General features: G+C 35.1%; 46 protein-coding genes, 7 tRNA genes and 2 rRNA genes (2 of these 55 running past the window's edge). 20 read left to right on the top strand and 35 right to left on the bottom strand.

What is annotated here, in order from left to right; translation table 11 throughout:
* The 7 genes from MYRA21_RS01680 to MYRA21_RS01710 form a co-directional block, all read right to left on the bottom strand.
* Positions 1–609: ribosomal RNA gene (locus tag MYRA21_RS01680) — 23S ribosomal RNA — on the bottom strand (it extends 2,285 nt beyond the left edge of the window).
* 151 nt (positions 610–760) lie between these two features.
* A tRNA-Ala gene (locus MYRA21_RS01685) sits at positions 761–834 on the bottom strand.
* A gap of 91 nt (positions 835–925) precedes the next feature.
* A tRNA-Ile gene (locus tag MYRA21_RS01690) sits at positions 926–999 on the bottom strand.
* A gap of 80 nt (positions 1,000–1,079) precedes the next feature.
* Positions 1,080–2,597 (bottom strand): 16S ribosomal RNA (locus MYRA21_RS01695).
* The 16S and 23S rRNA genes sit together here with 2 tRNA genes alongside, the layout of an rRNA operon.
* 688 nt (positions 2,598–3,285) lie before the next feature.
* Entirely contained in the window at positions 3,286–4,473 is a 1,188-nt protein-coding gene (locus MYRA21_RS01700) for a porin (protein WP_006260171.1), read from the bottom strand.
* A 30-nt stretch (positions 4,474–4,503) separates the two neighbouring features.
* Positions 4,504–5,850: an anaerobic C4-dicarboxylate transporter family protein gene (locus MYRA21_RS01705; protein WP_006264384.1), complete on the bottom strand. Its 1,347-nt coding sequence runs from the start codon at positions 5,848–5,850 to the stop codon at positions 4,504–4,506.
* 113 nt (positions 5,851–5,963) lie between these two features.
* Positions 5,964–7,034, bottom strand: a complete 1,071-nt coding sequence (locus MYRA21_RS01710; RefSeq protein WP_006260173.1) for a type II asparaginase — start codon at positions 7,032–7,034, stop codon at positions 5,964–5,966.
* 809 nt (positions 7,035–7,843) lie between these two features.
* Between MYRA21_RS01710 and MYRA21_RS01715 the strand changes: the two genes are divergently transcribed.
* Complete coding sequence (locus MYRA21_RS01715) at positions 7,844–8,254, top strand: hypothetical protein (protein WP_235280025.1); 411 nt, start codon at positions 7,844–7,846, stop codon at positions 8,252–8,254.
* A gap of 58 nt (positions 8,255–8,312) precedes the next feature.
* Here the strand turns inward: MYRA21_RS01715 and MYRA21_RS01720 are convergent, their stop codons facing one another.
* The 3 genes from MYRA21_RS01720 to MYRA21_RS01730 all read right to left on the bottom strand — a co-directional run bounded on the left by MYRA21_RS01720 (position 8,313) and on the right by MYRA21_RS01730 (position 9,742).
* Complete coding sequence (locus tag MYRA21_RS01720) at positions 8,313–8,690, bottom strand: DUF2752 domain-containing protein (RefSeq protein ID WP_006260175.1); 378 nt, start codon at positions 8,688–8,690, stop codon at positions 8,313–8,315.
* Between the two features lie 9 nt (positions 8,691–8,699).
* Complete coding sequence (locus MYRA21_RS01725) at positions 8,700–9,053, bottom strand: CD225/dispanin family protein (protein ID WP_006261922.1); 354 nt, start codon at positions 9,051–9,053, stop codon at positions 8,700–8,702.
* A gap of 107 nt (positions 9,054–9,160) precedes the next feature.
* Positions 9,161–9,742, bottom strand: coding sequence for a hypothetical protein (locus MYRA21_RS01730; RefSeq protein WP_006260177.1), 582 nt, complete (start codon positions 9,740–9,742; stop codon positions 9,161–9,163).
* A gap of 389 nt (positions 9,743–10,131) precedes the next feature.
* On the opposite strand from MYRA21_RS01730, the gene MYRA21_RS01735 reads away from it, so the two are divergent.
* A complete protein-coding gene (locus MYRA21_RS01735; protein WP_006260178.1) occupies positions 10,132–10,542 on the top strand; it encodes an NUDIX domain-containing protein in 411 nt (136 codons plus the stop codon).
* Between the two features lie 264 nt (positions 10,543–10,806).
* On the opposite strand, the gene MYRA21_RS01740 is transcribed toward MYRA21_RS01735, so the two are convergent.
* Positions 10,807–11,388, bottom strand: a complete 582-nt coding sequence (locus MYRA21_RS01740; protein WP_006260179.1) for an alkylphosphonate utilization protein — start codon at positions 11,386–11,388, stop codon at positions 10,807–10,809.
* A 303-nt stretch (positions 11,389–11,691) separates the two neighbouring features.
* Between MYRA21_RS01740 and MYRA21_RS01745 the strand changes: the two genes are divergently transcribed.
* The 6 genes from MYRA21_RS01745 (at position 11,692) to MYRA21_RS01770 (ending at position 25,138) form a co-directional block, all read left to right on the top strand.
* Positions 11,692–13,359: a formate--tetrahydrofolate ligase gene (locus MYRA21_RS01745; RefSeq protein WP_006261923.1), complete on the top strand. Its 1,668-nt coding sequence runs from the start codon at positions 11,692–11,694 to the stop codon at positions 13,357–13,359.
* 202 nt (positions 13,360–13,561) lie between these two features.
* Positions 13,562–15,895 (top strand): TonB-dependent receptor, encoded by a 2,334-nt coding sequence (locus MYRA21_RS01750; RefSeq protein WP_016650495.1) that lies wholly within the window; start codon positions 13,562–13,564, stop codon positions 15,893–15,895.
* Between the two features lie 216 nt (positions 15,896–16,111).
* Positions 16,112–16,837, top strand: a complete 726-nt coding sequence (locus MYRA21_RS01755; RefSeq protein WP_006261925.1) for an OB-fold-containig protein — start codon at positions 16,112–16,114, stop codon at positions 16,835–16,837.
* 25 nt (positions 16,838–16,862) lie between these two features.
* Complete coding sequence (locus tag MYRA21_RS01760) at positions 16,863–18,938, top strand: hypothetical protein (protein WP_039328409.1); 2,076 nt, start codon at positions 16,863–16,865, stop codon at positions 18,936–18,938.
* A 118-nt stretch (positions 18,939–19,056) separates the two neighbouring features.
* Positions 19,057–23,898, top strand: a complete 4,842-nt coding sequence (locus MYRA21_RS01765; RefSeq protein ID WP_039328411.1) for a DNA repair ATPase — start codon at positions 19,057–19,059, stop codon at positions 23,896–23,898.
* A 76-nt stretch (positions 23,899–23,974) separates the two neighbouring features.
* Positions 23,975–25,138 carry an MFS transporter gene (locus MYRA21_RS01770; protein WP_006261931.1) on the top strand — a complete coding sequence of 388 codons (1,164 nt, stop codon included), beginning with the start codon at positions 23,975–23,977 and terminating at the stop codon, positions 25,136–25,138.
* Between the two features lie 36 nt (positions 25,139–25,174).
* Here MYRA21_RS01770 and MYRA21_RS01775 read toward each other — a convergent pair whose 3' ends face one another.
* The 4 genes from MYRA21_RS01775 to MYRA21_RS01790 form a co-directional block, all read right to left on the bottom strand.
* A complete protein-coding gene (locus tag MYRA21_RS01775; RefSeq protein WP_006260186.1) occupies positions 25,175–25,477 on the bottom strand; it encodes a helix-turn-helix transcriptional regulator in 303 nt (100 codons plus the stop codon).
* A 150-nt stretch (positions 25,478–25,627) separates the two neighbouring features.
* Positions 25,628–28,672, bottom strand: coding sequence for an AAA family ATPase (locus MYRA21_RS01780; protein WP_039328413.1), 3,045 nt, complete (start codon positions 28,670–28,672; stop codon positions 25,628–25,630).
* Between the two features lie 6 nt (positions 28,673–28,678).
* Positions 28,679–29,896 (bottom strand): exonuclease SbcCD subunit D, encoded by a 1,218-nt coding sequence (locus MYRA21_RS01785; protein ID WP_039328416.1) that lies wholly within the window; start codon positions 29,894–29,896, stop codon positions 28,679–28,681.
* Between the two features lie 384 nt (positions 29,897–30,280).
* Positions 30,281–30,985, bottom strand: coding sequence for a DsbA family oxidoreductase (locus tag MYRA21_RS01790; RefSeq protein WP_039328418.1), 705 nt, complete (start codon positions 30,983–30,985; stop codon positions 30,281–30,283).
* 140 nt (positions 30,986–31,125) lie between these two features.
* On the opposite strand from MYRA21_RS01790, the gene MYRA21_RS01795 reads away from it, so the two are divergent.
* The 3 genes from MYRA21_RS01795 (at position 31,126) to MYRA21_RS01805 (ending at position 33,348) form a co-directional block, all read left to right on the top strand.
* Entirely contained in the window at positions 31,126–31,341 is a 216-nt protein-coding gene (locus tag MYRA21_RS01795; protein WP_230493145.1) for a DUF2905 domain-containing protein, read from the top strand.
* Between the two features lie 107 nt (positions 31,342–31,448).
* Positions 31,449–32,897 carry a hypothetical protein gene (locus tag MYRA21_RS01800; protein WP_039328420.1) on the top strand — a complete coding sequence of 483 codons (1,449 nt, stop codon included), beginning with the start codon at positions 31,449–31,451 and terminating at the stop codon, positions 32,895–32,897.
* Entirely contained in the window at positions 32,887–33,348 is a 462-nt protein-coding gene (locus tag MYRA21_RS01805) for a hypothetical protein (RefSeq protein ID WP_039328421.1), read from the top strand. The genes MYRA21_RS01800 and MYRA21_RS01805 overlap by 11 nt, the downstream gene beginning before the upstream one ends.
* Positions 33,349–33,394: 46 nt before the next feature.
* On the opposite strand, the gene MYRA21_RS01810 is transcribed toward MYRA21_RS01805, so the two are convergent.
* Positions 33,395–34,591 carry an MFS transporter gene (locus MYRA21_RS01810; RefSeq protein WP_006264399.1) on the bottom strand — a complete coding sequence of 399 codons (1,197 nt, stop codon included), beginning with the start codon at positions 34,589–34,591 and terminating at the stop codon, positions 33,395–33,397.
* 100 nt (positions 34,592–34,691) lie between these two features.
* Here MYRA21_RS01810 and MYRA21_RS01815 point away from each other — a divergent pair, with 100 nt between their 5' ends.
* Together MYRA21_RS01815 and MYRA21_RS01820 are read left to right on the top strand one after the other, a co-directional pair.
* Entirely contained in the window at positions 34,692–35,474 is a 783-nt protein-coding gene (locus MYRA21_RS01815) for an AraC family transcriptional regulator (protein WP_006260192.1), read from the top strand.
* 17 nt (positions 35,475–35,491) lie between these two features.
* A complete protein-coding gene (locus MYRA21_RS01820) occupies positions 35,492–35,809 on the top strand; it encodes a hypothetical protein (protein ID WP_039328424.1) in 318 nt (105 codons plus the stop codon).
* A 49-nt stretch (positions 35,810–35,858) separates the two neighbouring features.
* Here MYRA21_RS01820 and MYRA21_RS01825 read toward each other — a convergent pair whose 3' ends face one another.
* The 6 genes from MYRA21_RS01825 to MYRA21_RS01850 form a co-directional block, all read right to left on the bottom strand.
* Positions 35,859–37,895 carry a dihydrofolate reductase gene (locus MYRA21_RS01825; RefSeq protein ID WP_039328426.1) on the bottom strand — a complete coding sequence of 679 codons (2,037 nt, stop codon included), beginning with the start codon at positions 37,893–37,895 and terminating at the stop codon, positions 35,859–35,861.
* A 98-nt stretch (positions 37,896–37,993) separates the two neighbouring features.
* Positions 37,994–38,557 (bottom strand): DUF1572 family protein, encoded by a 564-nt coding sequence (locus MYRA21_RS01830; protein ID WP_039328428.1) that lies wholly within the window; start codon positions 38,555–38,557, stop codon positions 37,994–37,996.
* Between the two features lie 114 nt (positions 38,558–38,671).
* A complete protein-coding gene (locus tag MYRA21_RS01835; protein ID WP_006260196.1) occupies positions 38,672–39,424 on the bottom strand; it encodes an NYN domain-containing protein in 753 nt (250 codons plus the stop codon).
* Between the two features lie 88 nt (positions 39,425–39,512).
* Positions 39,513–39,950: a hypothetical protein gene (locus MYRA21_RS01840; protein ID WP_039328430.1), complete on the bottom strand. Its 438-nt coding sequence runs from the start codon at positions 39,948–39,950 to the stop codon at positions 39,513–39,515.
* A gap of 68 nt (positions 39,951–40,018) precedes the next feature.
* Entirely contained in the window at positions 40,019–40,597 is a 579-nt protein-coding gene (locus MYRA21_RS01845; RefSeq protein ID WP_039330379.1) for a Crp/Fnr family transcriptional regulator, read from the bottom strand.
* 5 nt (positions 40,598–40,602) lie between these two features.
* Entirely contained in the window at positions 40,603–41,172 is a 570-nt protein-coding gene (locus MYRA21_RS01850) for a TIGR00730 family Rossman fold protein (protein WP_039328432.1), read from the bottom strand.
* 171 nt (positions 41,173–41,343) lie between these two features.
* On the opposite strand from MYRA21_RS01850, the gene MYRA21_RS01855 reads away from it, so the two are divergent.
* Positions 41,344–43,743: an outer membrane beta-barrel family protein gene (locus MYRA21_RS01855; protein WP_039328434.1), complete on the top strand. Its 2,400-nt coding sequence runs from the start codon at positions 41,344–41,346 to the stop codon at positions 43,741–43,743.
* 94 nt (positions 43,744–43,837) lie between these two features.
* Here MYRA21_RS01855 and MYRA21_RS01860 read toward each other — a convergent pair whose 3' ends face one another.
* The 11 genes from MYRA21_RS01860 to idi all read right to left on the bottom strand — a co-directional run bounded on the left by MYRA21_RS01860 (position 43,838) and on the right by idi (position 49,425).
* Positions 43,838–44,782 carry an alpha/beta hydrolase gene (locus MYRA21_RS01860; RefSeq protein ID WP_039328436.1) on the bottom strand — a complete coding sequence of 315 codons (945 nt, stop codon included), beginning with the start codon at positions 44,780–44,782 and terminating at the stop codon, positions 43,838–43,840.
* Between the two features lie 61 nt (positions 44,783–44,843).
* Complete coding sequence (gene cls, locus MYRA21_RS01865; RefSeq protein ID WP_006260202.1) at positions 44,844–46,319, bottom strand: cardiolipin synthase; 1,476 nt, start codon at positions 46,317–46,319, stop codon at positions 44,844–44,846.
* A 144-nt stretch (positions 46,320–46,463) separates the two neighbouring features.
* A tRNA-Thr gene (locus MYRA21_RS01870) sits at positions 46,464–46,537 on the bottom strand.
* Between the two features lie 36 nt (positions 46,538–46,573).
* Positions 46,574–46,647: transfer RNA gene (locus MYRA21_RS01875), tRNA-Thr, on the bottom strand.
* Between the two features lie 41 nt (positions 46,648–46,688).
* Positions 46,689–46,762 (bottom strand) — tRNA-Thr (locus MYRA21_RS01880).
* A gap of 42 nt (positions 46,763–46,804) precedes the next feature.
* Positions 46,805–46,878, bottom strand: a tRNA-Thr gene (locus MYRA21_RS01885).
* 41 nt (positions 46,879–46,919) lie between these two features.
* A tRNA-Thr gene (locus tag MYRA21_RS01890) sits at positions 46,920–46,993 on the bottom strand.
* 81 nt (positions 46,994–47,074) lie between these two features.
* Positions 47,075–47,338 (bottom strand): hypothetical protein, encoded by a 264-nt coding sequence (locus MYRA21_RS01895; protein WP_006260203.1) that lies wholly within the window; start codon positions 47,336–47,338, stop codon positions 47,075–47,077.
* 65 nt (positions 47,339–47,403) lie between these two features.
* Positions 47,404–48,372: a type I phosphomannose isomerase catalytic subunit gene (locus MYRA21_RS01900; RefSeq protein WP_006260204.1), complete on the bottom strand. Its 969-nt coding sequence runs from the start codon at positions 48,370–48,372 to the stop codon at positions 47,404–47,406.
* Positions 48,373–48,479: 107 nt separating this feature from the next.
* Complete coding sequence (locus MYRA21_RS01905; RefSeq protein ID WP_006260205.1) at positions 48,480–48,893, bottom strand: 6-carboxytetrahydropterin synthase; 414 nt, start codon at positions 48,891–48,893, stop codon at positions 48,480–48,482.
* A gap of 4 nt (positions 48,894–48,897) precedes the next feature.
* Positions 48,898–49,425, bottom strand: coding sequence for an isopentenyl-diphosphate Delta-isomerase (idi, locus tag MYRA21_RS01910; RefSeq protein WP_006260206.1), 528 nt, complete (start codon positions 49,423–49,425; stop codon positions 48,898–48,900).
* 262 nt (positions 49,426–49,687) lie between these two features.
* On the opposite strand from idi, the gene MYRA21_RS01915 reads away from it, so the two are divergent.
* Positions 49,688–49,924 (top strand): hypothetical protein, encoded by a 237-nt coding sequence (locus MYRA21_RS01915; protein WP_006260207.1) that lies wholly within the window; start codon positions 49,688–49,690, stop codon positions 49,922–49,924.
* Positions 49,925–50,473: 549 nt separating this feature from the next.
* Here MYRA21_RS01915 and MYRA21_RS01920 read toward each other — a convergent pair.
* Together MYRA21_RS01920 and MYRA21_RS01925 are read right to left on the bottom strand one after the other, a co-directional pair.
* Positions 50,474–50,926: a hypothetical protein gene (locus MYRA21_RS01920; protein ID WP_006260208.1), complete on the bottom strand. Its 453-nt coding sequence runs from the start codon at positions 50,924–50,926 to the stop codon at positions 50,474–50,476.
* A 77-nt stretch (positions 50,927–51,003) separates the two neighbouring features.
* Entirely contained in the window at positions 51,004–53,199 is a 2,196-nt protein-coding gene (locus MYRA21_RS01925; protein WP_006260209.1) for an ATP-dependent DNA helicase RecQ, read from the bottom strand.
* A gap of 89 nt (positions 53,200–53,288) precedes the next feature.
* Here MYRA21_RS01925 and MYRA21_RS01930 point away from each other — a divergent pair, with 89 nt between their 5' ends.
* The 5 genes from MYRA21_RS01930 to MYRA21_RS01950 all read left to right on the top strand — a co-directional run.
* The gene (locus tag MYRA21_RS01930) at positions 53,289–54,254 is read left to right on the top strand and encodes an SIS domain-containing protein (RefSeq protein WP_006260210.1); all 966 of its coding nucleotides are present in this window, start codon (positions 53,289–53,291) and stop codon (positions 54,252–54,254) included.
* Positions 54,255–54,286: 32 nt separating this feature from the next.
* Positions 54,287–55,099, top strand: coding sequence for a twin-arginine translocase subunit TatC (tatC, locus tag MYRA21_RS01935; RefSeq protein WP_006260211.1), 813 nt, complete (start codon positions 54,287–54,289; stop codon positions 55,097–55,099).
* Between the two features lie 17 nt (positions 55,100–55,116).
* The gene (gene lptB, locus MYRA21_RS01940) at positions 55,117–55,857 is read left to right on the top strand and encodes an LPS export ABC transporter ATP-binding protein (protein WP_006260212.1); all 741 of its coding nucleotides are present in this window, start codon (positions 55,117–55,119) and stop codon (positions 55,855–55,857) included.
* Positions 55,858–56,091: 234 nt separating this feature from the next.
* Complete coding sequence (locus tag MYRA21_RS01945; RefSeq protein ID WP_006260213.1) at positions 56,092–56,877, top strand: polysaccharide biosynthesis/export family protein; 786 nt, start codon at positions 56,092–56,094, stop codon at positions 56,875–56,877.
* Positions 56,878–56,881: 4 nt separating this feature from the next.
* Positions 56,882–57,671 carry the beginning of a tyrosine-protein kinase gene (locus tag MYRA21_RS01950; protein WP_006260214.1) on the top strand. 1,610 nt of this gene lie beyond the right edge of the window, so the window shows 790 of its 2,400 coding nt (coding positions 1–790); the start codon lies at positions 56,882–56,884; its stop codon lies beyond the right edge, outside the window.

Genomic DNA, 57,671 nt, shown 5'->3' on the forward strand with positions numbered 1-57,671 from the left:
TCGTAGGCTCATTATGCAAAAGGCACGCCGTCACCCCACTAAGGGGCTCCGACCGCTTGTAGGCGTATGGTTTCAGGATCTGTTTCACTCCGTTATTCACGGTTCTTTTCACCTTTCCCTCACGGTACTGGTTCACTATCGGTCTCTCAGGAGTATTTAGCCTTAGCGGATGGTCCCGCCAGTTTCAATCAAGGTTTCACGTGCCCCGACCTACTCAGGATACCACTATTCTTATCTTCTCTTACCAATACGGGACTATCACCCTCTTCGGTTTACCTTTCCAGGTAATTCTTATTAAATCCGCAAGAAATGTCGTGGTCCTACAACCCCAAAATTGCCGTAACAACTTTGGTTTGGGCTATTCCGCGTTCGCTCGCCACTACTTACGGAATCACTTTTGTTTTCTTCTCCTCCGCCTACTTAGATGTTTCAGTTCAGCGGGTTCGCCTCCATATTGGATAGTATGTCTTCAACATACTGGGTTGCCCCATTCGGATATCTACGGATCAATTCGTGTGTGCCAATCCCCGTAGCTTTTCGCAGCTTATCACGTCCTTCTTCGCCTCTGAGAGCCTAGGCATTCCCCATACGCCCTTATTTTGCTTATGTGCTTACAATTCTTTCGAATCGTACTTTCTATATATTTCTATATCTTTTTTATTCTTTCTAACTGTTTTGTTAGTTAAGTTTTATCAATATGTCAATGAACTTGTGGCGAATCGCCACTGATAATTAAACCAGCTTTGATATTATGCCGTAGTGGAGAATATCGGAGTCGAACCGATGACCTCCTGCGTGCAAGGCAGGCGCTCTAGCCAGCTGAGCTAATCCCCCGTATCTAGTGTTTGGTTAACAGCTTACAGTTAACAGTAACTTTTGGGCGGTTAGTTTAACCTCTAGTATTTCCTTCAAATTAGTAAATTAGTAGTCCCGGGCAGACTCGAACTGCCGACCCCTACATTATCAGTGTAGTACTCTAACCAGCTGAGCTACGAGACTCTGTATTACTTAATTCTTTTATTCTTTTTTTGGTATTAACAGCGAGAGTAAAGTATCATACTTCTATAATTATTCTCTAGAAAGGAGGTGTTCCAGCCGCACCTTCCGGTACGGCTACCTTGTTACGACTTAGCCCTAGTTACTAGTTTTACCCTAGGCAGCTCCTTGCGGTCACCGACTTCAGGTACCCCCAGCTTCCATGGCTTGACGGGCGGTGTGTACAAGGCCCGGGAACGTATTCACCGGATCATGGCTGATATCCGATTACTAGCGATTCCAGCTTCATAGAGTCGAGTTGCAGACTCCAATCCGAACTGAGACAAGCTTTGGAGATTCGCATCCTGTTGCCAGGTAGCTGCTTTCTGTACTTGCCATTGTAGCACGTGTGTAGCCCAGGACGTAAGGGCCGTGATGATTTGACGTCATCCCCACCTTCCTCACGGTTTGCACCGGCAGTCTTGCTAGAGTCCCCGCCACTACGCGCTGGTAACTAACAATAGGGGTTGCGCTCGTTATAGGACTTAACCTGACACCTCACGGCACGAGCTGACGACAACCATGCAGCACCTTGTAAATTGTCCGAAGAAAAATCTGTTTCCAAATCTGTCAATCTACATTTAAGCCCTGGTAAGGTTCCTCGCGTATCATCGAATTAAACCACATGCTCCACCGCTTGTGCGGGCCCCCGTCAATTCCTTTGAGTTTCATTCTTGCGAACGTACTCCCCAGGTGGGATACTTATCACTTTCGCTTAGCCACTCAGTCCGAAAACCGAACAGCTAGTATCCATCGTTTACGGCGTGGACTACCAGGGTATCTAATCCTGTTCGCTCCCCACGCTTTCGTTCATCAGCGTCAATAAATACGTAGTAACCTGCCTTCGCAATTGGTATTCCATGTAATATCTAAGCATTTCACCGCTACACTACATATTCTAGTTACTTCCATACTATTCAAGTCAAACAGTATCAATGGCCGTGTCTTAGTTAAGCTAAGAAATTTCACCACTGACTTATCTGACCGCCTACGAACCCTTTAAACCCAATAATTCCGGATAACGCTCGGATCCTCCGTATTACCGCGGCTGCTGGCACGGAGTTAGCCGATCCTTATTCTTACAGTACCGTCAAGTCCCTACTCGTAGGGAGGTTTCTTCCTGTACAAAAGCAGTTTACAATCCATAGGACCGTCATCCTGCACGCGGCATGGCTGGTTCAGAGTTGCCTCCATTGACCAATATTCCTCACTGCTGCCTCCCGTAGGAGTCTGGTCCGTGTCTCAGTACCAGTGTGGGGGATCTCCCTCTCAGGACCCCTAATCATCGTTGCCTTGGTATGCCGTTACCACACCAACTAGCTAATGATACGCATGCCCATCTTATACCGATAAATCTTTATTATCAATACGATGCCATATCGATAAACCATGGAGCATTAATCCGAATTTCTTCGGGCTATTCCCCTGTATAAGGTAGGTTGCATACGCGTTACTCACCCGTGCGCCGGTCTCAAAAAAGCAAGCTCTTTCTACCCCTCGACTTGCATGTGTTAGGCCTGCCGCTAGCGTTCATCCTGAGCCAGGATCAAACTCTTCATCGTATATTTTTAATTTCGTAAATTAAAAAAGTATAATTCCAAATCTTGCGATTTGCCTTACTCTCTTATTTGTATGCTGTCAATCCAATATGTTTATGAACGTGTCTTCTTATTTCTAAGCCTCACTTGTTTTTCAAAGCGAGTGCAAAAGTAAAAACTTATTTTGAATTAGCAAAACTTTTCTAGAAAATATTTTTCTTTATTTTTTCACTCAACTCCCGTTTTTACTGAAGCGGACTGCAAAGATACTACCTTATTTTTTACTTATCCAAATTTATTTTTATAAATTTTTCAAAGCTTATTTTTAGTCGTTCTTGCTTCACTTTTTGTTTATGATCGTCTGCTCTTCGAGACATTGTTACCGTAGCAACTACTTCTCTAATGCGGATGCAAAAGTAGTATCTTTTCCCTTACTTCCAAACTTATCTTTGTCTTTTTTTAAAGGTTTTTGAAAAGTATTTCATAACTCTCTATTATATTACCTTTTACGAGCAAAAGTTTTTTTTATCTTTTTTTAAAGGTTATAGCCTTTAGGCATATCTATACTATATATACGTAACGCTAGAGGGCGAAATATATTTAATATTGTACTATAGTATATATAGTAAGGCACTATTGACCTACTCCTATAAAAAAGATAAGCTCTAAGTCAGTAGACTTAGAGCTTATACTTATTATTATGACATATTTATTATAGTATCAATAAAGGAGCAACAAATCCTATTGTCAATCTTCCTGTATTATAATTTTCTAATCCTAAATTATTCTTAGCATAAGATGAGTAATTGTAATATCTTCCTACATAAGACACAAAGAACCTCACATTAATATCCTTAAATGGTATATACTGTACTGTTGGTATAAAACCATAACTTGTTCTCAAGCGATCTGTACCACTTGTAGTACTCTCTATATTCTTACCATAAGCGTTACTAGTCATCAATGTTAATGATAAATTTAACTTAGGAGTAACTAAGTAATCTGCCTTAATCCAGTTATCCATATAAGCTACATTTTCACTCACATGTCCTTTAACACCATCTGCTAAGGTATTATTCACCATATAACTAACCATCCCTTTACGATCTAGATCTTCCTTGCTATACTGGAAGTCATACATAATGGTTAATTTATCATCTTGATACTTATGACCAAGGGACACATAGTTCATCACTTTACTTTTGGCTTCTTGAAAGTAACTATAACTATAATTTGTTTGGAACTTACCACCAAAGAAATTACCTCTCCAATTCGTAACAAAAGCCAAAGGCATTTTTGCTTTTTCTATATTAGTAATATCAAAATCCTGATACTGGTCTTCAAAATGCTGTGTTCTAGAATTTAGCACTTGCAATCCAAAAGAATGCCCATTATCCAGAGTATGTGTAACCCCAACTCCTGTCAAGAAATTATCAGCATGTTGCAATATATCATTATACTGTAAAATCTCGATTGGATTTAAATCAAACTCAAATCCTCCCCAGTCAGTACTCATCTTACCAATGTCTAATCTAGTCTTAGGATCAAGGTAAATTCCAACAAATGCCATATCAACCCCTCTTTCGATATGATCTTTAGTTCCTATTTCAGATTTCTGAGTATATCTATTCCTAAATCTAAAATACACTCGATCATGTATTTTCCCCTTTATCTCAATACGTGCTTGATTATTATCAAACTCAGAGTTTGTAAAAGTTCCGTTATCAAAATAACTCTCAAACCCTACTCTAGTATGAAATAGAACGTCTATATTTTTTAACAATCCTACTTTCTCGACGGGGATAATAGGTTTTACAATTGTGTCTGTAGAAGATTGCGGTTCCTGAGCCATTGCTCCCGCACTTACAAACATCGTCATTAATAATAATGCCTTTTTCATTTTCATTTTTTTTATTTAATTCTTCATTTTTTATAATAATATAGCTCCTAATAAGAAACCGGCTGTTACTGCAACACCTATAGCAACTAACCCTGGAATCATAAAACTGTGATTCACTACAAACTTCCCGATTTTAGTACTTCCTGTTCTATCAAAATTAATTGCTGCTAGCAATGTTGGATAACCTGGTAATACGAAATCCGCATTTACTGCTGGGAAAATTGCAATCAACGCTGGATTAGACAATCCTAAAGACACCCCTAGAGGCATCATCGTTTTAGTTGTAGCTGCTTGACTAAACATCAAGGCACCTAAAATAAATACAGCAATAGCAAAAGTCCACGGATATGCAGAAACCACATCGGTCATAAATGCTTTTATCACCACCTCATTATGCGCCATAAAAGTAGAGCTCATCCATACTACCCCAAACACAGAGACTACCGCAGTAGCCATAGAACTAAAGAGACTAACCTTTGTCACTGCTATAGCACTTGTCTTGGTCGTAATCATCATTAGAGCAGACGCAGTCAATGTAATCATACTTATCACTGCTACCATCTGTAGTTCTCCATTAGCCTTAAGCACTAAGCTTGCAGCCCCAGGTTCAAACACAGGAAGTAATTGAGGAAAAGCACCCGCTAGAACAATTAATAACACTGCTATAGAAAATATAACAACAGAACTCTTCGCTCCTTTTTTTAACTCTTTTTTCTCTCCTACCTCGTCTGCATCAAGACTTTTAGCAAACTCAGGGTCTCTCATCTTCTCAATAAATATAGGATCATCTTCTAACTCTTTCCCTTTCTTAAGAACAGATAAACAACCTATTAAAATACCAATAAGACAAGCTGGTATACACACCTTCATAATATCTATCAAAGCTCCTTGATAAGCTAAAATACTAGCTCCTGCAAAAGCAGCTGTCGCGGCACTCATCGGACTTCCTGTTATAGCTAAGTGAGAAGCGATAACTGATATACTTAAAGGGCGCTCAGGTCTAATTCTCTTTTTAGCTGCTACCTCAGAAATAATAGGTAATAAAGAATATAGTAAGTGCGCTGTACCAGCAAAAAGGCAAAAGAAATAAACCGTAAATGGTGCGATAAACACAATATTAGAAGGGTTACTTCGAATCACTTTTTCCGCTAATTGTACTAAGTAATCAAGTCCACCACAGGCTTGAAGTGTAGCAGCTGTAGACACAATTGCCATAATCACAAGCATTACATCTATAGGAGGGTCACCAGGACGCATACCGAATACAAATACGAATATACTTAAGCCAACCATTCCCATAACACCAAGACCAATTCCTTTCATTTGCGATCCGATAAGAATCATTCCTATCAAGATGCAGAACTGTAATAGTAACATAGCCACAAAATTTTAATTATACCTTTAGTATAGATTCTATATAAAAGGAGCGCTACACTGTATATACATTCAGTAGGCGCTCCTCTTATATTAATGGTTATAACTTATCTCTTTTAATATTTGAAGAACATATCTTGAATCACAGCTCTATCTTTGGTCTCAGTAAGTGCTAACATTAATAAGATTCTAGCTTTCTGAGGACTTAAATCATCTGCTACCACAAAACCAAGCGCATTATCATCCACCTCATTAAATAAAGTCACTCTACCTGCTCCAGCTCTTGCTGAACGACAAACTATAATACCTGATTTTGCAGCTGCTATTAAAGCATCTCCTACAGGAGCATTAAAGTTACCATTCCCCATACCAGCGTATACTATACCAGCTACACCTTCTTCTTTGGCAGCAGTCACTGCTCTAGGACTAGCATCAGCATAACCGTAAACGATTTCTACCTGAGGAAGTTTAGTTAATCCCTTTACATTAAACTTCTTCTCTGGAGATCTCAATGTTTTATAGTAGTAACTCACTTTCCCATCAAAGATCAATCCTATTGGTCCAAAATTTCTAGATTGAAATGTAGCCATATTAGTTGTCACTGTTTTTGTGACATCTCTAGCTGCAAATACTGCTTCATTCATTGCAATCACCACCCCTGCTTCTTTACTTTCAGGAGATGCAGCCACCATCACAGCATCTAATAAGTTTCTATTCCCATCTTGACTCATCGCTGTCGCAGGTCTCATCGCTCCCACTAATACCACAGGCTTATTAGAATTAATAGTCAATTCTAAAAAATAAGCAGTCTCCTCTTGGGTATCCGTTCCATGAGTGATCACTACTCCATCAGCCTCGTCTTTCTCGAATATCTCATTAATACGATTACTTAATTTCAACCAAGTTTCAATATTCATATCTTGACTACCAATCTGAGCAATCTGTTCCCCTTTAACTTTGCCAAACTTATGCATCTCAGGTACAGCATTTAGAAGATTCTCAATCGGAATTTTACCTGCAGTATAAGCTGCCTTCGTTGCCGACTCTCCTGACCCTGCTATTGTTCCTCCTGTTGCAAGGATAATCACACGAGGTTCATCCTTTGATGTATTTGAAGCTCCTTTAGTCTGAGCTTGCATTTGAAATGCTAACAATACACCGAACATTAAACTAAATACCTTTTTCATGGTTACTATAATTATAATTAATCAACTTCTACTTTTTTAAACCAATCTTCTATTCTATATCAGAGATAGATAACTCATATCGTTCTAAACTACACACCACAACTTTCATTCCCTTTTCTTATTTTTTAAAAAAAACGAATAATAAAATCTCCTATTTCCTAAAAATAATTTCTCTTAAAAATATATCAATACCCTACATCACTTTATTTTTTCACACTTTTACCTCAGAACACTAAACTTCTATATTTTTTATTTTGCCATTGTTTTAAAACAGAAAAATATAATCAAAAAAATGTCAAATAAAGTCACTTTAACACAACACTGATCTAAATAATATATAAAACTACGACAATAATTAACAATATCAAATAAGTAAAAGTAAAAAAGAATAAATAAATATTCGGCAATAATATTCCAAACTACAGCTTTTTTTTAAACATATTTCAATATAATAAAAAAAACTGCAGCTATAAGAGCTTATTATTTCGTCTCTTTTATTCGATAAATAGTGAAATTTTAGATAAAAAATAATACAATCATTTTTCTGAATCAATTCTGTTAAAAAAAACACAATAAAACTTTACTCCATACACTTTTAATGACAACGTCTATTAACTATATATAACGACAATTTAACTACTAGTCTAGAAGTCATCGATGGTGTAATCTGTATCATTGGACAAAACGATGTTATCGGAGTTGGTCAAGATGGAAATATTATATACCACAACACGTATAAAGAACCAGGAGAAGCAGGAAGACGTTTACTAAAATCAGCGTCTATAGCTGGTAATGCTTATATGGGGGCTATGAATACTAAAAACCAAGCCATAACAAGTGCGACCTATTCTGTATCTTATCGCAATGCTAATGGTCAAGTAGTAGAAAGCAAAGACTATGTATTCAGTGAGAAAGATCGTGCTAAAGCACAAAAAACACTAAATACTCAACAGTCCCTTATGAATGACCTGAATAGTACTATCACTCCATTGGTACAAAGTAGATTTAATGCTCTTAAACAAACTGCTGAATACGCTTATGTATTCGCTAGAGGTACTGAAGGAGAAACTACACAACTAGTCAAAGTGAGAAAGAAAGACGGTAAAGAAGTAGATAAAATAGCTATTGATAACAATAGACCTCTATACGAAATAGCCCCTATCACAAGTAGTATATACTATGTATATAAAAATGAACTACGCACTTTTAAAGATAAATAAGAACCTAATCTTCTTATAAATACAAAAGCCCCTTAGATTAACTAAGGGGCTTTTTACTTTACCATATATTTCTGACTATAAAGAATACAATAATAAGTGCTAGAAAAGAATAGGCAAACCAATTCGGAATAGCATATTTCTGCAAAAACTTATCATTCTTTACAATATACACTTCCACTAATGCTATATATAAAAAAGCAAGTAGAGGAAAGTATACTAATATCATTACATTATATTCTATAGCCTCTCTAAAATGTCCATGTAGTAATGCATGCAAGGCACGCTGTCCTCCACACCCAGGGCATAACCACCCTGTCTCACGATAGAACATACACGATAGACCACCATTATCACCACTCCCAAAAAACTGATAGTAATAATATAATCCAAAAAGAGGAATTATTAGAAATATGATTCTAAGTATCCAATTCTTCATTATAGTCTATTACATATTTTGAGCTGCTCTCACTTGCTCCATAATTGTTTCGAAGTATGCATTAATACCACCTGCACTCACAATATCAAAAACAGCTTTACCAATAGCGATTACAAATAATAAAATAGCTACTAAAGCTAATTTCTTCGCTGTACTAGCTGCTTTAACAGAAGCCTCATACTCACCATTATTATATTTACTAGTAGACTGACTAGACATTACGATAGCGATAATACCTAATATTAACCCAATACACCAGAAAGAACACATACCTAATACTGTAGAAGTAATAGACAGCCCCATATAGTTATTAGGCTTCTCACGTTGTTCTGTAACTTGATTTTCAAATTGATTAAATTCCATATTTTTTTATTTTGTTGAGCAAGATAGTTATTTTTATTAACATATCTATAACAAAAAAGAGAGGAAATTCCTCTCTTTTCATTATACTTATCTTATTTCTTTTATACTTATGCAAACTTTGCTATAAATTGCTCTAACTCATCAGCAAATTGATCTTGTGCATTTGCAATCACTTCATCTATAGCTTCTATTGTAAGAATTGGTTTTAATTTCGCATCAGTACGAAGCCAATCTAAGAATTCTTTATTGAACTCTGCAGCATCGAATTCTCCTTCTTCTATCAGTTCCTCTTTATCAGGGAAATAGAATTCTTCCATAAACACAACTGCTTCCACATCATAAGCTGATATCTGTAATAGCTCTTTGATATTCTTAGCAACGATAAAAACTCCTCCTTCATCACCAAAAACAACGATAGGACAGTTATCCAAACTTTTTACCGCTTTATCCTGTACCCAAAAAGCAAAAATACTACCAGTACTATTAGCCTCTGCAAAAGGAACAAACGAATTTACAAATTCTTCTTCTTCTGAAATAGATTCGATGATTCCTGGATCCTCGTCTATTAAATAGATAGCGTTAGAATAATAAGATGGAATATTCTCAGATGTCTGAAATTCCAATAAACTTTTAATTTCATTAGGTACTTTATACCCTTTAAATAATGCAGTAAATTCTTCTTTTACCATTGTGATGTTCATTTTCGCCTCTTATCAGGCTTACGGATTTTAAAAATTAAAACTAATGTAATACACTAAATCTTATTCTATACTAAGTATTACTTTGATAGAATAAAGATAAAATATTTTTTTATTGAAAAACATATTTTCACAACAAACTTATATTTTTTTTATCATTTAAGTCGATTGATATATGTAATTCATTTATTTCGTTGGTAAAAGTAATAAACTTTACTAAATGGACGACTAATTATTTAAATATTAACCATTTAATTTTAGTACTTATTCTTCTTTAATTAACCTTTTTGTACTGTTTTACTCAAGATAAAGTTTCGCAAAACATGATTGAACAGTTATTTTTAATAATACTATCTTTACATTTTAAAAAACTGTCTAATATGACAACTCCTACTATTCTATATTTAGCATCAGCATTAATAACAGATCAAGATAACCGATTACTGACTGTACGCAAAAAAACGTCTACCTATTATATGATGGCAGGTGGTAAAATCGAAAAAGGAGAAACTCCTGAACAAGCCTTAGTAAGAGAGTTAAAAGAAGAGCTAAACTTAACAGTAAACACAAATGAACTAACCCTACTGGGTACACATAGTACAGAAGCTGTGAATGAAAAGAATACTATAGTGAAAGCTCATATCTATCATATTATAATCAATCATCAAACGCTAGAAGTAGCTTCAGAAATAGCAGAAGCAAAGTGGCTCACAAGAGAAACTTATAAAGAGACTAAACTTGCACATCTCTTAGAAGAATTTAGTGTTCCTATTTGGTTAAGTTTATTCTAATCCTCTCATGCTACTAAAATATACTCTCAACATAATCACCAAGACTCTCTCAGGCTTCTAGTTTCATCTAGTACCGTACCTATTTACTTTGTAATATCAGCATTACCTTACTATAACACCTAAGTAATGACTGCGTTATTTATCGAGAATTAACGGAGTCACTACGGACTCATAACGGACTCACTACGGACTCACCGCTACCAAAAGCCAATAAAAAAGCCTCTAAGTCTAAAACAAAGAGGCTGTTATATCAGTATATGCTTATTATGCTTGTTTCTTTACGAACTTGGTTAAGATAACGATTTGTTGACCATCTATCTTTCCTTCGATTTGTTCTGTATTATCGTGTACTAAACGGATATTTCTAACAGCAGTACCGATCTTAGCATTAATAGTAGATCCTTTTACATCAAGATCTTTAATTAATGTCACAGTATCTCCTCCTACTAATACATTACCATTACAGTCCTTGTGAAGGTCTACACTTCCATCCCCTGTATGATCTCCTGTAAGTTTAGCAAACTCTAAAAGTTCATCGTCTAAATACATCATCTCTAAACTATCTGCTGCCCAACTTTCGTTACGGAAACGGTTCAGCATACGCCAAGCTACTACTTGTACAGCTGGAAATTCACTCCACATTGATGTAGTCAGACATTGCCAGTGATTAGCATCTAATTCAGCTTTCTTCTCTACTTGCTCTAAACAAGTATCACAAATATAGATTTCTCTATCTGCTTCATTAGCTGCTGCAGGTGGTACTTCATATACATTTAAATGTCCAGTTGCCTCACATAGTTCGCATTTATTACCACTTCTTTCTATTAATTGTGCTTCAGTCTTCATTTATAAAACAATATATTATTAAAGTTGTAAAGATATATGTTATTATTTAGATATAAAAAATAATAAAACACTTCAGTAATTAAACCATTTACACTACACAGATATGAATTTAACAAAACACTTAATTTTTTAGAAGCAATCTAAAAATTGAATCCTAGAATTATGGTTTCGACTTATATGTCCTGGTTTTCATTACACAATTCGCCATAATACTTATACCTTCTTTAATTAAGTACAATAGCGATAATTGCCCTTACAAAAAACCTTATCTTTACTCTTCAATAACACAAACTATCATTATAAATGAAAACAGATATCGAAATTGCTCGTGAATGTGAGTTAAAGAGAATACAAGATGTAGCACACTCTATCGGTGTAAATGAAGAAGAGCTTATCCCTTACGGAAAGTATATGGCTAAGGTTCCTCTAGATGCTATGAATACAGAGAACATCAATAAGTCAAATTTAATATTAGTTACTTCAATCACTCCTACTAAAGCAGGTATCGGTAAGACTACTGTATCTATAGGTCTAGCGTTGGGGTTAAATAAAATAGGTAAGAAAGCTGTAGTAGCTCTACGCGAGCCTTCCTTAGGTCCATGCTTTGGGATGAAAGGTGGAGCTGCAGGAGGTGGATATGCTCAGGTATTGCCTATGGAGAATATCAACCTACACTTCACAGGAGATTTTCACGCTATCACATCAGCTCATAATACGATAAGTGCTTTATTTGATAACTATATCTATCAGAATAGAGCTAATGAAAACGGAATTAAAGAAATATTGTGGAAAAGAGTATTAGATGTGAATGACCGTAGCTTGCGTTATATCAACACTGGGCTAAGAGGTAGTGCTAATGGAGTACCACAAGAATCAGGATTTGACATTACTCCAGCCTCTGAGATTATGGCTATTATGTGTCTGGCGACAGATATAGAAGACCTTAGACGCAGAATCGAAAATATCTTATTAGGGTATCGATATGACGGAAGTATGTTTACAGTAAAAGATCTAGGTGTAGCTGGAGCTATTACGGTACTATTAAAAGATGCACTTAATCCTAACTTAGTACAAACTACGGAAAACACTGCCGCCTTTATTCACGGTGGACCATTCGCTAATATTGCACATGGTTGTAACTCTGTTATCGCTACTAAAATGGCTATGAGCTATGGAGACTATGTTATCACTGAAGCAGGCTTTGGTGCAGACTTAGGTGCCGAAAAATTCTTTGATATCAAGTGTCGTAAATCTGGTTTACAACCAAAACTGACAGTGGTAGTAGCTACTGCGCAAGGATTAAAAATGCACGGTGGTGTAGCTATCGAAGATATCAAAGCTAAAAATACAGATGGTATCCGCAAAGGATTAGAGAACTTAGCTAAGCATGTAGAGAATATTAAATCTTATGGGCAAAGCATAGTAGTTGCCTTCAATAAATATGCAACTGATGATACAGAGGAACTACAAATAGTGGAGCAATACTGTAAGGATAACCACATTGGATTTGCGATTAACAATGCATTCGTAGAAGGTGGTGAAGGCGCTAAAGCCCTAGCTGAAGTAGTTGTAAACACAATAGCAAACAACCCGAGTAAACCTCTTCACTTCCCTTATCAAGACAGTGAAACAATAGCTGTAAAAATAGAGAATATCGCTAAGAAGATATATGGAGCTAATAAAGTAGAGTTCTCCTCTGCTGCTAAAAAGAAATTAGCCCAACTAAAAAACACAGATATGGATCAATATCCAGTATGTATTGCCAAAACACAATATTCATTCTCTGCAGATGCAACAGCATACGGTGTAGCTAAAGATTTTGACATTGTAATCAATGATTTAGTGATCAATAGAGGTTCTGAGTTCATCGTGGCTATAGCAGGAGATATTATGCGTATGCCTGGATTGCCAAAATCACCACAAGCGCTAAGAATTGACTTAGTAGATGGATTAATAGAAGGATTGAGCTAATCGCTGATATCATATACTATAATAGTAGGGTCGCCTTATAAAGGTGGCCCTATTCATTTTATAATAACTGTGAAATAATCAAAATTAAACATCTACTATTCAAAACTTTAACTACATATGCCTCTCAATTTACGGTCTGTTTTTTTTAATAAAGTGATGCTTTTGTATAAATTTATTCAGAATAATTCTAAATAAATAAGTTATGAAATTACTATCCTCCCGAAAAGAGAAACTCTACATCACACTATTCTCTTCATTATCAATGCTCTCACAGGCACAGCATTTAAATCTTCAAGTAAAAAATCCTTCTGGTCATGCTGTTCCTAATGTAGTTGTAGAGATAAATAATCAAAATGTAGGTATTACTGACGATACTGGTATATTCTCCCTAACAGATACTCATTCTTCTACTGTTGACTTAAGGTTAAAAGTCTTTGATTACGCTGATTACTATACGACACTTGAGTTACAAAAAGATACGATTAACAACTTTACAATTACACTTACTGTTAATCCTGAGACTATAAATGAAATTATCATTACTGCTGGCCGAAAACCAGAACACATCTCTACAGTCCCCTCTTCTGTAACGATACTTACCAAACAAGAAATAGAAACACAGAGTGATATTAATAGTAATATCAGCTATATCTTAGGTAATACAGTACCTGGACTCGCTACAGCTACTAATAAAGTAGCCAATACAGGGCAGACACTGAGAGGAAGACCTCTTCTAGTTTTAATAGATGGTATTCCACAATCTCTCCCTTTAATGAATGGAGCCCGGAGTATACGTTCTCTAGATCCTTATGTTATCGAAAAAATAGAAGTAAGAAAAGGAGCAACGTCTATCTATGGCAATGGATCTGCGGGTGGTATTATCAATTATATTACTAGAAAAGATGTAGGCAACAAACCACTAAGTGGGCAAACTAAAATAGGTACTACCTTTAACCCTTATCACAGTAGTGGAACCTTAGGCTATCAAATAGGACAGTACTTCTCAGGTAGAATAAATAACTTCAGCTACGCTATAGGTGGGCATCTTAAATACAATGGCTTACAAAGAGATGGTGAAGGCTTGCCATTAGGACAACTGGGTGGTCTATCTAATTCTTATGAGCGAAACATCTTCACAAAACTATCTTATCAGCTCAATGATTCCTCCTCATTACAACTACTCTACAATTATTACACTACCGTACAAGATGAGAAGTACAAAACGAAACCAGGACGTTATGGACAGGAGCCTGCTATAGGCATAAGAGGTAGTGAAGGTGGAAAACCAGTAGGTACACCATACAATCACAATGCTATGCTGACCTATACTAACGATGCACTTTATGCTAATACCCGATTAGACATTAGTGCTTACATCACTTCCTTTCAATCGATGAATCGTTATGTACCGAAAGGAACAGTCTGGTATGGTCCAGGTCAAACTAGGATAATATCAAAAAAGAAAGGAATGAGAACTAACTTTAATACTCCTTTTACGCTTTATAATACTCCTATTGAAATTACTTATGGTTTTGATCTACTCAGTGATATGACTATGCAAGACCTCACAGATGGTAGAATATTAACTCCCCAAATGAAAATGCTAAGCATAGCCCCTTATGCACAGTTAAAGATAGATATATTAGATGACTTTATCTTTAAAGGAGGGATTCGTTATGAAAATTCGAATGTAAAAATCAATGATTACACCACTATATCAACAGGCCCTAATAACGAAGGCTCTATAGCTGTCAATGGAGGTAAACTAACTTATAGAGCCACAGTATTTAACGCAGGTATCCGATACACTAAATATGATTACTTCAATCCATTTATCAGTTACTCACAAGGTTTTTCCCTCAATGAAGTAGGAAAAATATTGAGAAGAGCAGATGCTAATACGCTGAATAATTTAGAGACTTCCCCTGTGATTACTAATAATTACGAAATAGGTTTCTCTAGTAAATACAGCATTTTCTCACTACAAACCTCATATTATATCAGCACTTCTAAATATGGTATTAACCTTATAGATGTCGGAGGATATCTGATGCCTAGTAGAGAACCTGAAAAGATTAAAGGTTTCGAAATAGCTTTAGAGGCTAGAGTAATGAAGAGCTTAAAAATGGGTGGTACTTTCACCACTATAGAAGGAAAAACAGAGAATAAAAAAGGCATCTTAGAATATCTAGGAGGAGATAGAATACCGCCTAATAAAGCAACTGCATTTATTACATATACTCCATTCAATAAGGCTACTCTATCCTTATTTTGGATAAATACAGGAAATAGAAAACACTTTAGCCCCAACATCAATGGAAAATATAAAAACGGACAAGGTCCCATAAGTGAAGTCAATCTATTTAACCTTAGTGCAAATTATAAACCTAATAACCATTGGTCACTCTCACTTGGCATTGACAATTTATTCAATAAAACCTACTATCCGCCAGTAAGTCAATACAGAGGTATTCACGCTGACTATACTAGAGGAGTTGGAACTACAATGTCAATCCATGCAACTTATTCCTTTTAATAAAACAGATAAATAATCACTCATAAGATTGCAATTATTCTATTTGGTATCATAGAAATAAGTATATCCCAGTCCTATTTCTCAAAAGAGGTATCCTAAAAGGATAAATTGTTCGTTCATGTTATAATATTGTCAAAATAAAGCAGAACACTTTCTTAAAATTAAGTTATATTTGGTAAATTTTAAACACATATTAATATAATACGCTATTCATAAATGACAGAAATAATTCATCATTTATTCAATCCGCTTCCAAACGCTATTATGAGCGTATTAATGGGGATAACCTTTATCTATTGGATATTCTCGGCTTTATTAGGAGGTTTTGATGGTTTTGATATTGATATGGATGTCAACCCTGAAATAGATGTTGACATAGACATAGATGCAGATGTAGATACAGACTTTGATTTGCAACAAAGTCATCTAGACATTACTCATGATAAAGAGGTGGATGTAGCAGATCATGTAGATGTACGTCAGCCAAGTATCTTTATGCAGATACTTGAGTTTATGAATGTAGGGAAGATCCCTTTCATGATTGTATTAACCATCTTTAAATTCTTTACTTGGGCAGGTACATTATTAACTACTACAATCCCTAAAGTAGTGAATCTAAGTTTTTGGTCTGTTTTAATATTAATTCCACTTTCTTTTATAGCGATTATCTTAACACACTATGCTACACTTCCGCTAGTTAAGTTTTTAAAAAATACAGGCTATCACGGAGAGAAGGCAATAGACTTTATCGGAAAAGAAGGTGTTATGTTATCAAGTATCACTGCAGATAAACAAGGAAATATGGAGGTAGTCATCGATCAAGATCCAATCAAGATATTGGTACAGAGTACAGATGGTAACCAAATAAAATATGGAGAGAAAGTCATTATCATTAAAAAATGTGATAAAGAAAATATCTTCCAAGTAAGAAGAATACATTAATTATTAACTATAAACACTAAAATCTATGGGTGAGTTTGGTCTAGGGACATTAATAGCTATTATTATAGGCGCACTTTTTCTATTAGTATTATTATTTTTTGCAATACTTGCATCTTTCTATAAGAAGATACCACAAGGTAAATCTATAGTAAGAACTGGGGTTGGAGGAACTAAAGTAGCTTTCAACAAAGGTATTTATGTAATTCCTGTATTCCATAAAATGGAGATTATGGATATCTCTGTAAAAAAACTACAAATCGATAGAATGCAAAACGAAGGTCTTATCTGTAAAGACAATATTCGTGCAGATATTAAAGTAGCTTTCTTTATCAGAGTTAACAAGTCTATAGAAGACGTAATTAATGTGGCACAAACATTAGGTTGTGAGCGTGCAAGTGATGTAGAAACGCTAAGAAACATATTCGAAGCGAAGTTTTCTGAAGCTTTAAAAACAGTAGGTAAGAAATTTGAATTTATCGAATTATACGAAGCTCGTAGAGAGTTTAGAGAAGAGATTATTAATATCATAGGTAGAGACTTAAACGGGTACATCTTAGATGACTGTGCTATTGACTACTTAGAACAAACAAATATCTCTTACTTAGATCCTCAGAACATTCTTGACTCTGAAGGTATCAAAAAGATTACTGAACTTACTGCATTACAAAACATCAATGCTAATCTTATCCGTAGAGATGAGCAAAAGGTAATCAAGAAGCAAGACGTGGAAGCTCGTGAAGCTATCTTAGAACTCGAAAGACAGTTATCAGAAAAAGAAGAGAAACAACGCAGAGAAGTGGATAATATCCGCGCTCGTGAAGAAGCTGAGATTCAAAAGGTACGTGAAGAAGAACGTCTTAAATCTGAGAGTGTACGCATCTCTACTGAAGAAAGTCTAGCTGTATTAGAAGAGAATAAACTACGTCAAGTAATCATCGCTGCTAAAAATAAAGAGCGTACTGATGCTGTGGAAACAGAAAGAGTAGAAAAAGACAGAGCGTTAGAACAAACTGAAAGAGAGCGTATCGTAACATTGGCTCAAATCAACAAAGAACGCGCTGTAGAGGAAGAGAAAAAGACTATACAAGATGTTATTCGCGAAAGAGTACAGCTTGAAAAAGGAGTTGTGGAAGAACAACAAAATATCAAAGACGTCGAAGCACTACGCGCTGTAGAAAGAGAGAAACAAGTAGGTATCACTCAAGCAAGTAGACAAGCAGAAGAAAACTTAATCAGAACAGTGAAAGAGGCAGAAGCTAAAAAATCTGCTCAAGAGCAAATCTCTCAACAAATGCTAATCGAAGCAGAAGCAGAGAAAGAAGCTTCTATTAAACAAGCTGAGGCACGTAAGATACTTGCAGATGCAAAAGCTCGTGAAGATGCTACTATCGGATTAGCTGAGGCAGAAGTAATCAAAGCAAAAGCAGAGGCTGTAGAACAACAAAGTATCGTAGATGCTGCTAAAATACAACGTATAGCAACTGCTGAAGCAGCTGGTATAGAAGCGAAAGCAGAAGCGAAGAGAAAAGAAGGTTTAGCTGAAGCAGAAGTGATGAAAGAAAAAGCAATAGCAGATGCTGAAGGATTAAAAGAGAAAGCAAATGCTATGAAGCAAATGGATGGCGTTGGTAAAGAACACGAAGAGTTCAAACTTCAACTTCAGAAAGAAAAAGAAGTGGAATTGGCTGCTATCACAATCCAAAAAGACATTGCTCAATCACAAGCTAACGTATTATCTTCTGCACTTCAGACTGCTAAGATTGATATCGTAGGTGGAGAAACAATGTTCTTCGAAAACATTATCAATCAAGTGACTCGTGCAAAAGGATTTGACCAATTAATCGACAAGAGTCAGAATGCTCAAGATATTAAACTTGCTTTATTAGGTGATGGTTCTACTATCAGTCAAGGTGAGTTATTTAATAATATTAAGCACTATGCGAGTCAGTTTAATATCACAACTGAAGATTTAAAGAATCTTAGTATTGCATCATTAGTACTTAAGATGCAACAAAACGCAACTGAGGACAATATGGGCTTATTAAGCAATATAGCTGATGCTGTTCAGAGTTTCGGTATAGGGAATAAAAAGTTATCTTAATGTATACTAATCACTCTTCTCTACAGAGAAGAGTGATTTTTCTCCTATTTACCCCTACTCTATTTTTAATTTACCTACGTATTAGTCTTATCGTTCTAATACAAAGTATCCTTTATATATGGCTGAATTAGAAAACCAAAATATAGAATCATTAGATTCTAACACTTATGAGATTATACAGAAGAGACTACAAAGTCAAAAGAGCGATTTAATCCAACGATTAAATGCACTGAATGACGATCGTAAAGAAATCTTTACTTCTGTTGATCTAAAACTTATCGCTAATCAACGTATTACGACAGAAAACAACTGTACTGCCAGAGGTATTATTGCCTTTGATACAACTTGTATTTTTGCCTATAACGTACACTTTGGGCTAAAGACTGATATTCAGTTAAGTGATGTATTTAGTATATACCGCTTTGAAAATGATCAGTTCTTACCTCAACCTTTAGATTTTATCTATGATGAGAACTTCATCAGTGATTATAAAAACTTATATAAATACTATAGAGACTCTATCTTCAGCAGATTTAAGAAGACAGAGAATTACCTCTATATGGTATTCCAAACAAGTAAGAATGCAGATAACTTAAAAGCATTTAAGTGGTTAATCAAAGATAATCAATTGATTTATCAGGATGACCGTAGCATTCACGAAGTAGTAAAGAGTCCTCAGTTTGAGTTCAATTGGATTAAGACTAATCTTGAGAACAGACGCTTAGGAGTACACCCTCACGTATCTATACAAGACAAGGTATTTATAGAAGCAGTAGGTGGTGATATTACTTTTAAAATAGAAGACAACACAGATAATGGACAAGGAATATACTCTGAACCTGTAAAGAATGCCGATCAGCAGTTAGATGATGCTGATTACTTCTACGCTGACTTAGGTAACTTTATTGCTATACGCATTAAACCTTACCAAGAGGATTTCCGTGCTTTTATCTTTAATAATAGAACAAAACAAGTTATCAATGTACCTGCCTTAAATGAAACAGGTATACTTCTCCCTGATGGCCAAGGTATTTTATTCTCTAATGGATACTATTTACAGAATGGAGATTATAAAATATTTGATAACAGTGTTCACAACTTAGAATTTGTAAGAACTATCCCTTCTCATAATGGGGAGGACTACTTATATCTATTCTATCAAGCAGAGAACAATATCTATACCCTGATGTCTTATAACATCATCAAACAACAAGTAGAAACTCCTATCGTATGTAGTGGTTTTACGTTGTTTAACGATGGTAAGTTAATCTATTTTCGCTCAGAGAATGAGGCAGTAAGACATCACGTAGTACAAATATGGGAAACTCCTTATGCTGCTACATTAATAGAGAATAAGGAACAAAAAGAGAATCACTTATACAAAATAGGGAATAAGGACATCGTTAAAGCGATGGCTGAATGTCAAGAGATCATCCACCTCATCGATAAAGAAGATTCGTATGAAGGGCTGTACGGTGATATAGCTAAGAAAGCAAATGACATTATAGATGCCTACTTCTGGATAAGAACCAAAGAAACTAAAAGCTTAGATGAACCATTAGAGCAGATAAGAAGTATCGCTAATACTGCTATAGATGAGTTTGAAAAAGTACAAGAGCAACGCAAGAGAGCCGCTGGTCTATTAACTGATCTAAAAGCGAAAGTAGATAAACAGCTCTTTAATGTTAAGAATGCTAAAGGTGATACGCTGGAAGGATTAGTACATCTATTAGCTGAAAACAGAAAGCTATTAGGTGAAGTCATCAGTGCTCGTCAGACTAAATATGTTGACTTAACTATCTTAGAGAATTATCAAGAGCAATTAGGTAAAACCAATGAATCACTATCTGATAAAACAATCGCTTTCTTACTACAAGAACAAGCACTCGTTCCTTATGAGCAAAAAGTAGTAGATCAAAAGGCTAAAGTAAATGAGGTAGTCAAAGTAATTGATGCTAATGCTATAGACGAAAACTGTAAGGCAATATCAGCTGAATTAGAACTGCTGATAGACATACTAAACAGTTTAAAAATAGAAGACACTACACAGGCGACAAAGATTATAGAGAAGATATCTGTAATATTTGCTTCGCTTAATGAGGTGCGTTCTCAACTGAAGAGAAAGATAGACTCTCTACGTACGAATGAATCTATCGCAGAGTTTCATGCTCAATTAACCTTACTTGACCAAAGTATCATCAACTTCTTAGAATTATCTAATTCTCCTGAGAAGTGTGACGAATACCATTCTAAAGTAAGTGTTCAAGTAGAAGAACTGGAGAGTAAGTTTGCTGACTTCGATGATTTCATCTTAAAGATAGCCGATAAGCGAGAAGAAGTTTCTAAAGCTTTTGATACGCGTAAGACTAAATTAGTTGAACAGATCAATAGACGTACGAGTTCGTTAGAACAGATAGGTCTACGTATATTAAAGAATATAGAGAATAAGTCTTCTTCTTTCAAAACGAAAGAGGAGATACTTGCATTTTTCTCTACTGACCTTATGGTCGATAAGGTACGTCAATTAGTTATTGAATTAAATGACTTAGGAGATGTATCTAAAGCAGAAAATTTAGAAAACAGCGTTAAGACGAGTCAAGAAGATGCACTGCGTACACTAAGAGATAAACAAGACCTATTCGCTGATGGAGAAAATGTAATCAGTTTAGGTACTCATAAATTCTTAGTCAACAAACAGCCATTAGACCTTACTATCGTTAGACGTAATGATATTCTGTATTATCACTTAACAGGTACTAGCTTTACTTATCCTATTCATAATGATAAGATCTATGCCTATAAGGAGATATGGAATCAAGACATCATCTCTGAAAATAACGAAGTATATAGAGCAGAGTACTTAGCTTATCAAATAATACAAGAACTACGCACTAATCCTTCATTAGATATTAATGAAGCAGTTAAGTTTAGAACAGAACAGAACTACTCTGAAGGATATCTAAAAGGTGTACACGACTTTGACGGATTAGAGATTACACAAGCCTTACTGAAACTAAAAGCAGAATTAGGAATATTGACGTATGCTCCTGCTATCCGTGTTTCGGCACAAGTATTCTGGTATAAATTAGAAGCGGAAGTAAGGGAGTCTTTATTGAAGAATATCAATAGTGCTGCTGCTGTACAAAAGGTATTTCCTAGCAGTACTAATTATCAATATATAATTAATCAATTAGAGGAGCTATATGCACAATGGCAATCACCATTGCGTGAATTAGCATACAAGAAAGAGGTCGCTAATTATATTTTTGAAGAGTTCTCATCAGGAGTATTCTTTACAAAAGCAGAACAGGCTTCTATATTAAAGAAACAGTTTGTTACTTTCTTACAACAAAAGAATGCTAGTGTAATCTTTGAGAATGATATTAACGATACCACCTTATCTACATTAGATGCTTTTTATTTAATACAGAACTGGTTGTATTCTTATATAGATAATGAACCTAAAGCTGCTATATATAAAAAGTATATTGATGAAGCATGTTGTTTATTGTTATTTGAAAAGCAATATAACTATACTTTAAAAGAGAGTACTGACACTATAATCTTAAACAACTTAAAAGGGAACCACGCTTTAATAGTACAAGATACTTATACATTAGACTATCACGAATATATGCACAAGCTTGAAGTATTCGAGACTGAGCGTGTCCCAATGTTTACAGACTTTATTGCTACTAAAGATATGTTGTTAAGCGAATACAAGAAATCATTAAAAGTAAACGAACTGAAACCTCGTGTACTGACTTCTTTTGTTCGTAATAAACTGATTAATGAAGTTTATTTTCCATTAATTGGAAATAACTTAGCCAAACAGATAGGAGTTTATGGTGATAACAAACGTACAGCACGTATGGGAATGTTATTATTAGTATCTCCTCCTGGATATGGTAAGACTACTCTAATGGAATACTTAGCCAATGCTTTAGGTCTTCACTTCGTTAAGATTAACGGACCTACTATTGGACACTCTATTACCTCTATTGACCCTACAGAAGCTAAGACTTCTGGTGCAAGAGAAGAACTAAAGAAAATAAACTTATCTTTTGAGATGGCGGACAACGTAATGCTGTACTTAGACGATATACAGCACTGTAGTTCTGAATTTCTACAGAAGTTTATATCTCTAGCCGATGGACAGCGTAAGATGGATGGAATCTTCGAAGGAGAGAGTAAGACTTATGACCTAAGAGGTAAGCGATTCTGTATCATTATGGCAGGTAACCCATACACAGAATCAGGAGAGAAGTTTCAGATACCTGATATGTTAGCTAACCGTGCTGATACCTATAACTTAGGAGATGTGATTGGTAGTACAGAGCATTTGTTTAAGCTAAGTTTATTAGAAAACGCTATTGCTGAGAATACCTATTTACAAAAATTAAGTAGTAACTCTTTAGATGATTTCTATAAACTGATTAACCACATCGAAACAAAATCAGAAGAATCTTTATCATTAGAAGGGAACTTTAGTGGGCAGGAGATAGAAGAGTTTACTGCTGTATTAAAGAAATCAATCACAGTAAGAGATATTGTACTAAAGGTAAATCAGCAATATATCTTAAGTGCAAGTATGGACAATGCTTATAGAACAGAGCCTGCCTTTAAGCTACAAGGTTCTTACCGTGATATGAATAAGATGATGAGTAGGATAGTTCCACTGATGAACGATAGTGAAATAGATGAGTTAATCTTAACACACTATGAGAACGAATCACAGACCTTGACATCTGATACAGAAGCAAACTTACTTAAACTAAAAGAACTGGCTAACCGACTGACAGATGTAGAGCGCAAACGTTGGGAGGATATTAAAGATATCTTTATTAAACAAAACAAATTAGGTATGGCAGGTAAAGACAATCAAGTGGCTCAAGTATTAGGTCAGCTGATGGACTTCAACCAAAACTTAGAAAGCATTGCTAAAGCAATCAAAAAATAATAATCACCTAAACGGTCTGTCTAAACAACAGACCGTTTTTTTATTTATACATTTACTGCCTTCAATCTAAAACCTTATGTCAAAACACTTAGCCCGCATAGCCGTTACTGCATTATTCTTCATCTTTGGAGGGATATCTGCCTCATGGGCATCGCGTATTCCTACTATTAAAGAAGCTTTCGGAGTAAATGACTCTGCTTGGGGATTTGTCTTATTATACATTTCTATAGGAACTTTAATAACTCTTCCTATAGCTGGTAGAATAATAGAGAAATTAGGCAGTAAAAAAGCAACTCTACTCTTTCTATTAACTTATTTAGTACTGTTAGTAGGTATTGGATATTGGGAGGTATTATGGCAATTAAAAGTAAACTTAGTCTTATTTGGAGCGATTAGTAATATCACTAATATTTCTATCAATACACAGGCTATTAAGGTCTCTAAACTATATAAAGGGCAAATCATAGGCTCTCTACACGGTACTTGGAGTATAGGAGGCTTTGCTGCTTCATGGTTAGGCGCAGAGATGATCAGTAGTTATGTCCCACCTTTAGAACATTTTATCTATTACTCTACCGTAGGGATTATTATTTCTCTACTGCTTTTTAAATACCTTATTCCTGAAACGAACGACACTACTAGTGATAATCCTATACTAACAGAAAAGAAAGGCTTTCAATTACCTGATAAGAACTTAGTCCTTTTAGGGCTATTAGCCTTCTTCGCTATGGTAGCAGAAGGAATGATGACAGATTGGTCAAGTGAATATATGAAGCACGTTACGCATGCTCCTATACAGCTTATTGGATATGGGTTAACGGCCTATATGTTTGCGATGGCTAGTGGTCGTTTTATATCAGACTTCACAGTAAGACGATTTGGAGAACAGAGAACTTTACTCTTCTGTGGTATCCTCCTTTTTATAGGATTAGGAGCCTCAGTATTATTTCCTGGAGTATATACTACTATTATCTCTTTTATGATTGTAGGTTTAGGTGTATCCGCAGTAGTACCCATGTGTTATAACTTAGCAGGACATACTAAAACAATGCCACCTCAGCAAGCCTTAACATTAATTACTAGTATCGGTTTTATTGGTTTCTTTTTAGGCCCACCTGTTATTGGCTTTATTGCACAGCATTCATCTCTTAAGACCGCCTTTGCTATAGTAGCCTTTTTTGGGTTAGCTATCTCTCTACTAAGTAGATTTATAGTTATCGAATCTACCTCATCAAAATAAACAAAAAGCCCAATCATCGCTGACTGGGCTGTATATTTATAGTTCAATGGATATTGTCACCTTTCCGCCTAATCCTTTTTCTACAATATCATATAACGTCTTTAATGTCATATTACTTCCATTATTTTCTACTCGAGAGATATATTCTCTCTTCTTATTCACTAAACTAGCTAGTTCTGCTTGAGTTAGTTTTTTCTCTTCTCTTGCCTTTCTAAGCAATAATCCTACTTTAAAAGTCTCTACTTCTCTCTCTATCTCATCTCTTTTCGGTTCGCCAACTACACCAAACACCTCATCTTTTACTTGTGACCAAGTCTTCACATCTCTATTTTCTTTCATGGTGCTATTAATTTATTTTAACACTTCAAAGGTAATTTAAAAGTTACTTAAAAACAATACAAACTATAAATCAATGTATTAAGCCACTAAAACTATACCATAAAAAAGCCCAATCATCGCTGACTGGGCTGTAGTATCTAATAAGATTTACTAATAATTTATCACTACTTCACTACCTCGTTCTTCATCTTTTACAACGGATAGAGACATAGGGATACGCTCTTGTAGTTCGTCTACGTGAGAGATAATACCTACTATCCTATTCTCTTTATGCAGATTGCTCAACGTCTCGAATACAATATTAACTGACTCACTATCCTGCGTACCGAACCCCTCATCTATAAAGAAGAAGTTTCTATCTGACTTAGACAGACTCTGTACACTCTCTGCTAATGCTAACGCTAGAGATAAAGACACCTGAAAACTCTGTCCTCCTGATAAGGTCTTCACACTTCTCGCTTTCCCATTGTTCAAATAATCTATGATCTCAAACTCATTCGCTTCATTTAACTGTAAGCTCAATTGGTTATTCGTCAATCGATGGAAACGAGCATTCGCCATATCGCATAAGTTCTTTAAATAGATAGCTGACACATAGTTTACAAAACCAGCTCCACTAAACATCGTCAATAGTGTATTCAGATTCTTCACTCGTTTTTCTATTGCATCATACTGCTTCTGTAAGTTCTGCTTCTTCGCATAGTCTTTTTCTAAACGGTCTATTTCTCCTGCCAATTTAGCCACAGCCTCTGTCGCTTCTTTGACCTGTAGTTCTAACTTCGTTATTACTTCTTGCTGTTTAGCAAACTTCTCTTGATCAAAAGAAATACCTTCTAACTTCACTTCTAAAGTACTCACTGCATTACGGACTACCTCTAGTTGTACTTCGAATGCTTGTATTTGTTCTCTACGTTCTACAACATTAATCTGCTTATCCAACACACTACGCACTTCCTCTACAGATTGTACTTGATGATTGACTAATAAAGCTTTAATCTGCTCGTTAAACTGATCAACAGCTACTTTCAGTTCATTTAATTCTACCTGTACACTATTCCTCTCTGTCTGTAAGCTTGCCAACTTAGGAGACATCATCTGATATTGGTTCGTTAGATCTTTATAGCGTTGTTCTACTAAGGTTACATTAGCTTCTCGTTGTTGTACTTGTTGTACTAATAAAGTCTCCTCTAAACTTAGATAGGTCTCTATCTGCAATCTTATAATCTGTGTACTCTTAGACTTGATCTCACTCTCTAGACTTGCACCTTCTACTTCTATCGCATTTAGTTCTTTGGTAAACTTATCTACATGTCCTCTGTGCTGTTCTACTTCTTTTCCTACTGTAGCAAACTGTGCTTCCAGAGATTCTACTTGCTTATTCGCTAACTCAGCTCTTTGTTTTAACTCAATAAACTGTGCTTCATTCCCCTTTTCTATCACAGTCCAAACAAAGTTCTGCTGATGAGAGACTAACTCCTGTTGGAAGTGTTGTTCTCTCTGCTGGCTTTCTTGCCATTGTGTTGTTAAGAGTTTCTTCTTATCAAAAAGACCAGTAGCTTTTCTTTCATACTTCTTTAAGCGCTCTTGTTTATCCTTTATATCACTTAGACGAAGTTCACACTGCTGTATAGCAGAAGACACATCGTCTCCCTGAAGAATATGAGGGTGATGTGCAGAACCACATAAAGGACAAGGTTGCCCCTCGTGAAGCTCATTAGCGTACTGTACTAACTGTTGTGCTACTCTATGATTGCGCAACTCTACTTCTATCGTATTAATCTCTTGTTCAAAGTGATTTCTATACTTCTCTATCTCTTGTTCCCAATGATTGATATCCTTTAACTTTAGACCTAAGATATCCTTTTCTACTATTTGTAACTCTGTCTGTAGTGCATTCATATGCTGTTGCACATCTTGAATCCCTTTGTGAATAAAAGATTGCTGACCGAACCATGCCTCTATAGCCATCAGCATCGTTGTATCTACTCTAGCTGTTTTGGCAGTATTTAGTTCTATCTCCTTTTGTGCTAAAGCAAGTTTGCTCCCTTCTAATGCCTTCTCAGCATCTACTACAAAAGACTTTCCTTTGTGATAACGCTCTAATAAGGCCTCCTTAGCGAGATTAGCTTTCTTGATTTCTTTGATCAAATTCAACTCATACAACTCTGCTTTGAGGTGTTCTAAACCTGCATACTGTTGTTCTGCTACTTTGAGCTCATCTGTCACTTTCTTAAACTGGCTTTGTAGCTCTGTAGTTTCTTTTATCAATGTAGCTAATCGAGCCTCTCGATTCACTGCCTTATCAGCTGTCTTTTGTTGTTCTAACAGCACAGTAGAGAATGCTTTATCTAATTGCTCATACTGAGACAATTCGTTCTTCTGGGCAGTTATCTCAGGTAACTTCACTTCTAATGAACCTAACTCTGATTTCTTTATTGCCAAGGCTTCGAAGTCATCCTTCACTGCTTTGACCTTCTGATAACTATCGTTTTCTTCCTTAAAATTCTTATTCAGTAGGTTAAAATTCTCAGTCTCCTGTAGGTGTAGCGCCTTCTGCTCTGCTATCTGCTCCGTTGTGACTTGGCTAAAGCTCTTTAGCTCTCCTTCTATTATATTCAGACTCTCCTTAGTCGAGCTATATAATCGTTTAGTCTTATCAGCAAGGTCAAAACGATCTAAGCTGAATATCTCTTGCATCATCTTCGTTCTGTCCTTCCCTCCTAATTCTATAAACTCTCTGAATTTCCCTTGTGGGATAATGATAGTACGCTTAAAGTTCTCGTAGCTCAGCCCCACTACTTCCTGTATATTCAACTCTTTCTGTGGTACCCAGATACCATCTTCATCCTTATACAGTGTTGCCTCACCTCTCTTTACATCATCGAAGCGCTTAGAGTTTCTTCTAAACTCTCTATAGATGCGGTATTTCTCATCTTTAAAATTATAAAACTCAAAGTCTATTACCGAACGGTCAGACTTTAGGTTCATCATATTATATGCACGGTTATCACGAGAGTTCATACGCTCTGTCTCTCCGTAAAGCCCAAAAGAAATAGCTTCTAAAATAGAAGACTTTCCCGATCCGACCTTACCGAATATACCGAATAACCCTGCTTCTATAAGACTGGTGAAATCAATAACTTGTTTTTCTTGATAAGAATACAGTCCTTCTATCGTTAACTTAATTGGTATCATACTGCTCTAATCTAAAATCTCGTTAAACAAATCCATCAACTCCTCATTAGGCTCTTGTCCCTTATTGCGCTGTTTAAAGTAATCTCTAAACAATCCTTGCATATCTTGCTCTAAGTTTACCTGTTTTACATTCGCTTGTTCTCCTTTATCCCCCAATGTTACTTGTGGAATAATCGTAATAATACCATCATGAGCAGTGTATAACCTCTTGATATCATCTCCATTTAAGAAGGTATCACTTACTATGGTTAACTCCACTAGATGATACGGATTTGCTACTAACCACTCTACAGCATCATCTACACTATTAAACTTCACTCGTGACAGCTGTCTTCCACTCTCTAGTGCCACCTTCGTATAGGTAATAGGTTTGCCAGCTTCTGCCTCTAAGATCATCACATACTTCTGCTGACCTGCTTCACTAAAACTATAACTCAATGGGCTACCCGAATAGACTACAGGTCTATCTTCTACCCCCACCTGATGTGCTCTATGTAAATGCCCAAGTGCCGTGTACTGCACTTGCTCTGGAATAATGTCACTGTATATAATATCTGCATTACCTACTTTCAGAGGCTTCTCCCCATCAGGTTCTTCTAATAACTCTCCATTTCGGTTCATCATATACAGATGCGAGATCAATAGATTCACCCCTTTAGTCTTACAATACTTATCTGCTAAAGCTTGCCAACTCTCTCCTAACACCTCATTAAGAGCTGCTCCTTTATCTTCTGTGTCTAATGCTTTCTTTAGCCTTACCTCATTCGCATAAGGAGTGTGTAATATGCGTATCGGTTGTTTAAATCGATCTAATCTCAATTCAAAAAAACCATTTGTTGACTTCGATATTTTAAACTGATTTTCTATCTCAAAAGGAGTCACCTCAGCATGAGGCAGTCCTACTAAGATAATCCCGCACTCTCGTGCTAACGGATCTGGTGCGTCTATACGCTCAGGGCTATCGTGATTACCAGCTATAGCGATAACAGGTCTCTCTCCGTTCTTCGCTAAGCGTTTAAGTGTTTTATAAAATAATTCTACAGCCTCTACTGGAGGGTTAAACGTATCAAATAAATCTCCTGCTACTAAGACTACATCCACTGCTTCGCGTTCTGCTATCTCGCAGATTTCGTCTAGCACTATACGCTGTTCGTCTAGGCGGCTAAAGTTATCTAATCTCTTCCCTAAGTGCCAGTCGGCTGTATGTAGAATCTTCAATCCCATGTATCTTTCTTTGTTTTCTAGTGCCTCAAAGATACTAACTATATAGAGGTTTCTCGGTCTATTTTAGGATTAGCTTCCTCATTTTTTTTGTCTCAAAACCGATGATACAAAAGAATTATAGCGACTTTCTTCCACGTGATTCCATATTGCTAACCTTGTGATAGGATAGTGATGGGCTATTTTTAGCACTTTTAAGCCGACCAAATGCCCATCACTAGCCGACCACATGCCGACCACCCTATCTAAAATGGCAGTAAAAAGACATTATAACTTTGTTTTATGTTTAATACTTACTAAGGTGATTCTCTACTCGTATAAAATAAAACAGCCCATTCATACACTGTATAAATGGGCTGTTCATATTTATAAATCAACTATAGGTACTTATATCTCGCATCCTTCTGGGCCACATGCTGCCGCATCACTACCACCTTTCATTTCGAATTTAGGTTGGCTTTCTTGGAATGCTTGTGTCAGTGCTTCTACAAAAGACTCTGTAGGTTGAGCTCCTGATACACCGTATTTTCTATCTAATACGAAGAATGGCACTCCTGATATTCCTAGAGCACGTGCTTCTGTAATATCCGCTGTCACCTCATCTAGCTGTTCGTCAGTAGCTAAGAACGCTTTTACTTCTTCTGCATTTAGTCCTATCTGCTCTGCTAGTGCTACTAATACTGCTATATCCCCTACATTTTTTCCATCTGTAAAGTGAGCTTTAAACACTACTTCTTTAGCCTCATTCCCTTTTCCTTGTAACTGTGCGAAGTGTACAAAGCGATGAGCTCTAATCGTATTCACAGGAATAGATTGGTCTTGATTAAACTCGATACCTACTGCTTTACCTGCTTGTTTTAAGTTCTCTAGCATTCCTTGTATCTGTTGCTCTGGCATACCTTTGCGTTTAGCTAGATATTCTTTAGTAGACATGTCTAACCCTTCTACTGGTAGATCTGGATCTAGCTGAAAGCTCTTCCACTCTACTTCTATCTTATCTGCGAAAGGCAACTGTACCAACGCATTTTCAAAATTCTTCTTTCCGACGTAACAAAACGGACACATGATGTCCGACCATATCTCTACTTTCATATCTTATCTTTTTAAATGAGGAGCTACCTCAATAACTCTATACTCAAAGATACTATTAAAACACCCTAATACCTGTCTCCTTAACAATAATTAAATAGTTTCCTAAAGGGAAGTGCATGTATTTTTATACCTTTACTCTTATGGGAAAAACAGTCATCTTTATCGGTTGTATCATCGTCATCATAGGTCTATTGATACAGTTCACTTCGTTTAATCTGGATTGGTTTGGCAAGTTACCTGGCGATATCCGTATCCAGCGCCCAGGTTTTTCATTCTTTATGCCGATTACCTCTATGATTATCGTATCTGTAGTAGGCACAGGATTACTATGGCTATACAGAAAATTCTTTAGCTGATAAAGGATTACTTCACCCAATCTATAAACACTATTGCTACAATAATTTTATTACTTTTGTATAACAGCAGTTATGCTATATCTATAAACAATAATACAATACTAAAGATGAGAAGATTAACTATTAAAAATGTTGGCCCTATTAAATCAATAACTATTGATTTAAAACGCATTAATGTTTTGATAGGACTTCAAAGCTCAGGTAAAAGTACTATTAACAAGATAGCGTGTTATTGTTCTTGGGTTGAAAAAGAAATTTTCAGTAACCAATCTGCTGAAAACTTTCAGAAAGAAGGATACTTTGAAAATAACTTAGTAGAATTTCATAAACTTGAAGGTTTTTTATCTTCTAAATCGACTATTGAATTTGAAACATCTATTCTAAAATTCACTTATTCGAAAAAAGACAACTCTTTTATTTTTAATTGGAAAACTGAAAATCACATAGTTGGATATAAAAGAATCAAGACTTTATATATTCCAACAGAACGAAATATTGTTGCTGTTATCCCTAATTGGTTTGATATCAAGCTTGACAATTCTAACTTAAGAAGCTTTCTATCAGATTGGCAAGAAGCAAGAAATTTATATAGTAAAACCAATTTTTCTATTTTAAATCTAGGTATAAACTACAAGTATAATCAAGAATTAAATATTGATGAACTAACTTTAGAACAAGAAAATAAAAAGATAAACTTTAGAAATGCTTCTAGTGGTTTACATTCACTTGTTCCATTATATACATTAATAGAGTATAGTACTAAAGGAGTTTTTGAAAATTATATTAAAGGTAGTGTAAAACAATCACTAAATAAACTTAATTCCATATCACAGTACATAGATTTCTATCGTAAAACACTTAAGAAAGAGATTGAAAATAGAGTTAACTTACATAGTATTAGAGATATGATACTAAATGATTTAAATATAGATGGTAAAACTATGCACTCTGAGTTAAGTAATGAACTAGATATTCTTCTTAAACAAAAAATTGAAAAAGAAGTAGAAAAAATAGTAACGAACAAAGAATTGACAGAAGAAATCAATAATAAAGTTAAAGATAAGTTCATCGATAATGTAAATACCCTGAACTTTAATAATATTGATTATGATAATATTGATTATGATCTGTTAGAACAAATCATTATACCTCAACAATCTAATATCTTCTTAGAAGAACCAGAAGTAAACTTATTTCCTGTTACTCAAAGAGAATTAGTCAAATACCTAGTTAAATCAACCTATCACAATGCTGAAGGTAGAGAACACAGCTTGTTCCTTACTACGCATAGTCCTTATATACTGACGACTCTGAATAACCTTATCTATGCGAATGACTGTGCTAATGTAAACAAAGACGAAGTAAGCAAAATCTTAGGTGAAGAATATTGGGTTAACTTTAATGATGTGGGAGTATGGTTTGTTAAAGATGGTGGGATAGAAGATATATTAGATTATGAAGAAAGACAGATTGATGCTGTTAGAATAGACGAGGTATCTCAGCTGTTAAATAATGAGTTTGATAATCTATTAGATACACAGTACCATGAAGTTTAATGAGAAATACTATTCCTTAAAGCAACATATCTACTGTGATGATAATCGTAAAACTTTATCTTTAGAAGAGACTAAAGGTGTTAAGTACATCGGTACTAATAAAAATGCGATAGAGTATACCGTATATAGAGTAGACAAAGGACTCATTAATACAAATGAAACGAAACAATGTGACTTTGCTATCTATGTACCATCATCGGATTCTGTCCGTCTGATAGAACTAAAAGGAGGAAATATAGATGATGGAGTTGAGCAGTTAATACAGACAATAGATGTATTAATCAAACGCCCTAATATTTCTGTTACTAAACTATATGCGATACTAGTAGCTAAGAAATTTAATACACCTGCATTACTTACGACTAAAATGAAAAAACTAAAAACACTAGTAAAATCATATAAAGGAGAAGTAATCCCTAAAAGTATTAAACACGAAGAACCTATAAACTAACAAAGGAGACTAATATGATTTAGTCTCCTTTGTTAGTTATTATGAATTACTTCACCCAGTCGTTCTTACCTGCGATACCTCCTGATACAATCAAAGTAATAGACATCACTAATAAAAACATCAAGGACATAGACCAAGACTGTGTCACATCGAATAATGCTCCAAATACTGGTGGTCCACATGCTGCGATTAGGTATCCGATAGACTGTGCCATACCTGATAATTCTGCTGCTTGGGTAGTGCTACTTGTACGCAATACGAAGAATAGCATCGATAAACTAAAGGCTAATCCACTCGCTGTTCCGATTAATACACACCATAGCGCGATCATATTTACCTTAAAGATCAATAAGCCTGCTATCCCAATAGCAAACAATACTCCTGTACCGATAGCTAGCAGCTTCTGATTAGATAACTTACTCGCTATGATAGCACCGATGAATGTCATAGGCAACTGTGCGAACTGCATATAAGACAATAACCATCCTGCATCTTCTTTAGGTATACCCCATGTGATAGCCACTTTAGGTAACCATGCTGCTAAACAGTAGAACAGTAGAGACTGTACTCCCATAAATACTGTAACTGCCCAAGCTAACTTAGACGAGTACATATTTACTTTCTTCTCTTCTGTGAAGCCTCTATTACTTCCTTCGATTGCTTGTTTCTTTTTTACTTGAGGAAGCCAAATCAATATAGTCGCGATACTCAGTACTAACCATACTCCTATCGAACCTTTCCATCCCATCTCTGTGAATTTACCCAAGCTGATACTAAACCCTGCTGCTAACGCTGCTGTAAGGTTCATAGCTACTGAATATATTCCCATCATGGTACCTACATTCTTCTGATAATTACTTTTGATATAAGCTGGCATCAATACGTTACCTACTGTAATCGCTATCCCTACTAAGGCTGCTCCTAAAAACAACGTAACTAGACTACCATAAGGTCTAATGACTAATCCTATACTCAATAGAATCAATGATCCTAATAATACAAGCTCCATACCGTATCTACGTGAGATCTTTGGCACCATACTAGATAAGAATCCGAATGCCATTAAGGGTATCGTCGTTACTAATCCTGCTGTAGTGTTAGACAGAGCCAGTGATTTACTTATCTCTGATATAACAGGTCCTACAGATGTAAGTGGAGCTCTTAGATTAGAAGCAATAAATATGATACCTAACAACATCAGTAATTTCTTCATTTTAGATATCTCTTCTATCTTATTTTCCATTGTTATTTAATTTATTATTTACACATTGTTATTTCTAGGTGCAAAATTAAATGATTATAAATGTTTATATTCGCCATAAATCATAACTAAAACGACAAGAATGGATACATCACAATTAGTCGATCAAGTTGGAAAGAAAGGTTTTTCTTGGCATGCTGAGCTTTGGAAACACAACAATGAGTTTCACCATCATAAGAAAGCTCAACTCGTCTATGTAGAATCAGGATATCAACATCTACATGTAGAGTCGTGCCAATTCTTATTACCTCAGAATCACGTGGCCTATATCCCATCCAATATGCCACATAAGACTACGCATGCGTCTGAGCATATCTCTCTGCATACACTATACTTCGATGTAGATGACTTACCTCCGTTTTATGATGAATTATACCTATTCTCTATACCTAGTGTGCTAAGAGAAATGATTATGTACACTGAGAAGTGGTCTATGAATATGGAATATGAGGAGAGTGAACAGACGTTCTTAAGAGCAATATTGTTAGAATTGCCTTCTTTTGTACAGAATGCTGTACCTCTTATCACTCCCGTACCACGTACCAATGCACTACTAGAAGTAACTGCTTATATACATAAACATTATCGATCTACTATCACTATAGATGAGTTAGCTCAACTGTCTTTTATGAGTATTCGTACCTTAGAACGTCAGTTCAAGAAAGAAACAGGTATCAGTATCGCTAAATATATACAGATGGCACGTATCATCAAGTCAATAGAACTGCTGAGTGAAGGGCAATATACTATCAATGAGATAGCATTACTCGTAGGGTATAACAGTGCCCAGTCTTACAGTAATGTATTCACTAAACTGATGGGACAACGCCCTACTGAGTTTATACAACATACATTCACGCTATAACCTATATCCTATCGTCTATGAAAGATATTATCTCTCTACTACAAAAACAGAAACAAGATATAATCGTAGAGCTAAAACATGGTGATACTACTAATCAATACCTAATAGCCCAATTAGACAAGTCTATCTCTTGGCTAACGATGGTAGAAGATCATCAATTAGACACGGTTAAGCACTATGATATACATGCTCTACCTGATACTACTCATGGTATGTCTTATTATCATCTGATGATAGACTGTGAAAGTAGTGACCCTGTAGATTGGGTAGAATATACTCCTCATAATCGTCCTATAGAGATGTGTATGGGAGATATCATTATAGTCAAGAAATAAAAAAAGTCGGTTTATAACAAACCGACTTTTTTGTATAATCTTCTTGTAATTAGTTTACAAGTGGTAAGAAACCATATTCTTTAGTATAACGCAACATTTGCTCTTCAAATGATTTAGGTTGTTCGATTACATAATCAGTCACCTCTCCTTTATCATTCTTCACTGGTACAATGTATGGGTTTACAAATCCTCTATATGGAGCAGAGTTAAACTTAGCATTACGCTCTAAAACTTCTTTGTGGATAGCTTGATCTACTTTCACACCATAAGTCTCTACTAACGCTTGTCCTGCTTTATAATCACCTTCAGATTTGATACGTTGAGTCTCTTTTAAAAGTTGTCCGAATAGATCGTGTAACTTATCATAATCCGTAATATTATAATATGTCTTACCATCGCGAACTACTTTCTCAATTACATTATCTTTCTTCCCTTTTTCGAATACCCAAGCACTCACCCATTGGCGGTTACGCATGTGAGCTTCTTCGATATCAGCACCTGGCTCTAAGCGCACTAACTGCGTCATTAATCCGTTACGGATATATCCATCATAAGCTGCTTTACCTACTGACTTCCAATCGTCAACTAATCCTAACTCTTGTAACTTAGGATTGTATAAATAGAATAGACCCACTAAATCAGCACGTCCTTCTTCTAATGTAGAAGCATAACTCTTCAGTGTTTCTTTTGGTTGTCCTACTCCTTTGTTGATTTGTCCAGATGCATGTCCGATTACCTCGTGAAGAGCTGTGTGTAGCTTATCTGCTAACTCACCATATTTCTCCTCTAATTGTAATTCTTCCTCATCGTGAACGAACTCTTTTAACTTATCCGAACCACCTGCATGATTATATGCATCGATAATATTACCTAAAGAGATAGACTTAGAACCGTGTTCTGCTCTAATCCAGTCTGCATTCGGTAAGTTCACTCCGATAGGTGTACTTGGCGATGCGTCACCAGACTCAGACGCTACGATCACTGTCTTATACGATACTCCTGTTACATTTTTCTTTTTATGCTCTGCCATTAATGGAGAGTTATCCTCGAACCACTGTGCTTCTTTAGAAAGAACAGCCATCTTCTTAGACATATCAAAATCGTTGATTTGAACAACGCTTTCGTAAGATCCTTTATGTCCTAATGGGTCTGCATATACTTCGATAAATCCACTGTTGTAATCAATATTTCCTTTAGTAGCTTTCACCCATGCAACGTTATAATCATCCCAAAGTTGAAGATCTCCAGTTTGGTAATATTTGATTAATAACTTAAGCGCATCTGCTTGCTCTTGATTCTCTGCAACTGTAACAGCTTTTTCTAACCAAAAGATGATTTGATCAATAGCTGCTCCATACATTCCACCACTCTTCCATACTTTCTCTACTAACTTACCATTCTCCTTTACTACTTTAGAGTTTAGTCCTGTAGATAATGGACGGTGTGGGTCTGGACTCTTCATCGCATTATAGAATGCCTCTACCTCATCTTCTGTAATCCCTTCTCCATAGAAGTTGACTGCAGATCCTTTTACAAGACCTTTCGCTAAATCAAGATTTACTTTTTTACTATCTACATTATTAAATAGAACATTCGCTACATTCTGATCTAATGTAGTATTAGTCTCTTTTAATAAAATAGAGAAATAAGCTTGAGAGAATCCAGGTTTTATCTTTTCGTTAGAGTAATGGTGGTGAATACCATTAGAGAACCATACTCTCTTCACATACGTCACGAACTCTTTCCAATCCTCTGATTCTTTGTCTCCTTTATAGTTTTCGTAAATATTCTCTAATGCTTTACGAATAGTCAAATTGTGTTTATAATTCTGATCCCAGATGATATCACGTCCAGCATACCCTGCCTGACTTAGATAATACACTAATTCTTTTTCTTTTAATGTTAGATCGTCCCATCCAGGTACTTGATATCTCAATACTTCGATATCTCCAAACTGATCCACACTGTAATCAAACTTTTCTGTTGTAGTCACTTCGCTTGCTCCTTTTTCTGCCTCTTTCTTGTCTCCACATGATAATAACATAGCGGAAGCCAATACGATACAGGCCATTGTATTTAATTTCATATTGTAGTTTTTTACCGTCTTTTGACAAATATATAAAATATTGCACTGAACGACTCTACTAATTCTCATTCAAAATTAGGAATCTAAAAAATTATCTCTTACTTCTTTAGATAATCATCTACAAAATGAGTCTCTGAATTAGGATTTTCAAATTTGTCTTGATTGTATTCTTTTGATTTATTTTTAGGAATGGTTAAAGACTTCCACTCTTCATTGCGTATCATCTTTCCGATAAATACAATCTGTCCTATATGATAAGGGTAATGTGCTAACTGTCGGTATAAAGCTTCTGCTACCGTATGGTTTTGGTTCCTGATATTCACTACTGTATTAATATTCTCTTCATTAATACTATCTATGGTACTGAAGAGAACATTCCATGCCTTGTCCCAATTCGTTATAAGTTCATGTCTGTCATAAACTCCATCTGCGAACTCATCATCTCTGTTTCTCCATGACTTCTCTCCATCTTCTGTAAAAAAGTTAGTAAAACGAGAAAGCAGATTACCTGTGATATGGCGCATTAACATCGCTATAGAGTTACTCTCTACATTGACCATTTGATTTAATTCATCTTGAGATAGAACTAAAACCGTTTTATCTACGATCATTCTATAGTACTCGAATTGCTTGCGAATACCCTCTAATTCTTGTATAGTCATAATATAAATTGTATTGAGTTAATATTTTTTGTTGTAGTCAATATTTGACCTATTGCAATTTAAAGTTTATAGACCATACCATTCGTTTATGAGCAAAAAAAAATAACCCGAAGGTTATTTTTTCTTTACTAAGGGATGATTTAACCCCTTAACATTATTGTTAATTACATCGTATGTCTTTAGATGTTTAAAAAGCTCTGTCAAGTTTCTAAAGCCATAATCTCTAGCATCAAAACTAGGATTAAGCTTACGAAGGTTACCTCCTACTGTAGCGATATAAGCTTCTACCTCTTCATCTACAGACATATCGAAGGCTTTATCTATCAGTCTATACTCTTTCTTAGTCAATGATTTAGTATCGTCATCATCTGTGGTCTCTACCTTTTTAGCATTGCCATTCGCTTCTTTGACTGCTGTAGTTGCTTTAGGCATTAAGGTTTCACAGTAAGTAAATATCTCACATGACTGAACGAAAGCATTCGGAGTCTTCTTCTCTCCTACTCCCATCACGAAAATACCTTCTTCTCTGATACGCTTAGCTAAACCAGTATAGTCACTGTCACTAGATACGATACAGAATCCATCTACCATCTTAGCATGCAGAATATCCATAGCATCTATGATGAGTGAACTATCGGTAGAGTTCTTTCCACTAGTATAATTAAACTTCTGTATAGGCGAAAATGACAAGTCATTCAGTAATTCCTTCCAGCTATTCATTTGCGGTGTTGTCCAATCTCCATAAATACGACGGACAGTCACCTTCCCATATTTAGAAACTTCTTCTAAAATCTTATCCAACAACTTAGCTTGAGCATTGTCCCCATCCACTAAGATTGCAATGTTGTTATTTTGTTTTTCCATCATATTTTCCTTTTCGAAAGCTCTAAAATACAAAAAATAGAACTACGTAAAGGGCATTGATGTCCAAAACATCTGTTAATAATTGATTTCTTTAATCAATTAATCTAAAAGTTCCTGTTACGAACTGACTTTCACGTTTGTGATCAGCTCCATCATAAGACCAAAAAGCAGTTACTTCTCCTGTCTTCGTATTGATGATTTGACTAACTGTAAAGCCATCTTGTTCTATCCAGTTCAGAAAGTGTAAGTCCTCTCCAAGTGCTTTGTAGCTCATTTTCTCATCGCCTTCATTTACCGCTCCATTCTCACCTACTGTACTCCAGTGTAAGGTATCTGTACTCGTGTACTCAATAGTAGCTTTCATCTCTGGGAACTGTATTTCTGCTTTATGCCCAATTAAGGTACTAGTGTGGCTAGCACTAGTACTTTCTGCTATTTCTGATGGAATAGATTCTTTCTCTGTCTTTGACTGACATGCTCCTACTGACAACGCTATTGCCAATGAAGCTATTATTATTTTGTTGTTCATTGTTCTATAATTTTAAAGCAAAATTAAATTGCTCTAAGATCAAAAACATTGAACTAGTTCAATAATTATTATTTTTTCTTACTGCGTATTTTACTCAAAAACTCTTGGGAAATACCAAGATAAGAAGCTATCTGAATATTAGTTAAACGCTGTACCAAGGACGGATAACGCTTACAGAAATCTTCATACTCTGCAGTAGCATCCATTGATAACTTATTTACAATGCGACGTTGAAGAGCGATACACTCCTGCTGAGTCATCCTTCTATAGATCTTTTCTAAGATAGGTATTTCATCATAGAGCGCTTCTTTGCGTTCTTTCTTTATGAGTAATACTTCGCTATCTTCTAAAGCTTGTATAAATATCTTAGATGGTCGTTCATAATTATAACTTTCTAGATCTGCTAACCACCAATCTTCTATAGAAAAATGTATGATGTGTTCTTCTCCTTTTTCGTCCAAACAGTATTCTTTAAAACATCCTTGTACTACAAAGGCTTCGAAGTCACATACAGCACCCGCTGTTAATAGATAGTCTTTCTTCTTTACATAAACAGTCTGAAAAGAAGAAAGTATTAATTCCTTCTCTTGTTGTGTTAATGTAACGCCTTTGCGTTCAAAATTATCTATTAATGAGGCTTTATTCATATTATTTATTTTTGAATCCATTTACCTTCTTTAGGCGCTTCGTAAGCTTTCATCTTTTCTAAAAGCTCTTCTACCTCATCAGCTACCACAATCATATCTTTATTAATCTCTTTTAAGAACCCCATAACTACCATCGTATCTATCATTTCTAATAGAGGATTATAGAATCCATCTATGTTTAATAAGGCTATAGGCTTTTTGTGTAATCCTAATTGAGCCCATGTTAGCATTTCAAAGAATTCTTCTAAGGTACCATATCCACCAGGCATTGTGATTACACCATCAGATAATTCGTCCATTTTAGCTTTGCGTTCATGCATAGTTTCAACCATAATTAACTCTGTTAATCCCTTATGGCCTAACTCTACATCTGCCAAAAAACTAGGTAATACACCGATAACTTCACCATTCTCCTTAAGAACACCATCAGCTACTGCTCCCATTAATCCCACTTTAGCGCCTCCGTATACAAGCCCGATATGATGTTTAGCTAATTGTTCTCCTAATGTAAAAGCTTGTTCATAATAAATATCCTTAGTACCTGAACTAGAACCACAAAACACTGTATATCTCATTTATAATAATTTTAAATAGTAAAATAAAAAACTGAATATCAATAAATTACAAATAAAAATAAATATTTTATATAAAATAAAACATTTTTTGTTGTAACATTTTACTCAAAAGTATGACTATTATATAAACCTTAATCAATTATTAGAAATAAACTTAACGAAAGAACTATTATGAAATTCAAATTAAGTGTTATCCTTTTCCTTACCATGGTTTGCTCTATTTATGCGCAACAAAAAGGAAAAATCACAGGAGCGATTTTTGACAAATCAATTAATCAATCCGTTCCTTATGCAACTGTCTCTATTAAAGATGGAGAGACTATTGTAACAGGTGCTATGTCTGATGACAATGGAAAATTCGAATTAACTGTTCCTCAAAAAAAATATACACTAGAAGTACAGTTTATCGGTTACCAAACATATACTAAAGAATTTGAGTTAACTGAGGCTACTTATAACTTCGGTACGATTAACTTATCTCCTGAGGCGACAACTTTAGAAGGAGTTAATATTATCGCTGAATCATCTACGATAGAACAAAAGATAGATAGAAAAGTAATCAATGTAGGTAAAGACTTAACTACTGCTGGTGCTACTGCTGGTGAGATTATGAATAATATCCCATCTGTAAATGTGGATAAAGATGGTAAGATATCTCTAAGAGGAAATGAGAATGTACGTATCCTTATCGATGGGCGTCCTACTAATATGTCTTCTGAACAAGTATTAAAACAAATTCCTTCTACTTCTATTAAGAGCATTGAGTTAATCACTAACCCAAGTGCTAAGTATAATCCTGAAGGAATGTCAGGTATTATCAATATCGTGTTACACAAAAATACAATGGACGGCTTTAATGGTTCTGTAGACACAGGAGTTACATTTGCTCATACTGTTAAGAATACTAACTCTATCAATGCTAACTATAGACAAGGTAAGTTAAACTTCTTCGCTAATGGTAGCTACTCGTATGGAAAATATAAAAATGACGGGGATATGCTACGTACGGATATTATGTCTCCTACAGAGATTCGTATGAATAATAAGAACAAGAACTACTTCTATAAAGTAGGTATGGATTATTATATCAACGATAACAATACATTGTCATTCTATACTAACCAAAGTACAAATGATAGAACAACAGATATGGATAACGCGACTACATATCCTAAGAACTTATTCGAAGATATCTTCCAAAAAACTGTTTATGATGGAGATAATAGATATAGTGCGTATAACTTAGCTTATAAACATCTATTTGAGAAAAAAGGTCATACTTTAGATATCGAAGGAAACTTTAGTCGTAACAAATCTACAAATGACGGAGATTACAATACGATTATAGGTAAAAATCCTAACCAATTATATCAAGATAGAAACAATGATAAAAGTGATTTAACAACAATCAACATTGATTATGTAAATCCTTTAAACGATCATACTAAATTAGAAGTAGGAGCAGAAGCTAGAATTTCTAGAGCAGATAACAACTTTGATTCTAACAATCCTTTGATTCCTGAGAAGAATAAAAAGATTAACAATGAATACAACCAAGATATCTTCTCTGCTTATGTAACCTTTGGTCAAACTTATGGTAAGTTTAACTACCAAGTAGGAACAAGATTAGAAAGCTATAAAGTAGAATCTAAATTAGGAGGAACAACTACTTTTAAAGATGACTACGTTACCTTATATCCGTCTGTATACTTAGGGTATTCTATGACAGATAACGATATGTTTAACTTAAGTTATAGTAGACGTGTAGATAGACCTAGTATTTCTCAGACTAACCCTGTTAGACAATTCTCTACTCCATTAATGACAATGGTAGGTAATCCTGAATTAAAACCACAGTTTACGAACTCTGTAGAATTAAATTACACAAGAATGTTTAATAACAAAAGTAGTGTGACTGCTGGAGTGTACTATAGAAAGATCAATAAAGAAATCAACCACGTTATCTACGATGACCCAGACAATGATAACCCAAATGCTTTATTAATGACTTTTGATAACTATAAGTCTAATGATGCTTATGGATTTGAACTTTCTGCTAATATCAAATTAACTCCATGGTGGGATATGCAACCTGGTATTGATTTCTCTAGTATTAAACAGACTGGTTTTGTATCTCAGTTAAACAGTACGACAAATCAAATGGATTTTATCGAACGCGATATTACTGCTAGTGCATTCAATGCTCGTTTAAACAGTAACTTCAAAGCGACTAAAAACTTAAGATTTAACTTATTCGGATTCTATAGAGGTCCCGTAGATGGTATCACAATGGACTCTAAAGAGATGTATAAAATAGATGCTGGAGCTAGATACTCTTTACTTGAAAACAAATTAAGTATCAGTGCAAGATTCAATGATATCTTCAATACTATGAAGTTCAAATACAGTTCTCAGTACCCTTATGCTTCTAATGGACAATTTACATGGGAAAGTAGATCAGTTTACATCGGAGTAAACTATATGTTCGGAGGAGGAAAAGGACGTGCATTACAAAGAAAGAACAGAGATTCGAATACAAAAGAAAGTGGAGGTGCTGGAGGATTATTCTAAAAAGCTCCCCTACCAACCAATCAACAACAACTTTTTTCAATTATTGCTAAAAAAGCTGTTACCTTAAATGGTAACAGCTTTTTACTTTTAATATCTATCTGTGCTTCTCTAAGAACTGTAATACACTAAACATTGCTTTATTTCTAACTTCTTTTTTCGAGAGAAATAAGTCATGCATTCCATCCTCTATTACAGCTTTCTCTACACGATATCCTATCTTACTACCTATCTTCTCAATATCTTTTACATTCAAGACGATATCTGATGTCATAGAAATAGCAGTCCATTTTGAAGTACTTCCAGACTTATCGCTATACATTAGTAGAATAGGAAAGTCTTCATGCAATACTACCTCCTGAATTAACTCCTGTGTATGTTGCACTGCTAATATCCAACTATAGTATACAGCAAAAGGATTTATTGGTTTCCACTCTTTCTTGTACTCCCATTCTCCTTCATGATCTTTATGCAATGTCTTACCATATAACTCAGGCATCTGCTCTGCATTAGCAAAGATATCCTTACTCACTTTACTCCTAGCAACACTCCCCATAAAAGGCTTTACATAGAAAGGTACATTAAAATCAAAGAAAGGAGAATTTAATATTAGTCCTGATAACCTTTCTTTTAACAACCCAAACATAGCATAATACGTTGCTAATAGTCCCCCAGTACTATGCCCTAATAAAAATAGTTGGGTATCTCTATTTTCCTTTAGAATATACTCTATTCCATAATCAATATCAGGAAAGTACTCTCGCATCGACTTACAATAATTCGGATGCTGATGAGGCAATAACGAACGACCATACTTACGCAAATCTATTGCATAGAAGTTTACTCCATGCTCATTAAAATAATCCATCAAGTGTATCTGAAAGAAGTAATCACAAAATCCGTGTATATACAGAATAGTCTGCTTATGCTCTTTCTTATTTCCTCTTGATTCTATTAATGTGGTGATTACTTTCCCTTCATAATCATTCTCAAAGGGATGTTGATGTGTTATATATTTATCAAATGTCAAATGTAAATTCATAGTATCCTTATTTAAAGTTTACTTATCCTTCATTACTCACTTTATTTGATGTCTACACATGCTATAATAAAGGAGAGAACAAACGAATAAAACTGTTTTTAAGACGTTGTTTCCAAGATCTCTTATTCCACCTGTGTAACTCTAGTTTAATAGAATCTCTACAATCTCTATCAAACATTTTTTTCATTTTACGTGCAAACGCTTCATCATAAACCACAACATTCACCTCGAAATTCAAGTCAAAGCTACGATGATCTAAATTACATGTACCTATAGAACTCACTCCTGCATCTGTAACAAAGGTCTTCGCGTGGATAAATCCTTTCTTATATAAATAAATCTCTACACCAAACTCTAATAACTCTTGAAAATAGGACTCCGAAGCCCATTTCACGATATTAGAATCTGTAATTCCAGGCAGTATCATTCTAACGCGCTTACCACTTAATGCAGCCATTTTGATAGCTAGTTGTAATGATTCGTCAGGTATATAATATGGCGTAGTGATGCAGATCTCTTTTTCAGCAGTTTGTATCGCTTTTAAGACACTATATAGAATAGAAGGTACATCTGAGTCAGGTCCAGACGAAATAACCTGTAACGGCACTCCTATCTCATCATTATCATGAATAGGAAAATACTTCTCATCAAAGGCTAAGTCTTGCTTACTACAGAAATTCCAATCTGCCAAAAAGATATATTGTAACCCATAAGCTCCCGAACCTTTTATTCTAATATGCGTATCCCTCCAAAAATACTGATTAGAATCTTTCTTACGGTTATCGTAGCGATCAGAGATATTTATCCCCCCTGTATAAGCTATCGTTCCATCTATCACCACTATTTTGCGGTGATTTCGATAATTCATACGGTTAGCAAAAGCTAATAGAATAATCTTATTAAAGGGATAGGCTTCGACTCCATTCGCACGAAGATTGCGGACAATATTCTTTCGAATGCTTTTACACCCAAAGTCATCATAGATAAAACGTACCTTAACCCCCTCCTTTACTTTATTGATCAGGATACTTTCTATCTCCTTACCGATATCATTATTCTCATAAATATAATACTCGATATGAATCGTACTTTTAGCTGCTTTTAAGTCTTCTATTAGTCTTGGAAAGAACTCTTCTCCATTCTCTAATATTTCGGCTTTATTATCCACTAATAATGGACCTTCTCCCATAGTCGCACTAGACAACATCTTAATGAAAGAACGATTCCTTTGTACAATAGGGTTTCCTTGTTGTCTCTGATCTAGGTGAATGTCATTTAGACGTTTTGTTAATTTAGTGCTATACTCATCATTTACCTTAAGCTTCTTAGAATACATCTTTCTTCGTCGATAATTGATCCCAAAAGAAAAATAAAATAAAATACCAAAGATAGGCACAAAGAAAACTAACAACAGATAAGCTAATGTCTTCGAGATAGAGTCTGTATCATAGATAATGCGTACAGCCACAGCAATAGCTATAATAAAATATACTATCTCCAAATAGATAAACCAATCTGCTTGAACTCTCAAAAACATACTTCAGCGTATTTTTAATAATAACCTTTCTATATAAGTTAGATTTAGGTTATCTAAAAGTAAAAAATAAAAAGCAGTTAGAAGAGCATTTAGTACACAAAGTATTTGAAAACAAAAAAGTCTCCCTTTAAGGGGAGACTTTTGAGCCGATGGAGGGACTCGAACCCACGACCTGCTGATTACAAATCAGCTGCTCTAGCCAGCTGAGCTACACCGGCAAAATGAATGCCTGCAATACAATATTAAAACATTTGAGCCGATGGAGGGACTCGAACCCACGACCTGCTGATTACAAATCAGCTGCTCTAGCCAGCTGAGCTACACCGGCGACTCAATGTATTGCAATATTTAATCTTCAAAAAATTATTGAGCCGATGGAGGGACTCGAACCCACGACCTGCTGATTACAAATCAGCTGCTCTAGCCAGCTGAGCTACACCGGCGACTCAATATTATTGTAATACTAATCTCTTTTAAAACTTTTGAGCCGATGGAGGGACTCGAACCCACGACCTGCTGATTACAAATCAGCTGCTCTAGCCAGCTGAGCTACACCGGCGACTCAAAGTATTACAATATCAATTTTTCAAAAAACATCTGAGCCGATGGAGGGACTCGAACCCACGACCTGCTGATTACAAATCAGCTGCTCTAGCCAGCTGAGCTACACCGGCGACTCATTTTGCGAGTGCAAAGATAGCATGGTTTTTCAATCTTGCAACACAAAATGTATCTTTTTTAAATCTTTTTTTCGATTACATTGCGTTGATTTTTTCAACTAATTGACCTGCAACATCTTCTAGTTTTTTATAAACTCCTTTAAAATGTGCTTTTTTATTCTCAACGTTTTTTGCATTCACTGCTCCGATTAATTCATCGAAAGAAACAAACGCTTCTTCAAGTAATGCGTTAGTCTCTGCAGTTGGTCCTCCAGTTGTCATTTCTTGAATATAAATTGCTTGGATGATATCACCTAATACATAGTGAATATCTTTTTTTAGGTTTCTTACGCTTGCCATAATTTCCTTTATTTAGTATTAATTTTACGCAAATCTACAATATAAAAATGGGGTATACTACTCTTTTAAGAAACAAATATCTCTAAGATTGTAGCCTCACCACTTAAACTTATTTGTGTTACTGCTGCTGGTATTAGCACAGTTTGTCCACATCGTATAGAATACACTTCGTCACCTAATGTGATCTCTCCTTCTCCTTCTGTACACACATATAGATAGAATCTAGAAGCATCCTTCTCTTTGTGATAACTTCCTTTTAGAGGTATATAATTCACTGAGAAGAATGGACACGCTACTATTTCGTTAGATACATTCGCATCTTTAGTATAAGTCAACTCTACTTCTTTCTTATCATAGTTGATAGCATCTAGTGCCATATCGATATGGAGTTCTCTAGAATTACCCGAAGCATCTAGTCTATCCCAGTCATATACTCTATAAGTAATATCTGAAGTCTGCTGAATCTCAGCTAATAATACACCAGCCCCAATAGCATGGATAGTACCTGTCTCGATGAAGAATACATCTCCTTTCTTTACAGGTATCTCTTTTAATATAGAAGGCAATGTCTTAGCCTCTAAATGATGTAGATAGTCCTCTTGAGTCACTCCATCTTTAAAGTCTACTACTATTCTTGCATTTTCATCCGTTTGCATCACATACCACATCTCAGTCTTTCCAAAAGACCCATGGCGCTTCTGAGCTAAATCATCATTCGGATGTAACTGTATAGATAAATCTTCTTTTGCGTCTAGAAACTTAAACAAAAGAGGAAACTTCTTATCAAAACGGTTTATAATATAATCACCTAAGATTTCTTCAGGAAACTTCTGAATTAAATCATTTAAACTTAATCCTTCATATACCCCATTTGCGACAACGCTTACATCAGAAGATACACCAGAAATCTCCCAGCTCTCTCCTACCTCATTTGAATCAATATCTTTACCAAGTATTGATTTTAACTTCGTTCCTCCCCAAATTCTGTCTTTCAGAATCGGTTGAAATAGTATCGGATATTGTTTAAAACCCATATATTAATCACTTCTATTAAAAATAAGCTATTGCTTATCTATCTTTCCCAATCGCTATAAAAAACGAGGGTGCAAGTTACAACTTTTCCCATTAGCATACCCTATAATTAATAATCTCCTTTAAAAGAAACAAAGTTTCTAGCAGTTTCATACAATATCACTTCTAACTCTTTATCATTATTAATAAAAGGTCTTAATTTTTGCCATATCACTACTGCGATATTTTCTGCCGTAGGGATCAACTCTAAAAACTCTGGTACATCTAAATTCAAGTTTTTATGATCAAAGTTCTCTTCTATCTCCGATTTTATTAAATCTGATAGTTCTTTTAAATCCATCACAAATCCTGTCTCTGGATCTAGCTCTCCTGTTACCTGAACAATTAATTCATAATTGTGTCCATGGTAGTTAGGATTATTACATTTACCAAAAACAAGTTGGTTCTTCTCTTCTGACCATTCTTTTCTATGCAAGCGATGTGCTGCATTAAAGTGAGCTTTTCTACTAACAGTTAACCTCATACTATTATTTTTTTTGAGCTTCTATAAAATGATAAAACTTAGAAAAAATGATTTTAAACCAAGCTGTATATATATTAGGATTAGCCTCCATATCTTCCTTTATCCCTTCTATAGACATCCATTTCCATGCCTCTACTTCTTCTAGGTTGATATTTGGTTCATCATCGTAATATCCAATCATCACATGATCAAACTCATGCTCTGTCAGACCATTGTCAAATGGGGCTTTATAGATAAAACTAAAAACATCTTTTAGGGGCACTTCGAACCCCATTTCTTCCATTAATCTACGTCTACCAGCCTCTATATTTGTTTCGCCTACACGTTGATGACTACAACAAGTATTAGTCCACAATAAAGGCGAGTGATACTTTTCTAAAGCACGTTGTTGTAACATTACTTCATTATTTTTATTCAAAATAAAAACAGAAAATGCACGATGTAACAAAGCTTTTTCATGAGCTTCTATCTTTTCCATTACTCCTACTTGTTCATCTTGTTCATTTACTAATACCACTAACTCTTCTTTCATACCTAATAATTTATATCAACCTCAAAAATACAAAAAAGATACGGTTAAACTAATCTCTTTATCAGATAGCATCGTTATAAACCTGTCTTTATACTATAATATTCATTTATAAACGACTACACTGCCTCTTTTGTTATCTACTCCCTCGTTTTACCTTTCAATACTATTCATATGCAGTGCTTTTCCTTCTAGCTACTTCTACTGATTCTTCAACTATTTCTACTTATTTTTTGACTACTTTTGTACAAATGACAATTAGAAAATGGAAAGACAAATCAAACTTATTTGGGATTTTAAAGGGCCTGCTGGAGAAAAAACAGCCGAACATCACGTAATACATCTTAAAGAGTATGTCGCTATAGAACAACTACCTATCTTTATCATAGACTATACAGTACTAGCACCAGAGCATACTATCGCGTATATGGTAGTCAATGATGAGCAAATGAGACAACTAAGAGATATCCTAAAACCACATCGAGGAGAGCTATACGAATAGACCGCATCTGTGAATACATATATCAAGAGGTAACTTATTACATAGGTTACCTCTTTCTTTTTTACAACTCAGTACATCTTTTAACTATTAAGAAAAAGGACACTATTTTTTTTAATATTCGAATCTATATTTCACTTTTATAAGTACTTTTTCATGTTCTGAAAGGTCTTTTTTTCTATTCTATCTCCTCAATAAGAGCAAAGATCTGTCTTATAAAAAAAAAGATGTACTTTTTTTTAGCCCTTAAAACAACACAAAACACTAACAAACAACAAGTTAAACAAAAAATATCCTTTATAAACACAAACACCCTCTATAGCATATCCCCTTATAATACAGGTGTTATAAGCAATTCGCTCGACAATTCATGGACAATTACTCGAGATTGGTGGAGCTAGAGGTGACTTTGTCGAACAATCCTCCATTTACTCATCACCTATTCTCCTTCTATCTAAACTGTATGATTACTAAATACCTACCTAAACAAAGTGTCTAATATCCACAAAAAAAGGTGCTCTATAAGAACACCTTTTATCTATATATCTTTTGTTAAGCTAAAGCGACCAAAGTTTCTTTTAGCACTACATAGTTTTTATAATAACTTTCTATAATCTTGATTTTTTTCTTTCCACTATTCACTTCTATATAGCCATCTTGGTTAGTCCACCGCATATATAATGTATCTATATGTATCTGCACATCTTCTGCAGCTATATCTATAACTCTCTCCTGTCCCAATACTTTCTTATAATATATCTTTTCTCCATCAATCGTTATTTTGTTGAGATAAGGATATATTTTAACTACATAGTAGACTAATATAGAAGCCGTCACTACTCCACTTGCTATAGCACTCTCGATATTACTCACCCCGATATCGCCTTTCTTTGCTTTTAATATTAAGATTACAAATAAAATATTTATCATTAAAAGCACCATAGTAACGATACTAATCTTGACTAACGAAGATCGTCTAAAACACGATTTAAATATTTTTTCCATATTTTTAAAAAGAGTATATAAAAAAACCCTCAGTAGTCACCTACTGAAGATTTTAATTGTTCTATTTCTACTATGAACTAGTTCGCTTCTTTACTAATAAACTGAATACGCATTAATCGCAACTCTTCAGTATCATAATCTCCGTCAAACTCAGTCATCGCAGCCTTAATATTATCTGTCTCTGATTCCATAAAGTAATCATAGATTTCTTCTTGCTGATCTTCGTCTAAGACATCATCTATCCAATATGATATATTCAACTTCGTACCAGAATATACGATCTGCTCCATCTCTTTTAGCAGACCATCCATATCTAATCCTTTAGCACTCGCTATATCCGATAAAGATAACTTTCTATCTACATTCTGAATAATATAAAGTTTTAATGCGGAATTAGCACCTGTAGATTTAACAACTAAATCATCAGGTCTGATGATATCATTATCTTCTACATACTTACTAATCACATCTACGAACTCCTTACCATATTTCTTAGCCTTACCTTCACTTACTCCTATAATATTAGACATCTCCTCTAGAGTAACTGGATACTTAAGCCCCATCTCCTCTAATGAAGGGTCTTGGAATACTACGAATGGAGGTACACCATATTTCTTCGCTACTTTCTTACGCAGATCTTTTAGGATACCGATCAGAGCCTCGTCTATCACTAGACTAGCTTTACTAGCGATCACATCCAAATCATTTTCAGCATCAGAATATTCGTGATCTTCAGTCATCATAAATGACTTAGGATTATCTATAAACTGTAGCCCAGCTTCTGTCAGTTTTAACACTCCATAAGCTTCAATATCTTTGCGCAATAAGTCTGCTACTAATACTTGTCTAATAAGAGCTATCCAGTACTTCTCATCGTGATCCTTACCACAACCGAAAAAGTCTAATGTATCTGTCTTATTTACTTTTAACAATGCATTGATTTTCCCAAGTAGAGTGAATACTATTTCTTTCGTCTTATAAGATTGTTTCGTGTCTCTAATTACTTTCAATAATTGAACTACACTATCTTTAGCTTCTACTTTAGTCTTAGGATTACGGATATTATCATCCATATCAGCCCCTTCGCCATTGACTTCGTCAAATTCTTCTCCGAAATAATGCAGGATAAATTTTCTTCTAGACATCGATGTTTCAGCATACGCTACTACTTCTTGTAATAATGCATACCCTATCTCTTGCTCAGCGACAGGCTTACCAGCCATAAACTTCTCAAGCTTCTCTATATCTTTATATGAGTAATAGGCTAGACAGTGTCCTTCACCTCCATCACGTCCAGCTCTACCCGTCTCTTGATAATAACTTTCTAATGATTTAGGAATATCATGGTGTATTACATAGCGTACATCTGGCTTATCTATCCCCATACCGAATGCGATAGTAGCTACTACTACATCTACATCCTCCATTAAGAACATATCTTGATGTTTAGCACGGGTCTTGGCATCTAGTCCTGCGTGATAAGGCACAGCACTGATCCCATTTACCTGAAGTACATTTGCGATTTCTTCTACTTTCTTTCTACTTAGACAGTAGATCACTCCTGACTTTCCTTGGTGTTGTTTAATAAAGCGAATAATATCCGTCTCTACATTTTTCGTTTTAGGACGTATCTCATAGAATAAGTTAGGTCTATTAAACGATGCTTTGAAGGTATTCGCGTTTGGAATTTCTAAGTTTTTTAAGATATCCTCTTGTACTTTAGGAGTGGCTGTTGCAGTCAGTCCTATAATAGGTATATCACCAAGACTTCTAATAATGTTGCGCAGATTTCTATACTCTGGTCTAAAGTCATGTCCCCATTCAGAAATACAATGGGCCTCGTCAATAGCTACAAAAGATAATTTTTCCCCTTGTAAAAAGCTAACATACTCTTCCTTAGTTAAAGATTCAGGTGCTACGTATAGCAACTTTGTAATCCCACTTTTAATGTCTTCCTTTACCTGAGCTATCTCAGTCTTCGTAAGAGATGAATTAAGCACATGAGCCACACCATGCTCTGAAGATAAACTTCTAATAGCATCTACTTGATTCTTCATCAAAGCAATTAACGGTGAAACAACAATAGCAGTTCCCTCTAACACCAATGCAGGTAATTGATAACAAAGAGACTTCCCTCCTCCAGTCGGCATAATCACAAAAGTATTGTGTCCAGAAATAATACTTTTGACCACATCTTCCTGAAGACCTTTGAATTGAGAAAATCCAAAAAATCTCTTTAACTCTTTGTGCAAGTCAATTTCAGTTGATTTCATTATTTTTGTATGGTATTTTACATAAATTTGCAGTACCTAAAGGTACAAAATTTCTTTAGTTCAATCATAATATTTAACATTCGCTCATTTTGAATACATCAATTAACATATTAAACACCGCCAAGAATACTTTACTTTCTGAGAGTGAAAGCATTAAAAAACTAATCGATTATCTAACGGACGATTTTGAAAAAACTGTTAAAGCGATTTTCAACTGCAAGGGGCGAATAATTGTGACAGGAATAGGCAAAAGTTCACTAATTGGAGCAAAAATAGTAGCAACATTCAATTCTACTGGAACGCCATCTATCCATATGCATGCTGCAGAGGCAATGCATGGAGATCTAGGTCTAATCCAACCAGGAGACTGTATCATCTGTATCTCTAATAGTGGTAATAGCCCAGAAATAAAAGTATTAGCACCTATCCTTAAAAGACACAACAATACGCTTATTGCTATCACAGCTAATGAGAACTCGTTTTTAGCAAAAAGTGCTGACTATATCCTATTATCTAAAATAGACCATGAGGCAGAACAGAATAATCTAGCGCCTATGAACAGTACCACTGCTCAGCTAGTTTTAGGAGATGCCTTAGCAGCTTGTCTTATAGAATTGAGAAACTTCACTGCAGAAGACTTCGCAATGTACCATCCAGGTGGAGCATTAGGTAAAAAATTGTTACTTTTGGTGCAAAACATACTAAAAAGCGAAAACAAACCTGCGGTATCTCCAGACTCTTCTATCCAAGAAGTAATCGTAGAGATATCAGAGAAACGCTTAGGAGTAACTGCAGTAGTAGATAATGAGCAAATCATAGGAATCATAACAGATGGAGACTTGCGCCGTATGCTACAAAAAAGTAGTAATCTAAACGATTATAAGGCAAAAGACATTATGTCTATCAACCCTAAATCAATAGAGAGTTCTGAGCACGTATCTAAGGCACTGTCTATATTAGAGGACAACTCTATCACGCAATTACTAGTGACACAAAACAACAAATACGTAGGCGTAATCCACCTACATGATATATTAAAAGAAGGGATCGTATAAATATGGCAAACTCAGATAAATCAAAAAAGGAAATGTCTTTCCTAGACCACTTAGAAGAACTAAGATGGTTATTAGTTAGATCTTCAGCATTTATACTAGGAGGAGGGGCAGTCGCTTTTATTTTTAGTGATTTTATTTTTGACAAAATCATCTTCGCACCAAAAAGAAGTGATTTCGTTACCTATCAATTCTTTTGTAAAATAGCACAACGTTTTGATTTCGATAGAAGTTTTTGTTTACAAGACTTACCCTTCGAGATTCAGAATAGAACGATGGATGGACAATTCTCTGTATTAATTTGGACTTGTATTTCTGCAGGTTTTATTATTGCAGTTCCTTTCATTCTTTGGGAAATATGGAAATTCATCAGCCCAGCACTTTATACAAAAGAAAAGAAATACGCTAAACTATTTATCGTTGTATCTTCTTTATTATTCTTTATGGGAGTAGTATTTGGATACTACGTTATCACTCCACTATCTATTAATTTCCTTGCGAATTTACAGGTAAGTGATATCGTTAAAAACCAGATAGATATCAACTCTTATATAGGTCTTGTAAAAACGACATCTATAGCATGTGGTTTAGTATTCGAATTACCGATTATTATTTACTTCCTATCTGTGTTAGACTTAGTTACACCACAGTTCTTAAGAGACTATAGAAAGTACGCTATCGTATTAATATTAATCATCGCAGCTGTAATAACTCCACCAGATGTAGTAAGCCAGATTATAGTATCTATTCCATTACTTATTCTATACGAAGTGAGTATTTATATCTCTCTCTTCGTACACAAAAAGAATAAGAAGATAGAAGCAAGTAAAACAAAACAAATTGACTAATCTCATATTTTAAAATCATGAAATTAAGAGCTGATAATTTAATTAAGATGTACAAAAAACGCAAAGTTGTTAAAGGTATATCAGTAGAGGTTAATCAAGGAGAGATCGTAGGACTACTAGGGCCAAATGGTGCTGGTAAAACTACATCATTCTATATGATCGTAGGATTAGTAAAACCTAACAGTGGAAATATATATTTAGATAATACGGATATAACAGACTTCCCGATGTATAAACGTGCACAACATGGTATCGGGTACTTAGCACAAGAGGCTTCTATCTTTAGAAAACTAAGTATAGAGGACAACATCCTAAGTGTACTACAACTAACGAAACTCTCTAAAAAAGAACAAGAGGCGAAAATGGAATCTCTAATAGAAGAGTTCAACTTAAACCATGTACGTACTAACCGAGGAGATGTACTATCTGGAGGAGAAAGAAGACGTACAGAAATCGCTAGAGCATTAGCTACTGATCCTAAGTTTATTCTTCTAGATGAACCCTTCGCGGGAGTTGACCCTGTGGCAGTAGAAGATATCCAAAAAATCGTTGCGAACTTAAAAAACAAAAACATTGGTATCCTTATTACAGATCACAACGTTCAAGAGACTCTTGCTATTACAGACAAAACGTATCTTATGTTCGAAGGAGGTATCTTAAAAGCAGGTGTTCCAGAAGAGCTAGCAGAAGACGAAATGGTACGAAAAGTCTACTTAGGTCAGAACTTCGAGCTACGTAAAAAGAAACTAACGTTCTAAATAAGAATCAAAAGCCACTTTTACATATTTAACAGTTATTATTTATAGTTCTTTTAATTTCTGAGATTATTGTGTTTTTTATAATTAGAAAAAACGTGAATTATCCTAAAAACACTATACTTTTTATGAAAGTAACATTTTGTCTCTACTCAGAAAAAACTATATTTGACACTTTAAATAGTAAAACTCTTTTTTTTGACTATTTAGAAACTATATATTTGCAAAAAAATAACAATGAAAAATATAATTGCGCTAAAACTATCACTTTTCTTCTGCACTATGCTATTGCTAGGTTCGTGTGCATCTAGAGAGAGTGTTGTATACTACCAAAACGTTGAGGATGTATTACTAAAAGAGTCTAATGATAATAAATTTGAGACTCGTTTAAGAGCAGATGATTTGCTAATGATCATTGTATCTGCTGAAGATCCTGAAGCAGCTGCTCCGTTTAACTTAGCTAATACAATGACTACAAACCCTAACAATCCTGCTGGTAGTGGTACTATGACTCAACACTTATACTTAGTAGATAGTGATGGGAATATAGAATTCCCTGTATTAGGAACTATTAAAGTAGGTGGTAAAAGCAAAAAAGAAGCTGTAGAAATACTGTCAAAACAAATAAGCCAATATATCAATAACCCTATTGTCAACATGAGAATCATGAACTACAAAGTGACAGTACAAGGGGAGGTAAATAAGCCAGGTGTACACACTATCAATAGTGAGAGACTTACATTAGCTGAAGCAATAGCATTATCTGGTGACCTAACAGTATATGGAAAAAGAGACAATATATTACTGATAAGAGAAATAGATGGAAGAAGAGTTCCTATCCGTGTAGACATGACTAAAGCGGACTTTATGGTATCTCCATACTATTATTTAAATCAAAACGATATTGTATATGTAGAGCCTAACAAAACAAGAGTAAACTCTTCTGTAGTAGGACCTAACTTAAGTTTAGGATTATCTGCATTATCACTTTTAGTAACTGTAATAGCACTTGCTACAAAATAGAAAAATGGAAAACAAATTTGACAATCAAGAAAACTCTAATATAAACATACGAGAAGAACTAGAGAAATATTTAGTTCACTGGAGATGGTTTGTATTAAGTGTTTTTATTACTGTAGCTTTAGCTTTCGTTTATTTACGTTATAGCCAGAAGATATATTCTATCAATACTTCTATCATTGTAAAAGATGAAAAAAGAGGTGGTGGAATAGCGTCTGAAATGGCAGCATTCGCTGACTTAGGGATGTTCTCTGGTGGTAAAAGTAATGTAGAAAACGAGACACAAGTACTACAATCAAGAAGTCTTGCAGAAAGAACAGTTAGAAGATTACAATTAAATATAGCTTTAATCAATAACGATAGATTTGTAAAAAAGGATTTATATGGTAATAGTCCTGTTTCTATCAACTTTGTAGAGCGTGTTTTTGACTTTGATGATATCGAGTATTCATTTATTGTTAAAGATAGAACTGAATCGTCTTTCTTGTTATTAAATGATGAGGAAGAAGAATTAGGTACTTTTAAATATGATGAACCTATTTCTACTATATTAGGTAAACTTATCGTAACTAAGAATGTTCCTAAAAAAACAGGAACACTAGATGCTCTTAAAAAAGAAGGTGGTGAAGAAACTGTAAATGAAATACTAGTACAAGTAAAACCTATCCAAAAAGTCGTTGATTATTACGTAAAAGAGGTAAAAATAGCTCCTACTGATAAGTTCTCTACTGTGCTTGAATTATCATTGTTAAACGCTACGCCAGCGAAAGCAAAAGATTATTTAAACACATTGATTA

This window comes from Myroides sp. A21, assembly GCF_000807225.1.
Taxonomy (GTDB): domain Bacteria; phylum Bacteroidota; class Bacteroidia; order Flavobacteriales; family Flavobacteriaceae; genus Flavobacterium; species Flavobacterium odoratimimum.

What these genes read in the sequence shown, in the direction of transcription:
- MYRA21_RS01700 (WP_006260171.1), bottom strand. Translation starts at nt 4,473, where the DNA reads ATGAAAAAGGCATTATTATTAATGACGATGTTTGTAAGTGCGGGAGCA.
- MYRA21_RS01705 (WP_006264384.1), bottom strand. Translation starts at nt 5,850, where the DNA reads ATGTTACTATTACAGTTCTGCATCTTGATAGGAATGATTCTTATCGGA.
- MYRA21_RS01710 (WP_006260173.1), bottom strand. Translation starts at nt 7,034, where the DNA reads ATGAAAAAGGTATTTAGTTTAATGTTCGGTGTATTGTTAGCATTTCAA.
- MYRA21_RS01715 (WP_235280025.1), top strand. Translation starts at nt 7,844, where the DNA reads ATGAATACTAAAAACCAAGCCATAACAAGTGCGACCTATTCTGTATCT.
- MYRA21_RS01720 (WP_006260175.1), bottom strand. Translation starts at nt 8,690, where the DNA reads ATGAAGAATTGGATACTTAGAATCATATTTCTAATAATTCCTCTTTTT.
- MYRA21_RS01725 (WP_006261922.1), bottom strand. Translation starts at nt 9,053, where the DNA reads ATGGAATTTAATCAATTTGAAAATCAAGTTACAGAACAACGTGAGAAG.
- MYRA21_RS01730 (WP_006260177.1), bottom strand. Translation starts at nt 9,742, where the DNA reads ATGGTAAAAGAAGAATTTACTGCATTATTTAAAGGGTATAAAGTACCT.
- MYRA21_RS01735 (WP_006260178.1), top strand. Translation starts at nt 10,132, where the DNA reads ATGACAACTCCTACTATTCTATATTTAGCATCAGCATTAATAACAGAT.
- MYRA21_RS01740 (WP_006260179.1), bottom strand. Translation starts at nt 11,388, where the DNA reads ATGAAGACTGAAGCACAATTAATAGAAAGAAGTGGTAATAAATGCGAA.
- MYRA21_RS01745 (WP_006261923.1), top strand. Translation starts at nt 11,692, where the DNA reads ATGAAAACAGATATCGAAATTGCTCGTGAATGTGAGTTAAAGAGAATA.
- MYRA21_RS01750 (WP_016650495.1), top strand. Translation starts at nt 13,562, where the DNA reads ATGAAATTACTATCCTCCCGAAAAGAGAAACTCTACATCACACTATTC.
- MYRA21_RS01755 (WP_006261925.1), top strand. Translation starts at nt 16,112, where the DNA reads ATGACAGAAATAATTCATCATTTATTCAATCCGCTTCCAAACGCTATT.
- MYRA21_RS01760 (WP_039328409.1), top strand. Translation starts at nt 16,863, where the DNA reads ATGGGTGAGTTTGGTCTAGGGACATTAATAGCTATTATTATAGGCGCA.
- MYRA21_RS01765 (WP_039328411.1), top strand. Translation starts at nt 19,057, where the DNA reads ATGGCTGAATTAGAAAACCAAAATATAGAATCATTAGATTCTAACACT.
- MYRA21_RS01770 (WP_006261931.1), top strand. Translation starts at nt 23,975, where the DNA reads ATGTCAAAACACTTAGCCCGCATAGCCGTTACTGCATTATTCTTCATC.
- MYRA21_RS01775 (WP_006260186.1), bottom strand. Translation starts at nt 25,477, where the DNA reads ATGAAAGAAAATAGAGATGTGAAGACTTGGTCACAAGTAAAAGATGAG.
- MYRA21_RS01780 (WP_039328413.1), bottom strand. Translation starts at nt 28,672, where the DNA reads ATGATACCAATTAAGTTAACGATAGAAGGACTGTATTCTTATCAAGAA.
- MYRA21_RS01785 (WP_039328416.1), bottom strand. Translation starts at nt 29,896, where the DNA reads ATGGGATTGAAGATTCTACATACAGCCGACTGGCACTTAGGGAAGAGA.
- MYRA21_RS01790 (WP_039328418.1), bottom strand. Translation starts at nt 30,985, where the DNA reads ATGAAAGTAGAGATATGGTCGGACATCATGTGTCCGTTTTGTTACGTC.
- MYRA21_RS01795 (WP_230493145.1), top strand. Translation starts at nt 31,126, where the DNA reads ATGGGAAAAACAGTCATCTTTATCGGTTGTATCATCGTCATCATAGGT.
- MYRA21_RS01800 (WP_039328420.1), top strand. Translation starts at nt 31,449, where the DNA reads ATGAGAAGATTAACTATTAAAAATGTTGGCCCTATTAAATCAATAACT.
- MYRA21_RS01805 (WP_039328421.1), top strand. Translation starts at nt 32,887, where the DNA reads ATGAAGTTTAATGAGAAATACTATTCCTTAAAGCAACATATCTACTGT.
- MYRA21_RS01810 (WP_006264399.1), bottom strand. Translation starts at nt 34,591, where the DNA reads ATGGAAAATAAGATAGAAGAGATATCTAAAATGAAGAAATTACTGATG.
- MYRA21_RS01815 (WP_006260192.1), top strand. Translation starts at nt 34,692, where the DNA reads ATGGATACATCACAATTAGTCGATCAAGTTGGAAAGAAAGGTTTTTCT.
- MYRA21_RS01820 (WP_039328424.1), top strand. Translation starts at nt 35,492, where the DNA reads ATGAAAGATATTATCTCTCTACTACAAAAACAGAAACAAGATATAATC.
- MYRA21_RS01825 (WP_039328426.1), bottom strand. Translation starts at nt 37,895, where the DNA reads ATGAAATTAAATACAATGGCCTGTATCGTATTGGCTTCCGCTATGTTA.
- MYRA21_RS01830 (WP_039328428.1), bottom strand. Translation starts at nt 38,557, where the DNA reads ATGACTATACAAGAATTAGAGGGTATTCGCAAGCAATTCGAGTACTAT.
- MYRA21_RS01835 (WP_006260196.1), bottom strand. Translation starts at nt 39,424, where the DNA reads ATGATGGAAAAACAAAATAACAACATTGCAATCTTAGTGGATGGGGAC.
- MYRA21_RS01840 (WP_039328430.1), bottom strand. Translation starts at nt 39,950, where the DNA reads ATGAACAACAAAATAATAATAGCTTCATTGGCAATAGCGTTGTCAGTA.
- MYRA21_RS01845 (WP_039330379.1), bottom strand. Translation starts at nt 40,597, where the DNA reads ATGAATAAAGCCTCATTAATAGATAATTTTGAACGCAAAGGCGTTACA.
- MYRA21_RS01850 (WP_039328432.1), bottom strand. Translation starts at nt 41,172, where the DNA reads ATGAGATATACAGTGTTTTGTGGTTCTAGTTCAGGTACTAAGGATATT.
- MYRA21_RS01855 (WP_039328434.1), top strand. Translation starts at nt 41,344, where the DNA reads ATGAAATTCAAATTAAGTGTTATCCTTTTCCTTACCATGGTTTGCTCT.
- MYRA21_RS01860 (WP_039328436.1), bottom strand. Translation starts at nt 44,782, where the DNA reads ATGAATTTACATTTGACATTTGATAAATATATAACACATCAACATCCC.
- cls (WP_006260202.1), bottom strand. Translation starts at nt 46,319, where the DNA reads ATGTTTTTGAGAGTTCAAGCAGATTGGTTTATCTATTTGGAGATAGTA.
- MYRA21_RS01895 (WP_006260203.1), bottom strand. Translation starts at nt 47,338, where the DNA reads ATGGCAAGCGTAAGAAACCTAAAAAAAGATATTCACTATGTATTAGGT.
- MYRA21_RS01900 (WP_006260204.1), bottom strand. Translation starts at nt 48,372, where the DNA reads ATGGGTTTTAAACAATATCCGATACTATTTCAACCGATTCTGAAAGAC.
- MYRA21_RS01905 (WP_006260205.1), bottom strand. Translation starts at nt 48,893, where the DNA reads ATGAGGTTAACTGTTAGTAGAAAAGCTCACTTTAATGCAGCACATCGC.
- idi (WP_006260206.1), bottom strand. Translation starts at nt 49,425, where the DNA reads ATGAAAGAAGAGTTAGTGGTATTAGTAAATGAACAAGATGAACAAGTA.
- MYRA21_RS01915 (WP_006260207.1), top strand. Translation starts at nt 49,688, where the DNA reads ATGGAAAGACAAATCAAACTTATTTGGGATTTTAAAGGGCCTGCTGGA.
- MYRA21_RS01920 (WP_006260208.1), bottom strand. Translation starts at nt 50,926, where the DNA reads ATGGAAAAAATATTTAAATCGTGTTTTAGACGATCTTCGTTAGTCAAG.
- MYRA21_RS01925 (WP_006260209.1), bottom strand. Translation starts at nt 53,199, where the DNA reads ATGAAATCAACTGAAATTGACTTGCACAAAGAGTTAAAGAGATTTTTT.
- tatC (WP_006260211.1), top strand. Translation starts at nt 54,287, where the DNA reads ATGTCTTTCCTAGACCACTTAGAAGAACTAAGATGGTTATTAGTTAGA.
- lptB (WP_006260212.1), top strand. Translation starts at nt 55,117, where the DNA reads ATGAAATTAAGAGCTGATAATTTAATTAAGATGTACAAAAAACGCAAA.
- MYRA21_RS01945 (WP_006260213.1), top strand. Translation starts at nt 56,092, where the DNA reads ATGAAAAATATAATTGCGCTAAAACTATCACTTTTCTTCTGCACTATG.